The organism is Streptomyces sp. NPDC006294 (assembly GCF_042870895.1).
Classification (GTDB): Bacteria; Actinomycetota; Actinomycetes; order Streptomycetales; family Streptomycetaceae; genus Streptomyces.
In genome coordinates this window covers 108738-162516 of the sequence record NZ_JBIAHV010000003.1, presented here as the reverse complement: position 1 = coordinate 162516, position 53779 = coordinate 108738, and the positions used below count along the sequence as shown (strand labels likewise).

Below are 53779 nucleotides of genomic sequence, written 5' to 3'. Positions count from 1 at the left end.
CGGCCTGGCGGCCGCGGGGGCCCCGGCCTTCCTGAACCGGGTCAGGGCCCCGGACCCTGTGCCGGGCTCCGCCCTGGCCCGGTGCTTTGCGGCTCCGCCCCGCCCCCAGGGTCCGTGCCGCTGGGCGGGCGGGCCGGGGCTTCGCCCTGGCCCGGTACCGCGCTCCGCGCGGTGGCCTCAATCGCCGGCCGGGTTGGAGTTGCCCGGCTGACAGCCTGCGGGTGACTGAGGCACGGGCGTGCGGCCGGGCAACTTCAGCCTCGCCGGGGCTTGAGGCGCGGGGTTCGGGGCGGAGCCCCGACAAGACTGGCCGCCCCCGCCCCGCCGGCGCTCAAGACGCCCGGCCTCCGGGGCTGAGCGCACGGAAAGAGCGCCGCGCCGTGTACCCCCGCGCGGCTGGGCGAAGCGCGCCCGATAGCCTTCGGCTCATGACCGTTGCGTTCTTCTCGGGCAAGCGCCGCCGGGCCGCTGCCGCTCTCGGTGCCGTGTCCGCCGGGCTCCTCGTCCTTTCCGCCTGCGACAAGCCGACGCCGCTCGTCACGGTGACCATCGGTTCGGACTCCATCCACGCGGAGGCCGCCTGCTACAACGACGGTGAGGCCATCAAGGAGTCCGAGATCCAGGACTGCCTGACCAAGAAGCCGACGGAGACCGTCAAGGTCGCCATGGACGACAAGGTCCGCATGGGCGTCGACCCGGAGATCGCGGACAACGGCTGGACCCTGCTCTTCGGCGCGCAGCCGGTGGAGCAGGAGCCGTTCAAGAAGACGTACCGGACCATTCCGGGCAACGCCTTCTTCTCCTCGATGACCGGTGAGCCGACGACCAAGACGGCCGTCAGCGTCATGGAGACCAAGGGCAAGAAGGTCGTCGGCATCTGGAACTTCGAGTTCGTGAAGGAGTAGGGGGCGACGCCGTGCGCGTGCTGGTCGTGACCGCGGTGGCGGCCGAGGCCGCCGCCGTCATCGCCGAAGCGGACACGGTCGCGGACGCGGACGCAAGCACGGACGTGCCCCTGCCCGGCGGCTACGTGCTGACCCGCACCCCCGCCTACGACGTCCTCGTCGGCGGCGTCGGCCCCGCGGCCGCCGCCGCGGCCACGGCGACCGCCCTCGCCGTGGCGGACGCCCCGTACGGCCTCGTCGTCTCCGCCGGCATCGGCGGCGGCTTCCCGCCGCACGCGCCCGTCGGCTCCCTCGTCGTGTCCGACTCCGTCGTCGCCGCCGACCTCGGCGCCGAGACCCCGGACGGCTACCTGCCCGTCGACGCGCTCGGCTTCGGCCGTACGGTCCACCCGTCGCCGGCCGGCCTGTCGGCGCTCGTCGCCGAGACCGTGGGCGCCGTCCACGCACCGGTGCTGACCGTGTCGACCGTCACCGGCTCCACCGCCCGCGCCGCCGAGCTCGCGGCCCGGCATCCGCGGGCCGCCGCGGAGGCCATGGAGGGTTTCGGTGTCGCGGAGGCCGCCGCCGCGCACGGGGTGCCGGTCGTCGAGATACGCGCGGTCTCCAACGCCGTCGGCCCCCGGGACCGTGCCGCCTGGCGCATCGGTGACGCGCTGGCCGCGCTGCGCCGGGCGTTCCACCAGCTCGTACCCGTACTCCAGGAGCAACCGTGACGCTGCGGATCGCGTACTCGCCCTGTCCGAACGACACCTTCGTCTTCGACGCCTGGGCCCACGGCCGGGTCCCCGGCGCGCCGGCGCTGGACGTGACGTTCGCGGACATCGACGTCACGAACGGGATGGCGGAGCGCGGGGAGTACGACGTGCTCAAGGTGTCGTACGCGGTGCTCCCGTGGGTGCTGGACGAGTACGCGCTGCTGCCGTGCGGCGGCGCACTGGGCCGCGGCTGCGGCCCCCTCGTGCTCACCCGGGAGGCGGGCTCGGCAGACCTGGCGGGGAAGACCGTCGCGGTGCCGAGCGAGCGGTCGACCGCGTATCTGCTGTTCCGGCTGTGGGCGGCGGACGTCGTCCCCGAGGGCGTCGGCAAGGTCGTCGTGATGCCGTTCCACGAGATCATGCCGGCCGTGCGCGACGGAAAGGTCGATGCCGGACTCGTCATCCACGAGGCCCGTTTCACCTACCGGGACTACGGGTTGCACTGCCTCGCCGACATGGGCGAGCACTGGGAGTCGGTGACCGGGCTGCCGATCCCGCTCGGCGCGATCATCGCCAAGCGGTCGCTGGGCGAGGAGACGCTCCGGCTGCTCGCCGAGTCCGCGCGCGCCTCGGTCCGGATGGCGTGGGACGACCCGGAGGTCTCCCGCCCGTATGTGCTCGCACACGCGCAGGAGATGGACCCGGCGGTCGCGGACCAGCACATCGGGCTGTACGTCAACGAGTTCACGGCCGACCTCGGCGCCGACGGCTACGCGGCCGTGCGCGGGCTGCTGACACGCGCCGCGGCCGAGGGGCTCGTACCGCCCCTCGGCCCGGATGCTCTCTCGTTCGTGTGAGTCGCGCAAGGAGCGCCTAGACGTCCAGCTGGTCGGCCACCGCGCGCAGCAGGCCCGCGATCTTCGCGCCGTGCACCTTGTCGGGGTAGCGGCCACGCTCCAGCATCGGCGTGATGTTCTCCAGCAGCGTCGTGAGGTCCTGCACGATGGACGCCAACTCGTCGGGCTTGCGCCGCTGGGCTGCCGCGACGGACGGGGCCGGGTCGAGCAGGGTCACCGACAGCGCCTGGTCGCCGCGCTGGCCGGCCACCACGCCGAACTCGACGCGCTGGCCCGGCTTCAGGGCCTCGACTCCGGACGGGAGCACGGAGGAGTGCACGAAGACGTCGCCGCCGTCGTCACGGGAGAGAAAGCCGAAGCCCTTCTCACTGTTGAACCACTTGACCTTGCCGGTAGGCACGTCTGTCCTCGTCCTCGTACTCGTTGGGCGCTGGGGCACCGCAAGTCGGTCCGCCGAAAAAACGGCTCGTGATAGCACTACAGCGGGTCGCCTGACCCGCCACCCCCAAGGCTAATGGTCCAGAGGCTGGTGACAAGACGTCCCCGATCCGTTCCCGTGCGCAAGGGAACTACCCTGGCCGAATGACTGCTACTCCTCCCGCCGCCGCGCCCGCCCCGGGTGACGGGCTGGTGCGCGCCGGTGCGATCGTCTTCATCGTCGGCGCAGTGGCCACCCTGGTGACGGTGGCGCCGCTGTTCCTGGGCACCGAGCCCTTTCCGACCGTCGCGTACTTGGTGAGCATGCTGATGGGCGTCGGGTTCCTCGTCGCCGCGGCCGGCGTACTGCGCTCGATCGCCGCGCAGCGGCGTCAGGCCGGATCCGGCCGGTCGGCCGCGTAGGAACGCAGCCACGCCGGGAACGCGGTCAGGTCCGCCAGGACCACGTCCGCGCCCGCCGCCCGCAGTTCGTCCGCGTCGCAGGGCCCCGTCGGCACCGCCACCGAGAGCACGCCGGCGAGGCGCGCGCCCCGTACGTCGCCGATGTGGTCGCCGACGTACACGCTCGCCCCGTGCTCGCTCAGCGCCTCCGCCTTGGCCTCCGCCCACAGCCAGCCGATCGTCTCGTCGGGCGCGATGCCGAGGTGCGCCAGGTGGAGCTTGGCGTTCGGCTCGTGCTTGGCCGTGACGACGATCGCGCGGCCGCCGAGCTGCTGTACGGCCGCCACGGCCCCGTGCGCGCCGGGCATCGCGGGCGTCGGCCCGATCGCGTGGACCGGGTACGTCTCGCGGTACCGGTCGGCCATCTCCTGGATCCGCTCGTCGGGGAACCAGTGCGCCAACTCCTGTTCCAGCGGCGGCCCGAGACGCGTGACGGCCAGGTCCGCGTCGATCCATACGCCGGTCTCGGCGGACAGGGCGCGGTAGGCGGCGTGGATGCCGGGCCGTGAGTCGATGAGCGTCATGTCGAGGTCGAACCCGACGGTGAGTCCGGGGATCTGGCCGGTGGCCGGTGGGCGCGGGGCGGGGTGAGGAGCCATGGGGCTCATTGTGCCCACCCGTGGGTACGCATTTTCGGACGCCTAGACTTAGCCAAGCCTTACCAACCTTGCCGGTCCCCTGCCTCCGATTGGTGCCCATGTCAGTCAGACGCGCGCTCGCGGCCCGCCGCATCGGGTGGACGGCCGCCGCCGTCGCCGCCCTGCTGTTCGCGGTGCTGCTCAGCCTCGCGGTCGGGGCTCGCTCGGTCGCCCCGACCGCCGTCCTCGACGCCGTACTGAACGGCGGGCACAGCGCCGACGCCGAAGTCGTCCGCGAGCTGCGCGTCCCGCGCACCCTGATCGGCCTGATGGTCGGCGCGGCCCTGGCGCTCGCCGGCACGGCCCTCCAGGGCATCACCCGCAACCCGATCGCCGACCCCGGCATCCTCGGCATCAGCCAGGGCGCCTCGGTCGGCGTGGTCCTCGCCATCGCGTTCGCGGGCGTGCACACGCTGACCGGATACGTCTGGTTCGCCTTCGCCGGCGCGGCCGTCGCCTCGGTCGCCGTGTACGCGATCGCGGCCCGCGGCCGCGGCGGCGCGACGCCCGTCAAACTGGCCCTCAGCGGCGCGGCGATCAACGCGCTGCTGGTGTCGGTGACGATGGGCGTCCTGACGACGAAGGCGGCCGCGCTGGACGAGTTCCGCTTCTGGCAGGTCGGCTCGGTCGCCGGCCGCGACGCGGAAGTGGTGGGCCAGATCTGGCCGTTCCTGCTGGTCGGCGCCGTATTGGTGATGGCCGTGGCCCGCGGCCTGGACGCGCTGGCCCTCGGCGAGGACGTCGCGAAGGGCCTCGGGCAGAACGTCGCCGCGGTACGGATCGTGGGCGGCGTCGGCGCGACGGTGCTCACGGGCGCGGGCGTGGCGGCCGCCGGCCCGATCGCCTTCATCGGCCTGGCGGTCCCGCACATCGCCCGCGCGATCGTCGGCGGCGACCACCGGTGGGTGCTGCCGATGGCGGCGCTCATCGGTCCGGTGATGCTGCTCGTCTCCGATGTGATCGGCCGCATCGTCTTCCCGCCGAGCGAGGTCCCGGCGGGCGTGATGACGGCACTCATCGGCGTCCCGTTCCTGGTGGCCCTGGTCCGCCGCAAGGCGGTCCCGGCATGACGCTCTCCCTCGCGCGCCGCACGGTGCCCCGGGGGCTCCGCCCCCGGACCCCCGCGCCTCAAACTCCCCCTACGGCCTGGCGGCCGTGGGTGGGGGCACCTCCCACGCCGCCAGGCGCAGGGGGAGTGCCCCCGGCGAGGCTTGAGTTGCCCGACGAGACTGCGACGCGCGGCGAAACCCGGCCCGGCGACCAGAGTCGGCCCGCCCAGCAAACCCCGCCCGCCGGACGACACGGCCACGCGACGGCAACCCGAGCCCGTCCGGCGACTGAGGACACCACGCGCAGCGCGATACCGGGCCCGGGCCGAGTCCGGCACGGGCGACCGGCCGGCGCGGAACCAGGTCCCGGGCACGGCGTAGCCCGTCGCGGCGGCACGTACACGAGGAGGGCGCCGCATGAGCGCTGAGAGCGTCACCCCCGTCCGCCCCGCCGGCTACACCCTCGTCCGCCCCGCCCGCGGCCGCGCCAGCTTCCTGCTGCACCGCCGCGCCGCCGCCGTCGCCCTCGGCCTCGCCGCCGTGCTCGCGGCGGCCTGCGTCGCGTACCTCTGCGTCGGCGAGAGCTTCGTCGCGCCCGGTGACGTCCTCAAGGTCGTCTTCGGGCAGCCGTCGCCGCACGATCTCGTCGTCGGGACGCTGCGCCTGCCGCGCATGGTCCTCGGTCTGCTCGTCGGCGCCGCCTTCGGCGTCGCCGGCGCGCTGATCCAGACCGTCGCGCGCAACCCGCTCGCCAGCCCCGACATCATCGGCATCAGCCAGGGCGCGAGCGCGGTGACCGTGGGCGCGCTGACCTTCGGCGTCACCTCGTACACCTTCCTGCCCTACCTGTCCGTCGCCGGCGGCATCCTCGCCGCCGCGCTGGTGTACGTGTTCGCCTGGCGCGGCGGACTGCACGCGACCCGGTTCGTCCTCATCGGCATCGGCTTCGCGATCGCGCTCCGCTCGATCACCACGCTGTTCATGACGAAGGGCGACTACCTCGTCGCCCAGCAGGCGCAGATCTGGATGACCGGTTCGCTGAACGGCCGCGGCTGGGACGAGGCCGCGCCGCTCGGCTGGACGCTGCTGGTGCTGCTGCCCGCCGTGCTGTGGGCGGCCCGCGCCCAGCGCACCGTGTCGATGGACGACGACACGGCGACCTCGCTCGGCGTAAGGCTCGGCCGGCTGCGGCTCGGGCTGGTGCTGCTCGGGGTCGTACTGGCGTCGATCGCGACCGGCGCCGCCGGCCCCGTCGACTTCGTGGCGCTGCTCGCGCCGCAGATCGCGCGCCGGATGACCCGTACCGCGCAGATCCCGCTGCTGTGCTCCGCGCTGCTCGGCGCGGTGATCGTCGTCCTCGCCGATCTCGCGGCCCGCCGGATGTTCTCGCCCACCGAACTGCCGGTGGGCGTGCTGACGGCCGCCATCGGCGCCCCGTACCTGATCTGGCTGATCATCCGTAGCCGAACCGCTGGAGGAAAGTCGTGAGCAGGCTGACGGCCCGCGAGCTGACGCTCGCCTATGACGACCGCACGGTCGTGCACGACCTCGACCTGGCCGTGCCCGACGGGCGGGTCACGGTCATCGTCGGCCCGAACGCCTGCGGCAAGTCGACGACGCTGCGCGCCCTCGGCCGGCTGCTGAAGCCGAAGAGCGGGGCGGTCCTCCTCGACGGCGCCGAGCTCGCGAGGATCCCGACGAAGAAGATCGCCCAGTCGATCGGGCTGCTGCCGCAGTCCCCGGTCGCGCCGGAGGCCATCACCGTCGCCGACCTGGTCGCCCGCGGCCGCCAGCCGCACCAGCACTGGTGGCAGCAGTGGTCGCAGGAGGACGAGCGCGCGGTGACGGACGCCATGGAGCGTACGGACGTCACCGCGCTCGCCGACCGGCCCGTCGACGAGCTGTCCGGCGGCCAGCGGCAGCGCGTGTGGATCGCGATGGCGCTCGCGCAGGAGACGGATCTGCTGCTGCTGGACGAGCCGACGACGTTCCTCGACATCGCGCACCAGGTCGAGGTGCTGGACCTGGTGCGGCAGTTGAACCACGAGCGTGGCCGCACGGTCGTCGCCGTCCTCCACGACCTCAACCAGGCCGCCCGCTACGCCGACCATCTCGTCGCCATGAAGGCGGGACGGATCGTCGCCGAAGGGCGACCGGACGACGTCGTCACCGCCGAACTGGTCCGCGAGGTCTTCGGCATGGAGTCGGTCGTCGTGCCCGACCCGGTGACCGGATCGCCGCTCGTCGTGCCGGGAGCCCCGTACGCCCCCGCCTCGCAAGCCCCCGCGCCCACCCCGCAGTCAGCCTGAAAGGTTCCCTGTCCATGAGCAACACCCTTCGCCGCCGCGGTCTCCTCGCCGGTTCCCTCGCCCTCACCGCCGCGATGGCGCTGAGCGGCTGCGGTACGAACGACGACGCCGCCGGTTCCTCCGACAGGAAGACCGGGACCGACAGCACCCACACGGTGAAGACGGCCATGGGCGACGTCGAGGTCCCCGACGCGCCGAAGCGGGTCGTCGTGCTCGACACCGCGGAGCTCGACTCGGCGATCACCCTGGACGTGAAGCCCGTCGGCGCCACGCACGCCGGCACCGAGTCGGGCTTCCTGCCCTACCTGCCCAAGGAGAAGCTCGAGGGCATCAAGGACGTCGGCGAGATGATGACGCCGAACCTGGAGGCCATCGCCGCGCTCGAGCCCGACCTGATCCTCACCAGCAAGATCCGCCACGGCGACAAGTACGCCGAGTTGAAGAAGATCGCGCCGACGGTGATGACCGAGACCACCGGTCACCCCTGGAAGGAGAACTTCCAGATCCACGCCGACGCCCTCGGCAAGAAGGCGGAGGCCCAGAAGGCCGTCGCCGCGTACGAGGCACAGGCCGGCAAGGTCACCGAGGCGCTCGGCGGCAAGGAGAAGGCGGCCGCGACGGAGGTCAACGTCGTCCGCTTCGTCGAGGGCGCGGACATCCGCATCTACGGCAAGCAGAACTACATCTCCACGATCCTCGCGGACGTCGGCCTGGGCCGCCCGGCCATCACGGACAAGGCCAAGGACGGCTTCTCGTACGACGTGAGCCCCGAGAAGATCGACCTCGCGGACGCGGACGTCGTCTTCCACTCGACGTACGGCGACCCGGAGAAGGCGAAGGAGAAGCAGACGCTGGACAGCGCGCTGTGGAAGAACATGAAGGCGGCGAAGAACGACAAGGTCTTCGGCGTGGAGGACGAGGTCTGGATCCAGGGCATCGGCTACACGGCCGCGACGCGGATCCTGACCGAGCTCCGGACCCACCTGACGCACTGACGGTTCGGGACCCACCTGACGCACTGACGGTTCGGGACCCCGGCTCCACCCGGACCCGGTACCGCGCTCCGCGCGCGGTGGCCTCGGTCGCCGGCCAGGCTGACTTCGTCAGCCCCGCCGGCGATCGAGGCGCGGGGCTCGGGGCGGAGTCCCGACAGGACCGGCAAGTTCCAGGCCGTAGGGGGAGATCGAGGCGCGGGGGTCCGGGGGCAGCGCCCCCGGTCACGGGAAGGGGCGGGGCGGTGGAAACCGCCCGCCGCAGGCGTCAGCGCGCCCGCCTCCCCCGCCACACCAGAAACACCGCCGACCCCACCGCCGCCCCCTTCAGCACCCACGGCCACGTCCCCGCCAGCGCGTCCCGCACCCCGTCCTCGGGAATCGTCTCGCCCCAGTGGTCGTTCACGCGGCCCCACAGCCACAGCGCCCCGGCCGCCAGCGCCGTGCCGGGGATGCCGAACACGGCCAGCTTGGCCTCGGTGCGGGAGAGCCGCCGGGAGGCGTACGCGAGCAGCCAGCCGAGGCCGAGGGGGATCAGCGAGCCGAGGACCGCGCCCGCGACCAGCAGCGCGGCGGCGAGCAGCAGCAGCGGGCTGCCGAGGCGGCCACGCGGTGCCGCCCACCACCGGCGCTTCCCGGCGTCCTCCTCACCGTCGGCCTCCGACTCCTCGTCCTCCGTGGACGCCGTGGACGACGGCTCCGGCGGCTCCGGCGGCGGCTTCAGTATCTCGGGGATCTCGACCCCGCCGACGAACCCCGCCACGCCGTCGCTCGCACCCATCGCCCCCGGGTCGATACGCCACCAGTCGGGCTCCGAGCCGGAGGGACCCAGCTCGTCCATGCCGGCCAGGTGCGGCGGCGACGCCGCTCCACGCGAGGGCGGCGCGTCTGCCTCGCGGGGCCGGGGCACCCGTCGCCGGCCCCGCTGGCGCGGCACCGCGCCGCCGGACGGCTCGGGCTGCGGCGCCAGCGCGGTCGCGGCCGGCGACATACGGGAGGGCGGCATACGGGACGGCGACCCCTCCGACGACCTGGCGTCGTCCTCCGCGCCGTCCGCGCTGCCCGCCGACGCCACCACCTCGTCGGGCGTACCGAGCCGCCCGATGATGCGGCGGACGCCCGCCGGGCTGTCGCCGCCGAACTTCGTCCGCTGTTTCTCGATCTCGCTGCGCAGCGTCGCCACGAGCCGCATCCGCGTGGCGGACGGGAGCTGGGCCTGCTGGGCCAGATCGCCGACACGGCTCAGATAGTCGTAGACGAGCTGATCGCTCTCGATCCCCACCGACGGTTCCCCTGCACTGGCCACGGGCCGCCCGCCTTCCCGGGCCGCCCCGTCCCCGACGGTAGCGCTCCAGGGGCTAACGTGGGGCGGATGGGGACCATGCCCGAAGGAAGCGGCAGCAGCCCGCGCACCCTCGCGGAGGCGCTGCGCGCCCGCGACGACGAGGAGTTGGCGGCGCTGCTGCGCGCCCGCCCCGATCTGTTGAGCCCGGTTCCGAACGACGTCACCCAGCTCGCGACCCGGGCCGGCACCCGTGCCTCGGTCGTACGCGCCCTGGAACGGCTGGACCGGTTCGCCCTGCAGACCGCCGAGGCGCTGGCGGTGGCACCCGACCCGGCCCCGTACGAGACGCTGCAGGCGCTGATGACGGGCGACGACGGTGACGCGGCCGTCGAGCGGGCGCTGCCCGGGGCGCTCGAGACGCTGCGCCGGCAGGCGCTGGTGTGGGGCGGGGACGACCGGCTGCGGCTGGTCCGCACGGCGCGTGAGCTGCTCGCGCCGTCCCCGACACGCCCTTCGCCGACGGGTCTCGGGCCGACCGTCACGGAGGCCACCACCGGCATGTCGCCCGGCCGGGTCCAGGAGATCCTGATGGCGGCCGGGCTGCCGACGACGTACGACGCGGTGTCCGCGGTCGCGGCGCTGACCTCGCTGTTCACGGACCGTACGCGGATGGCGGCGCTGCTGGACACGGCCCCGCCGGACGCGCTGGCGGTGCTGGACCGGCTGGTGTGGGGACCTCCGTACGGTGAGGTGACGTCCGATCCGACGCCGCCGGTGCGCTGGCTGCGGGACCGCGGGCTGCTGCTGCCCGCGTCGGCGCGCACGGTCGTGCTGCCGCGGGAGGCGGCGCTGCATCTGCGGGCGGGCCGGGCCCACCGGGTGCCGGAGCCGTCGCCGCCGGCGATCGCGCCGGCCCGCGAACACGGTCCACAGGCTGTGGACAGTACGGCGGCGGGCCAGGCGTTCACGGCGCTGACCACCGTCGAGGACCTGCTGAAGGACTGGCACGAGGGCGGTCCCCCGGTGCTGCGCGCCGGCGGCCTGGCCGTACGGGACCTCAAGCGGACGGCCGCGGCGCTCGACACCACCGAGCAGCTCGCCGCGTTCTGGCTGGAACTCGCCTACGCCGCGGGCCTCCTGGCCGCGGACGGCGAGGCGGAGGAGCGGTACGCGCCGACGCCCGCATACGACGAGTGGCTGGAGCTTCCGACGGCGGAGCGGTGGGGTGAACTGGCCACCGCATGGTTGACGGCGACCCGAACGCCCGGCCTCGTCGGCACCCAGGACGCCAAGGGCCGTACGCTCTCCGCCCTCGGGCCGGAGCTGGACCGCTCGGCCGTCGTGGAGGTGCGCCACCGCGTCCTCGCACTGGCCGCGGAGCTACCGCCCGGCGCGGCCCCGGACCCGGAGACCCTGCTCGCCCGGCTGCGCTGGGAACGGCCGCTGCGCGGCGGCACGGGAGGCGGCGCGGCGCCCGGCGCGGGCAAGGACCTGCGGGCCATGGCCACGGCGTGGACCCTGTCGGAGGCGGAGCTGATCGGCGTGACCGGCCGGGGCGCGCTGTCCACGCACGGCCGCGCGCTGCTCTCCGGCGCCCCCACGTCCCCGGAGGACCACACGCCCCCGGACCGCACGGCGCTCGCCGACCGCCGCGCCCGCGCGGTCAAGGCGCTCGCCCCGCTGCTGCCGGAGCCCCTCGACCACGTGCTCCTCCAGGCGGACCTCACCGCCGTCGCCCCCGGCCCGCTGGAGCGCCCGCTCGCGGAGACGCTCGCCGTCCTCGCCGACGTCGAGTCCAAGGGCGGCGCGACCGTCTACCGCTTCACCCCGGGCTCGGTGCGCCGCGCCCTCGACGCCGGCCGGTCCGCGTCCGACCTGCACGCCTTCCTGGCCACCCACTCGCGTACACCCGTGCCGCAGCCGCTGAGCTACCTCATCGACGACGTCGCCCGCCGCCACGGCCATCTGCGGATCGGCGCGGCGTCGGCCTATGTGCGCTGCGACGACGACGCGATGCTCGGCGAGATCCTCGCCGACAAGCGCTCCCACGACCTCGGCCTGCGCCGCATCGCGCCCACCGTCCTCGCCTCCCAGGCCGACCCGGGGACACTGCTGCAGGGGCTGCGCGCCATGGGGTACGCGCCGGCCGCCGAGTCCGCGGAGGGCGACGTGCTGATCACCCGCGCCCACGCCCGCCGCACCCCGCCGCGCGCCGCGCCCGCCCCCGTACCGGAGGGGCCGCCCGTGCCCGACGGGACGCTGCTCGGCGCGGCCGTGAAGGCGATCAGGGCGGGCGACATGGCGGCCACCGTCGTACGCAAGCCCGGCGGCGCGGAACAGGGCCGCCCGGAGCGGGGCGAGCTGCCGCGCACGACCCCGGCGGAGACCCTGGCCACCGTCCAGGCCGCGGCCCTCACCGGCTCCGCGATCTGGATCGGCTACGTCAACGCGGAGGGCGCCGCCAGCCAGCGCGTCATCGCGCCCGTCCGCGTCGAGGGCGGTTTCGTCACGGCCTACGACCACACCGCCGACGAGGTACGGACGTATCCGCTGCACCGCATCACGGGCGTGGCGGAACTGGCCGACGACGCCGACGACGCCCGCTGAGCCGCCCCCGCCAGGGCCGCCGGTGATCCGTACGCCCTCGCACTCCCCGGATCGGCGCGCGATGCGGGACACTGGTTGTTTGGCCGTGTCCCGGACCGACGGACCGGCCCGACGCAAAGCCCGAGGGGAACCCCGGGGAAAGGGTGTGGCGTGAACGGACCGCTCATCGTCCAGAGCGACAAGACACTCCTGCTCGAGGTGGACCACGAGCAGGCCGACGCCTGCCGGCGCGCCATCGCGCCGTTCGCCGAGCTGGAGCGCGCGCCGGAGCACATCCACACCTACCGGGTGACCCCGCTCGGCCTGTGGAACGCGCGCGCCGCCGGGCACGACGCCGAGCAGGTCGTCGACGCGCTGGTCGAGTTCTCCCGCTATCCGGTGCCGCACGCGCTGCTCGTCGACGTCGCGGAGACCATGGCCCGCTACGGCCGGCTCACCCTGTCCAAGCACCCCACCCACGGCCTGGTCCTCACCTCCACCGACCGGCCGGTGCTCGAGGAGATCCTGCGCTCCAAGAAGGTCCAGCCGCTGGTCGGCACGCGGCTCGACCCGGACACGGTCGCCGTGCACCCCTCCGAGCGCGGCCAGATCAAGCAGACGCTGCTGAAGCTGGGCTGGCCGGCCGAGGACCTGGCCGGTTACGTGGACGGCGAGGCGCACCCCATCGAGCTGGCCGAGGACGGCTGGGCCCTGCGCCCGTACCAAAAGCAGGCCGTCGAGGGCTTCTGGCACGGCGGCTCCGGCGTCGTCGTCCTGCCCTGCGGCGCGGGAAAGACGCTGGTCGGAGCGGGCGCGATGGCCGAGGCGAAGGCCACCACCCTGATCCTCGTCACCAACACCGTCTCGGCCCGCCAGTGGAAGCACGAGCTGGTGAAGCGCACCTCGCTGACCGAGGACGAGATCGGCGAGTACAGCGGTACGAAGAAGGAGATCCGCCCGGTCACCATCGCCACCTACCAGGTGCTGACGACCCGGCGGAAGGGCGTCTACCCCCACCTGGAGCTCTTCGACTCCCGCGACTGGGGCCTGGTCGTCTACGACGAGGTCCACCTGCTGCCCGCGCCGGTCTTCAAGTTCACCGCCGACCTCCAGGCCCGCCGCCGGCTCGGCCTCACGGCGACGCTGGTGCGCGAGGACGGCCGTGAGTCGGACGTCTTCTCCCTCATCGGCCCCAAGCGTTTCGACGCGCCGTGGAAGGAGATCGAGGCACAGGGGTACATCGCTCCCGCGGACTGCGTGGAGGTACGGGTCAACCTGACCGACGCCGAGCGGCTCGCGTACGCGACGGCGGAGCAGGAGGAGAAGTACCGCTACTGCGCGACGACGGCGACGAAGCGGCGGGTCACCGAGCAGCTCGTGCACAAGCACGCGGGCCAGCAGATCCTCGTCATCGGCCAGTACATCGACCAGCTCGACGAGCTCGGCGAGCACCTGGACGCGCCGGTCATCAAGGGCGAGACGCCGAACTCCCAGCGCGAGAAGCTCTTCGACGCGTTCCGCACGGGCGAGCTCAGCGTGCTCGTGGTGTCCAAGGTCGCGAACTTCTCGATCGACCTGCCGGAGGCGACGATCGCGATCCAGGTCTCCGGCACGTTCGGCTCACGCCAGGAGGAGGCGCAGCGGCTGGGCCGCGTGCTGCGTCCCAAGGCGGACGGGCACAAGGCCCACTTCTACTCGGTCGTGGCCCGCGACACGATCGACCAGGACTTCGCGGCGCACCGCCAGCGGTTCCTGGCGGAGCAGGGCTACGCGTACCGCATCATCGACTCGGACGACCTCCTGGCGGGCGAGGACCCGGTGCGCTGAGATGGCGGGGGCACCGCCTGCGGCGGGCTGTTCCCCCACCCGCCCCTTCCCGTAACCGGGCTCTGCCCGGACCCGCGCCTCAAACGCCGGCGGGGCTGGGTGGGCCGGTCTCGTCAGGGCCCCGCCCCGAGCCCCGCGCCTCAGACGCCGGCGGGGCTGACACAGTCAGCCCCGCCGGGGGGCGCCTCCCACGGCCGCCCGGCCGTAGGGAGAGATTGAGGCCACCGCGCGGAGCGCGGTACGGGGTCCGGGGCCTGCCCCGGTTCGGGAAGGGGCGGGCAGGGGAACAAGCCCCCGGCTCAACGGCGCCGCACCCCCGCCTCCTCGCCGTACTCCCCCAGCACCGCCACACTGAAGACCACCCCCGCGAAAACCCTCACCGCCCGCACCGCACCCCCCACGCGCCACCGCGGGCGCCCGCCCGCACCGCTCGCCGTGGCGCCGGGCAGGGAGTGCGTCGCTGGGGTGACAGGGGCGGCGAAAGTGGTCATGCGTCCATGGTGCGCGCGTCACCCGGTCGGAGCATCGGGCTGCGGGCTGAACCGCGAAGCACCCCGCGTACTACTCCAGGCATAGCCCGTCCCCTACGGGGAGGACGTCCGGGCGGACGACGACCGCCCCGGTGCGGAGATCGGCCGCGTCGCTGTCACCGAGGACGCCGCGACCTCGCGCTCCTCGTGGCGGGGTACAGCAGCAGCCACCGACACCAGCCAAAGCCCCCTTGGTCGGCCGCTCGTTCGGCTCACCCAAGTGGAGGTCGGTTCAACCAGTCCTCCGGTGTGCGTGCCAGGCGGTGGCGGCAGTCGCGAGGCGCAGGGTCCACGGGTCGGGGTCGGCCTTGCTGATCTCGGACCAGACGGTGGCGTTGGCGGCGGCGAAGGCGGTGATGCCCTCGGCGGGGGCGGTGTGCCAGGAGGGGATCTCGGCGGCCCACTCTTCGGCCGACGCGGGGGTGTGTCCGGCGGCGATGAGCCAGATGATCCAGTAGCCGGCGTCGAGCCAGGCCGCGGGAGGCCATCGACCTGGCCCGAGCCTCCGGATCCGGGTACGTCGCCCGTAGACTTCAAGCCTTGTGCGACGAGTTCGGTCCCTTGAGCCGCGACCACCGCGTGGCGGAGCTGGGGGCGGAGATCGCCGTCCTGAGCACGCCGTGACGAGAGGGGTAGGCATGCCGCAGACCGAGGGTGCACGACTTTTCCGGGAAGCCTGGATCGCAGGAGTCCACCAGCACTTCTCGGGAGAGCCGAAGGCCGGTTACGTCACGCCGTGGGACGACACTCCGCAGTGGGAGCGCGAGGCCGCGGGGTCCGTCTACGAGCAGGTCCGCCACTTCATCGAGATCAGCGGCGGCACTACGGCGCGGCTGTCCCGCGAGCAGAAGAGCCGCTTCGTCGCGACGTGCTGGACGGCCCAGATGTTCAAACACTTCGAGGACCCGAAGCCCGGCTACGTGGCCGACTGGCCCGACCTCCCCTCTTGGCAGCAGGAGACCGACGCGGACATCTTCGAGGCCATCGAGAAGGAACTGAGCTGATGGTCGCCCCGTCGGCGCTTCCTTGCGGCGGGGCCTTTCACGCTGAATCTGTTCAATCAGCCTGCACACATGCGGACCGGCTTCGTGAGGGTTGGGCAAGCCCTGTGGCCATGTGTATCTGCCTTGCCGCCGCATTCTGCGTGGGGCGTGTTCAGCATTGTGCGCGGATCCGCTGGACCGGGTGTGGACCATTGCACGGATTCCTGGCCCAACAGGCGACTGAACGGCCATGTCGGCGAGTGTGGAGCAAGGCGTAGCACAGCCCTCCTGAAAAGCGTTCGCGCCACTTCACCGCCCCCACTACACTCGCGGGCTTGCCCCGGGCCCCGCCCGGGTTCCTCCCCGCCTCCTTCGAACGACTTCGAGGAGCGCCGCCGTCCGGACGGAAACCGGCCGGTCCGCCATGTCGTGATCACGCAGCTCAGCCGGAGGCAACCCGTGCCCGCGCACGCCCCTGTACCCGACGTGTCCACCGCCACCGCCACGGACGGGGACGACCCGCTCGCCCGCGAACGCGCACACCTTGCCGCGTCCCGGTCCGCCCTGCGGGCGATGCGCGAGGACGTCCAGTCGCTCGACATCAAGGACGTCACCGCGAACTGGGTCAACGCCGCCGTCCTCCAGTCGCAGATCGAGGACCGCATCAAGGCGCTGGCCGACCTCGCCCACACCCCGCTCTTCTTCGGCCGCCTGGACTACCTGCCCACCACGCAGGAGGGCCGCCGCTTCTACATCGGCCGCCGCCACGTCCACGACGCCGGGGGCGACCCGATGGTGATCGACTGGCGCGCCCCCGTCTCCCAGCCCTTCTACCGGGCCTCCCGCAAGGACCCGCAGGACGTCGCCCTGCGCCGCCGCTTCGGCTACACGGCCGGTGACCTCACGGCGTACGAGGACGAGCACCTCACCGACCCGTCGGAGGCCGAGCAGACGTCGAGGCTTCTCCAGGCGGAGATCGAGCGGCCGCGCGTCGGCCCGATGCGGGACATCGTCGCGACGATCCAGCCCGAGCAGGACGAGATCGTCCGCGGCGGCCTGGCCGGCACGGTCTGCGTGCAGGGCGGGCCCGGCACCGGAAAGACGGCCGTCGGCCTGCACCGTGTCGCGTATCTGCTGTACGCGCACCGGGACCGGCTGGCCCGCACCGGCACGCTCGTCATCGGGCCGAACCGTTCCTTCCTCCACTACATCGAGCAGGTCCTGCCCGCGCTGGGCGAGCTGGAGGTCAGGCAGTCCACGGTGGACGACCTGGTCGCCCACGTCGACGTACGCGGCGCGGACACCGCCGCGGCGGCCGTCGTCAAGGGCGACGCGAGGATGGCACGGGTCCTGCGGCGGGCGGTCCGCTCGCACGTCACGATTCCGACGGAGCCGGTGGTCGTGGTGCGCGGCTCGCGGCGCCGGCGGGTCCCGGCGTACGAACTGGAGGAGATCGTCCGCGAGTTGCTGGACCGTGACATCCGCTACGGGGCCGCCCGCGACGCCCTCCCGCAGCGCATCGCGCACACCGTGCTGGTGCGCATGGAGCAGTCCGGGGAAGCACCGGACGACCGCGTCCAGGACTCCGTCGCGCGGAACCCCGCCGTCAAGGCGGCGGTCAAGGCGATCTGGCCGCCGGTCGACCCGGCGAAGCTCGTGCTGCGCCTGCTGTCCGACGCGCGGTTCCTCGCGGAGCACGCGGAGGGGGTCCTCTCCGCCGAGGAGCAGGCCACGATCCTTCTCGCGAAGCCGCCGCGCAGCGTGCGGACGGCGAAGTGGACGGCGGCGGACGCGGTGCTGATCGACGAGGTGACGGACCTGGTCCAGCGCACCCAGTCGCTGGGCCATGTCGTCCTGGACGAGGCGCAGGACCTGTCCCCGATGCAGTACCGCGCGGTCGGCCGCCGCTGCTCGACGGGCTCGGCGACGGTCCTCGGCGACCTGGCGCAGGGCACGACGCCGTGGGCCACGGCGTCCTGGGCGGAGGCCCTGAAGCATCTCGGCAAGCCCGAAGCGGCGGTCGAGGAACTGACGGCCGGTTTCCGCGTGCCGCGCGAGGTGATCGCGTACGCGTCGCGTCTGCTGCCGCACATGTCGCCGGGCCTGGCGCCGGTCTCGTCCGTCCGCGAGTCGCCCGGCTCGCTCGCGGTACGCGCCGTGCCGGCGGACGGGCCCGACGCGGACGGGCTCGACGCGGCCGTGGTCGCCGCCTGCGCCGAGTCGCTGCGGCACGAGGGGTCGATCGGCCTGATCGCGGCGGACGCCCGCGTCCCCGCGCTCGCGGCGGCCCTCACGTCGGCGGGCCTGCCGTACCTCGCCCCCGGTGAGGAGACCACCGCCGAGGCGCGCCTCACGCTGGTGCCGGCGTCGCTGGCGAAGGGCCTCGAGTACGACTACGTGGTCCTCGACGAGCCCTCGTCCGTCGTCGCGGGGGAACCGGACCGCCGCACGGGCCTGCGCCGTCTGTACGTCGCCCTGACCCGCGCGGTCTCGGGCCTGACGGTCCTGCACGCCGAGCCCCTCCCTGCGGAACTGTCCTGACCGCCGGCCCCGGCGGGGAGTGGCCGCGCTGCGGGCGATGCGGTCGCACGGGGCGTCCGGGTCGCCGGGTCGCCGGGTCGCCGGGTTGGCGGGTTGGCGGTCGCCGGGTCGCCGGGTCGCCGGGTTGGCGGGTTGGCGGGTTGGCGTGCGGCTACGTGCCAGGAGCCCGGTACTGGATCCGCTCGGCCGTGCGCAGCGCTTCCAGGGTCTCGTCGACGGTCAGGAGGACGGTCGTCTCGAACGAGCTGAGCGCACCGCCTGAGCTGATCGCCAGCGCAACCGCGGACATGGACACGTTGTCCGGGGCCTCCCACAGGTTGTAGCCGTCATGCGTGCCGAAGGCGTACCAGAAGCCGTGGAGCTCCCCGCCGACGGACTCGATGTAGGTCCGGGCGGCCTGCGCGCGGTCTTCCGGATGGCCGGTCAGCCTGGCCCAGGTCTCCGGCGTGTAGCTGAATCTCGACAGATAGAGCGGCATCACGCCTCCTCTCGTTTCATCAAGAGGTGCCCCCGCGGGCCGGGAACGCGCACAAGACGGTCTCCCCTCCCCCGAAGGGACGACAGGACCTCTCCCGCGGCCGGTGTCCGCGCCCGGTGCTCCACCGCCCGGCGGGTCCGGTCCGCCGGGCCGGACGGGGCGCGGCGGCCAGGCACCCCGCCGGCCTCGCCGCGGGCGGCGATCCGCTACGCGTCCAGCGAGTCCCGCCACCCGCGCACCGCCGCCGCCGACACGGGTCCCGACCAGCCCTCCGGGCGTGCCGCGCCGCCGATGTGGAAGCCCGTCACGCCGCCGGCCAGCAGCCGCGGCACATGGTCCAGGCGCAGTCCGCCGCCGACCAGCAGCCGGGGCTCGTAGCCCGGTTCGCCCGCCCGTGCCGCCTCCGCGAGGAGCGTCGGGAGGCCGTCGTCCACGCCCGCCGCGGACCCGGCCGTCAGATACGTGTGGAGTCCGGGCAGGTCCGCGAGCTGCTTGCGCAGCGCGTCCCGGTCAGCGGCCCGGTCGATCGCGCGGTGGAACGTCCACCGGCACCCGTCCAGTACCGCCAGCAACCGCTCGACCGTGACGAGGTCGGGCTGCCCGTGGTCGTCGAGGAAGCCGAGGACGAACTCGTCCGCGCCCGCCTCGCGCAGTCCTTCCGCGGCGCGCACGAGCGCGTCCGCCTCCGCGGGTCCGCCGGCCGAGAAACCGTCGGCGAGGCGGAGCATCACCCGCAGCGGGATGTCGACGGCCGCGCGGATCGCCGCGAACACGTCGACCGGCGGGGTCAGTCCGTCGGCCGCCATGTCGGTGACCAGCTCGAGCCGGTCGGCCCCTCCGGACTGGGCGGCGACCGCGTCCTCGGCGTCGAGGGCGATCACCTCCAGGAGTGCACGGTTGCTGCTCATGGGACCCATTCCTCCAGGGGCTCCGACAGGTCTAGTCCATTGGTCAGCCTAATACCCACGGCGCCCCACGGCAGCCACCGGCCCGCAGGAGGCGGGCATACGGCTGCGGGCAGAATGAGGACCATGGCCGCCGTTCCGCAGCAGCACCCCGCCCACGAGGACCTCCGCAGCCGCTGGCTCCGTACCCTGCTCGCCGCCCGGGAGACCGCCCGCGAGACCGCCCGCGAGACCGCCCGCGACAGCGAGACCGTGGACGCAGACCCCTCCGCGTACGCGGAGAATCTGCTCGCCCGCTGGGCCGAGCCGCAGCGCAAGTACCACACCACGGATCACCTCGTCGCCGTCCTCGACCGCATCGACGAGCTGGAGCAGTACGCCGACGACCCGGCGCTCGTACGCCTCGCCGCCTGGTTCCACGACGCGGTCTATCTGCCCGACCGCTCGGAGAACGAGGAGCGGTCCGCGCGTCTCGCCGAGCGCGCGCTGCCCGAGGCCGGTGTGGGCGAACGGGCCACCGCCGAGGTCGCCCGCCTGGTCCGCCTCACCGTCACTCACGACCCCGACCCGGCCGACCGCAACGGCCAGGTGCTCTGCGACGCCGACCTGGCGGTCCTGGCCGCAGACCCGCAGGCGTACGCCGCCTATGCGGCGGCCGTCCGCGACGAGTACGCCTTCGTCCCGGACGAGGCGTTCCGCGACGGCCGCGCGGGGGTGCTGCGGCAACTGCTCGGGCTGCCGCGGCTGTTCCGCACGCCGCACGGGCAGCGCGAGTGGGAGCGGCGGGCGCGCCACAACCTCACCGTCGAGCTGGAGCTGCTCGCCGCGTCCTGAGCGGCCCGGGAGGAGCGCCCGGCCGGGAATTACGGGCTTCAACCAATTGTTGGCACCTGTCATGCCCGCAGCTTCATCCCGTACCCGTATGCCGCTCGCCGTCTACATACTCGGCCTGTCCGTGTTCGCCCTCGGCACCAGTGAATTCATGCTGTCCGGGCTGCTGCCGCCGATCGCGCGCGACATGGACGTCTCGATTCCGCAGGCCGGGCTGCTGACGTCGGCCTTCGCGGTGGGCATGGTGGTCGGCGCGCCGCTGCTGGCCGTGGCGACGCTGCGGCTCCCGCGCCGGACCACCCTCATCACCCTGATCTCGATCTTCGGCGTCGGGCAGGTCGCGGGCGCCCTGGCCCCGACGTACGAGGTGCTCTTCGCGTCCCGCGTGATCAGCGCGCTCGCGTGCGCGGGCTTCTGGGCCGTCGGCGCCGCCGTCGCGATCGCCATGGTGCCGGTGAACCAGCGGGCCCGGGCCATGGCGGTCATGATCGGCGGGCTGTCGATCGCGAACGTCCTCGGCGTACCGGCGGGCGCGTTCCTCGGGGAGCACCTGGGGTGGCGCTCCGCGTTCTGGGCGGTCGGCGCGGCGTCCGGCGTCGCGCTCGTCGGCGTGGTGGCCCGTATCCCGCGCATCCCGCTCCCGGAGCGCAAGCCGCGCCTCAACGAGGAGCTGAGGATCTACCGCGACGGCCAGGTGTGGCTGGCGGTGGCGATCACCGCGCTCGCGGCGGGCGGCGTGTTCTGCCTGTTCACGTACTTCAGCCCGCTGCTCACGGACGTGGCCGGGCTGGACGCCGGCTGGGTCCCGACGGTGCTGGCGCTGTTCGGGATCGGCGCGCTGACCGGTTCGACGATCGGCGGCCGGGTCGCGGACGCGCACCTGTTCGGCGTGATGCTCAGCGGCATCGCCGCGTCGACCGTCCTGCTGGCGGCGCTCGCGCTGTTCTCCTCGTACGCCGCCGTCGCGGTGTCGCTGTCGTTCCTGCTCGGCTTCTCGTCGTTCTTCACGGCCCCGGCGCTCAACGCCCGGATGTTCAACGTCGCGGGCGCGGCCCCGACCCTCGCCGGCGCGACGACGACCGCCTCCTTCAACCTGGGCAACACGGGCGGCCCCTGGCTCGGCGGTGTGGTCATCGACGCGGATCTCGGCTACGCGTCGACGGCGTGGGCGGGCGCGGCGATGATGCTCGTCGCGATCGGTCTCGTCGCGGTCGCGATGCGGCTGCACGGCAGTTCACGGGTGGTGGCGGGAGCGACGACGACCGACGCCGGGGCGGGCGCCCTGCGCACCGAGCACGTCTGATTCCACCCGCCGGCCACTCACCGGCCACTCACCGGCCGCGGCGGCCGCGGCGGGATCCGGCCGATGGCGACGGAGCGGACGGGCTACGCGGACCGGCCCTTCGGCCTGCGCAGTCCCGCGGCCGTCAGCCGGCGCACCAGTTCCTTGGAGCCGATCTCCACCGCGCCCGCCGCCACGGCGTCCGCGTAGCGGTGGGACGGGACGTCGTAGTGGTCGCGTTCGAAGGCGCGCGGCGGGCAGCCGATGCGGGTGGCGAAGCTGTGGAGCTCCTCGAACGACACGTCGCTGACCAGGTGGGACCACATCTGTCCGTGGCCGGGCCAGGTCGGCGGGTCGATGTAGACCGTCACCGGAGCCCGCCTATGGGGGCGATCACCACGCCCGCCTTGGCGCACACCCAGTGCGGGTCGGGGCCGAGCTCCGGCTCGACCTCGAGGGCGTGCGGGTCGCCCGCGTCGCAGACCGGACAGAGCGGCCAGCGGCCGTGCCGCTCCAGCAGGGCGTCCTGGACGTCCTGGGCGACCAGACCGGCGACGTACTCGACCCCGTCCGGCCACTGCTCGACCCACCAGCGCCGATGCGTGATCGAGTCCTCGACCATGGAGACGACCGTCGCCTCCGCGACGTCGCGGGCGGCCAGATCGGCGAGGACCAGGGCACGGGCCGTGTGCAGCGCCTGCTCCAGTGGGTTCGAGTCGTCCATGCACCCATTGTCTCCGGGTCTTGACGGCACCCGAAACGCGAAAATACCTTTCAAGGGTGACCAATCCAGTGAAGGAAATTTTCATGGGTGACGCTCCCGCTCCTGCCGCCCTCGCGGCCAAGGTGCGGACGCTCGCGCCGTCCATGACCCGTTCCATGCAGCGGGTCGCCGAAGCCGTCGCCGACGACCCGGCCGGCTGCGCGGCCCTCACGGTCACCGGCCTCGCGGAGCTCACCGGCACCAGCGAGGCCACCGTGGTCCGTACGGCCCGCCTGCTCGGCTACCCCGGCTACCGCGACCTGCGCCTCGCCCTCGCCGGTCTCGCCGCGCACCAGGAGTCCGGGCGGGCCCCCGCCCTCACCACCGACATCGCCGTCGACGACCCCATCGCGGACGTCGTCGCCAAGCTCGCCTACGACGAACAGCAGACCCTCGCCGACACCGCCGCCGGCCTGGACACCGTCCAGCTCGGCGCGGCCGTGACCGCCGCGGCGACGGCCCGCCGCATCGACATCTACGGCGTCGGCGCGTCGTCCCTCGTCGGCATGGACCTCGCGCAGAAGCTGCTCCGCATCGGTCTGATCGCCCACGCGCACGCGGACCCGCACCTCGCGATCACCAACGCGGTGCAGCTGCGCTCCGGCGACGTGGCCATCGCGATCACGCACTCGGGCTCCACGGGGGACGTGATCGAGCCGCTGCGGGTCGCCTTCGACCGCGGCGCGACGACCGTCGCGATCACCGGCCGCCCGGACGGGCCGGTCTCGCAGTACGCCGACCACGTCCTGACCACCTCGACCGCCCGCGAGAGCGAGCTGCGGCCGGCGGCGATGTCGTCGCGGACCAGCCAGCTCCTCGTGGTCGACTGCCTGTTCATAGGCGTGGCGCAGCGTACGTACGAGTCGGCGGCGCCTGCCCTCGCCGCGTCGTACGAGGCCCTCGCCCACCGCCACAATCCGCGCACCCGCTGACGCGCACGCCGCCGCCGAGGCTGACGCCGACGCCGACCGAGAAAGCCGAGCCGCCTTCCATGACCTCCACGTACGGTGAACTCCGCGCCCAGCTGGCCGCCTTGACCACCGAGGCGTTCCGGCCCGAGTTCGCCGACATCGACCGGCTGCCGACGCTCGAGATCGCCCGCACCATGAACGGCGAGGACGCGTCCGTCCCGGCCGCCGTCGCCGCGCGACTGCCCGTGATCGCCGCCGCGATCGACGCCACCGCCGAGCGCATGGCCCGCGGCGGACGGCTGATCTACGCGGGGGCCGGCACGGCGGGCCGGCTCGGCGTCCTGGACGCCAGCGAGTGCCCGCCCACCTTCAACACCGACCCCTCGGAGATCGTCGGCCTGATCGCGGGCGGCCCGACCGCCATGGTCAGGGCCGTGGAGGGCGCGGAGGACAGCAAGGAGCTGGCCGCCGCGGACCTGGACGGCCTGAAGCTGACAGCGGACGACACGGTGGTCGGCATCTCCGCGTCCGGCCGCACGCCGTACGCGGTCGGCGCGGTGGAACACGCCCGCGGCCTGGGCGCGCTCACCATCGGCCTGTCCTGCAACGCGGACAGCGCGCTCGCCGCCGCCGCGGACCACGGGATCGAGGTCGTCACCGGACCCGAACTCCTCACCGGCTCCACCCGGTTGAAGGCGGGCACGGCGCAGAAGCTGGTGCTCAACATGATCTCGACGATCACGATGATCCGCCTCGGCAAGACCTACGGAAACCTGATGGTCGACGTCCGCGCCTCCAACGACAAGCTCCACGCCAGGTCCCGCCGGATCGTGGCACTGGCGACGGGCGCGTCGGACGAGGAGATCGAGTCGGCCCTCGATGCGACGGACGGCGAGGTGAAGAACGCGATCCTGGTCGTCCTCGGCACCGTGGACGCCCCGACGGCCGCCACCCTCCTGTCACAGGCCAACGGCAACCTCCGCGCTGCCCTGGAACACGTCCGGACCGCTCCGGAGCCCGACCCTGACGGGACCGGTTCGTGATCGCCTCCTTCCTGCGTGACGGCACACAGGGCTCGCTGACGGTGACCGTGGAGCAGGTCGATGATCCCGCCGCGATCGGCAAGCCCCCCTCGACCCGCGGCTTCCCGAACTGCACGGCTGTCGTGGACCACCCGGGGCAGGGCTGTCGGGCGCTCTTCGGCGCGGAAGGCCGCATCACGCTGCGACCCGTGCAGCCGTTGGCACCCGGCGACTGGGACGCTCACCTGCCATTCCTCGGCACCTCCTGTCCGGGCTGGGTGTTCGACGAGTGGCAACCCGAGCCGTGACCGACCGCCCCCGCTGCCGCCCCCAGATTCGCCAAGGTTTTTTTGCAAAAATCCTTTGGTAAACCCTGACGCTCCTCCTACGCTCCTCTCATGCCCGCCGAGACCCCCTCCCCCGAGCCCTCCGGCTTCAGCAGCCGCACCCTCGACCCCCGCAAGGACGCCGCCGCGCTCAAGGCGTTGACGCACCCTCTGCGCATCCGGATGCTGGGGCTGCTCCGCATGGACGGGCCCGCCACCGCCAGTGAACTGGCGGTCAGGACGGGGGAGTCGTCCGCGTCGACCAGCTACCACCTGCGCGTGCTGGCGAAGTACGACTTCATCGCCGAGGCCGAGCACCGCGACGGCCGGGAGCGGCGCTGGAAGGCGGTGCACGAGGTCACCAGCTGGAGCAACGACGCGATGACCGGCTCCGACGAAGCGCAGGCGTTCGTCGACGTGGCCCGCCGCGCCCAACTCGACCATCTGGAGCGGTCCCTCGCCCAGCACCAGGAGGACCTCGCGGCCGGCCGCCTCGGCGACGCATGGCGGGAGCCCTCCGGGTTCACCGACCTGGTGGCGCGGCTGACGCCCGAGTCGGTCACGGAGCTGTTCGACACGTTCTCCCGTGCCGTGACCGAGCTGGCCGACCGCGACGAGGGCGACCCTCGCGCCGAGCAGGTCGTGCTCTTCGCCGCCGGCCTCGCCGTCAGGGCGGAGGACCGCTCGTGAAGCGGCCGATGGACCGGTCGATGGACCGGCCGCTGGATCCGCGTACCGCCGGGCGCCGCTTCGCCGCCGTCATGTTCCTCTTCTGGCTGCCCGTCGGCCTCTACATACCGTCCCAGGTGCTGCTGCTGAGCGAGCGCGGCATGAGCCTGGCCGTCGTCGCGGGACTGTTCGCCGTCCACTCGGTCACCGTCTCCGTCATGGAGCTGCCGACCGGCGGCCTGTCCGACGTCATCGGCCGCCGCACCGTCCTCGCCGCCGCGGGCGTGCTCAACCTCTCCGCGCTGACCGTGATGGCGCTCGGCACCACCGTCTGGGCCCTGGCCGTCGCGATGTTCCTGATGGGCACGGGTCGCGCGCTCTCCAGCGGCCCCGCGGAGGCCTGGTACGTCGACACCGTCCAGGCCCACTCCGGCCCCGCCGCCGAACTGCGCACCGGACTCGCCCGCGGCAACACCGCCTCTGCCGCCGCGCTCGCCGTCGGCACCCTCACCGGCGGCGCCCTGCCGCTCCTGCTGAGCCTCGGCGCCGACCCGGGCGCCCGGCTGGCCGACGCCACCGGCGGGCTCGTACTGCCGCTGTCGGTCCCTGGCCTGCTCGGCGCGGCCGTCGGCGTCGGGTTCGTGGCGTTCGTGCTGACGGCCCTGCCGGAGCCGCCCCGGCCGCCCGCCACGCTGCGCGGGGTGCTCCGGGGCGTCCCGGCGACGATGCTCGGCGGGCTGCGGCTCGGCGTCACCGAGCCGCTGGTGCGCCGGGTCCTGCTGACCTCCGCGGCCGCCGGCGCGGCGCTCGCGTCCATCGAACTCCTCACCCCCGGCCGGGCCGCCCGGCTCACCGGCGCCCCGGAGTCCGGAGCCGTGCTCTACGCCTCCCTCGCCTGCGCCGGCTTCCTGTGCACCGCGCTCGGCAGCCACTGCGCACCCCTGGTGGCCCGGCTGACGGGCAGCAGTGAGCGCGCGGTGCTGACCGCGCTCGGCGTGAGCGTGTCCGGGCTGGTGCTGCTCGGTACGACGGCCGCGTGGGACAGCGGCACCGCCCCTCTGGTCCTCGCCGCGGTCGGCTACGGCCTGGTCTATCTCGGCCTCGGCGCCGCCGGCCCGAACGAGAACGACCTGCTCCACCACCGCGTCGACAGCTCACGTCGCGCGACCGCCCTGTCGGTGAAGTCCCTGGCGCTCCAACTGACCGGCGCGCTGGCCGGCCTGGCCGCCGGTTCCCTGCCGATCGGCCCGCTGCCGTGGCTGATGGCCGCCGCCGCTCTGCTGCTGGGCGCCCTGCTGTGGACGCACCGGCTGACGCCCGCGCCCGAATCGCACCCCACCGCCACGGGCTTGACCGAACGCGTCTGACCCTCGGGCACTCGGTGTGCTCGCTCGCGACCGCCATCGCTCCCGACACAGGGGCAAGCGTCGGCATGGCACGCCCGAAATGACGCAAAAATGACTTAGATTGTGAGTTTGTAGGGTTCCACCCATCACTCATCACGTCGACTCCGACGGAAGTGGAGATGTTGTGCGCAAGCTTCGCAATGCTGTCCTGGTAGCTGCCATGCTCGGAAGTGTCAGTGTGTTCGGGGCCGGTGCTGCTGCGGCCACCGAGGCCACCGGCGACAACGACAACACGGGCGGCGACAAGACCAACCTGGTCGTGTGCGAGCAGAACGCTCGTGTCGGCGACGACACGTTCCAGCTCGGCCTCATCAACGTCGTGACCGGGCCCATCACCCTCCTGGGCAGCGGCCCGGCGACCGCAACCTCGGTCCAGCAGATCTGCAGCGGCGAGGACACCGTGGCCGGCAATGGTTCCGCCGCCGAGTCGGGCACGGGCCTCGACCTCGACCTCGGCCTCGACGGTCTTCTCTAACGACGAGGGACGCGTACCAGCGCTCACCGGCGGGCGATCAACGGGCGTGCCCGTTGAGCTCGGCCGACTCGGGCAGCAGCGTGCACAACTGCTGTAAGCCCTTCCTGCGGGCCGTGGCGTTCAGTTGGTCGACCGCCGTGGCCGCAGGAGTGAGCTTTCCGGCCTGCCGCAAAGGGCGGTCGGTTGCCGGGACGCAGGCCGTTCATGCAGGCGCCCGGCTGGGTATCCCAGCCGGGCGTCTTGCGTGCGCGGCTGTGGCGTTCGGCCGCACCGGCCGGCTCAGCCGCGCAGCGTCACCCCGTACCGCGTCCGCAGGCGGGTGAGTTCCCACCACGCGATGGCCGTCACCGACGCCGGGCCGCCGATGACCGCGCAGATCTGGACGAGAGGCGGGCCCGGCGGCATCCCCGCCGTGGCCAGGTTGATGGCCGCCAGCTCCCACACCAGGACGCCGGTGAGCAGAGCGGGGAGCCCCGCGTGGACTTCGGCCGTGTTGAACGCGGTACGCACGGCCGTCGTCGACGCGAAGACGACGAAGAACACCACCCACAGCACCGGCACCAGCAGCGCGAGCGTGATCAGCGGGCTGACGGGACTGTTCGCGTAGCTCTGGGCGAGCAGCATCACGCCCGCGAACAGCAGCGGCACGGCCGTGAACGCGCCGAAGTACCAGAGCACCGAACGGACCGCCGGCCGCAGACGCGCCCGCATCCCCGGCCGCGCGGCGGGCGGCGCGAGCCGGAACAGGACCATCAGCACGAGCGGGGTGGTCAGGAGCAGCAGCCACGGCGTGATCGCCAGCCGGAAGAAGTACTGCTCCTGCACCTCGTCCCAGTCCGCCTCCGTGCCGTACGCGACCAGGATCAGGAACGACGCGGCGAGCGCGGCCCACGCCCGCGTCTTCTGCGCCCGCCACACCTCCGGGTCGTGGTACCGGCGGATGCTGTGCGCCGGGAACTTCCGCCGTGCCTGCCGCCGGGCCGACCTGGCCAGCGGATAGCCGACGAGGACCGCCAACGCGGGCCACACACAGCACATGCCGAGCGCCAGGAGACAACCCGGCACCCGCCGCACCTCGTTGAGCAACTCCCGCAGCGGGGGCCACTCGTCCGCACGGAACCGCTGCCACAGCGTCGGTCGCGGCCCGTACGGAACGTACGGCGGCGGCGGCCCCGGATACGGACCGGGATGCGGCCCCGGCTGGGGGCCGGGGTACGGGCCCGGGTACGGCCCCGGCTGCGGCGGTACGCCCGGACGCGGCGGCGGCCCCGGCGGTTGCGGCCGCCCGTCCCGCCGGTACGGATTCTGTCCCCCGAATGTCACGCCCGCGTCCCCTCCCGAAGTGGTCCGCAGATCATTTCAGGAACATCAACCGCCGTGCACACGAAGGCATACGCCTCAGGGCAGCCGGGCCGCCGCGTTCACCTCCCGCACCCGCGCCCGCAACACCTCCGCCGGCGTCGCGGGCCGCGCATCCCCGGGCGGGCAGTCCCACTCCCTGCCCCCGCCCGGCGGCCGGAGCTGTACGCACGTGCCGACCTGCCCCATGACGATCCCGACCCGCCCGTCCCGGACGTCGACGGCGTACCGGCCGAGGCGAGGCATGCTCACTTCTCCAGCTCCCGGAGTACCGCCGCCAGCCGAAGCGCCGTGTCCAGATTGCAGCGGCCCAGGTCGATCAGCGGATACGGAGCCTCGCTCGCCAGCGAGACGACATCCACGCGCAACGACGGCAGCGTCACCGACACCACCCCGAGCCCGGCCCTGAGCCGGTCCACCACCTCCTCGGCCGTCCGCAGCCGCTCGGCCGATCGCACCACCGTCATGTTCTCCGCACCTCCAGTACGCAGTGTTCCGATTCCTCACCCAGCGTGTCCGGGCGCCGCTAGCCTGGGAAGAGACGGCGGCCCAACAACGCGACCTGTCGATCAGGGAGTTGCACCATGCCCGGACCCAAGGACCTCGACCCGTCGACCTCACCACGCGCCCTGCTCGGCGCGGAGCTGCGCCACGCCCGCATAAAGGCCGGTCTCACCCAGGACGAGCTGGGCGGGCCGCTGTTCGTGAGCGGCTCGTACATCGGCCAGATGGAAGCCGGCACCCGCCGCATCCTCCCGGAGCACGCGGCCCGCCTGGACGAGGCGCTGGGCACGGACGACTTCTTCACGCGCAACTGCGAGGTCTCCAAGAAGTCCCGCTACCCCGACCACTTCGCCGAGGCGGCGGAGGCGGAGGCCACGGCGGAAACCATCAAGGAGTACGCGCCGCTGCTGATCCCCGGCCTGCTCCAGACGGAGGCGTACGCCCGCGAGGTCTTCCGCGCGTACCACCCGACGGCTCCCGAGGAGGCCATCGACGAGCTGGTGGAGGCGAGGCTCGACCGGGCGGGCCTGCTGGCCGATCCAACAAAGCCCTTGTTGTGGGCGGTGCTTGACGAGGCGGTGCTACGACGGGAGGTCGGCAACGCAGCCGTGATGGCGGAGGCGCTGCGGCATGTGGCGGCTCTGGCGAGGCGCCACCGGATCATCGTGCAGGTGCTGACGTTCGGGGCGGGCGCGCACGCGTCGATGGAGGGTGCAGTCAAGATCATGACCTTCCCTGACGCGCCTCCGCTCGCGTACTTGGAAGGTCCTGGCATGGGTCAGTTGGAGGACTATCCAGCCACCGTCACCCGACACGAACTGACCTACGATCTCCTCAGGGCCAGCGCTCTGTCTCCGGAAACCTCCTTGGCCCTGATCGAGTCAGTGGCGGAGGATTACGCGCATGAAGTCCAGCCCAGAGCATGACCTGACGGCAGCCGTCTGGCACAAATCCAGCTACAGCGGCGGGAGCGGCGGCAATTGCGTCGAGGTCGCCACCACCTGGCACAAGTCCAGCTACAGCGACGGCAGCGGCGGCAACTGCCTCGAAGTCGCCGACGGTCACCCCGACGTCGTCCCGGTCCGCGACTCCAAGGACCCCGACGGCCCGAAGCTCGCGTTCCGGCCCGGCGCCTGGTCCGCGTTCGTCACCGACCTCAAGCACGGCTGAGCGACGCCGGGCGCGTGTCGGCCCTTCCCGACAGGCCGACACGCCCCGGCGCGGCGGTGGACGCGACGAGGGACAGCAGGCCAGGTAGTGCTTCACGGCGGGTTCCTCCGATGAGTGGGACAGCGCAGTCGATCTTGGCGTCCCCGCTCGCCCTCCCACCCGCATACCGCGCCCGCCCGTTCGACGGTTCACCCGTCCAGCAGGGGCGCACCGGGAGCACTCCCGGAGCTCAAGAGCCGGGATTCGAGCGCTCTTAACAAGGATTGGTTCGGTCGGGTCTCATGTAACCCGCCCACCCACCCTGGCGACTTGACGCGGACGTTGACTTCCAGCGACCGACTTGCCACGCAGGGTCATCACGCTCTAGCGTTCCGATAAACGAACAAAGAACAACCCCCGCCAGGTGCTACCAACACCTGCGGGGGTCTGACCATCAAGATCGAAAGAGACTCGATCCATGGCTGACCGCCAGCTTAGTGCTGCCCCTCATCCCCTCGCCAACCCCGGCTACGGCAAACGAACCGTGTCGGGCCAACTGCCACGAACCGCCGACGACTTCGCACACCTGCCCAAGCGTGAGGCGGCCGTCGCCGCGTACATCGACCGGCTGGACGACAACAGCGACATCTCTGTGAAGACGCTGGCGAAGTTCACCCCGTACGGCCAGTGGGCCGCCTCCAAGGCGCTCAACCATCTGATCCGGGCCGGGCATCTGCGGCGCGGGCTGGAAGCGATCGACTCCGAGTCGGGCAGCACCCTGTGGGTGACGCGCACCTGGTGGTCGCGTACGGCGCACGACGACGCGTGGTGGGCGGCGTTCCAGCGCGGGGACGTGCCGGTGGAGCCGGTGGAGAAGCGCCGGCCGACCCGCTCACGGGCGTACGTCCTGCTGGCGGCCCTGGGCCGGGCGAATCCGATGATGTCGCTGTCCCACACCGAGTGCCTGTCACTGGTGCCGCTGGTGGACGAGTGGTTCGCACGGGACGCGACCGAGCGGCAGTTGCTGCACGCGCTGACCGACGGGCTGCCCGTCCCGGTCCACCACGCCGCCGCGCTCGCCCGCCGCCGCCTCACCGACAAGCTCCCGCCCGAGCCGGTCCCGCTGCCGCCTCCCCGCCGCATCCTCGAATGCGGCAAGTGCGGGGCGCCCGGCCGGGCGGACGCACTCGTGGACGGCGTGTGCGCCCGCTGCCGGGGCGGCGGCACGGCCCCACCACCCGCCCTCCCGGCCGCCCGCGTCCGCGCCCACGCGGCCCAGGCCCGCGCGGCGGCGACCCGCCCGCCCGGGACGACGAGGACACAGCCATGACAGTGCCGCTCACCCGGCCCCGCCACGGGGCACGATGGAGGGGAGGAGGCGACGCCATGACCCGCATCAGCGCCGAGAACCCCGAGATGTCCGTCGAGGACTTCGAGGAGCTCGCCCATAACGCCCCCGAGGGCGTCACCCTCGAAACGGAGAAGCTCAAGGAGTACGCCCAGGCGTAAACTCGGCTGCATGAGCCGACGACGACATTGATCCACCGCCTCTGGTCCAGGAACGGGCTGTCGCGGGCCGCCGCGCGGGTGAGCACCCGGCGTCCCCCGTCCGTTCCACGCAAGGACCACACGCATGCTCACCGCTTCGTCGTGCCCGCCCGGGGCCAACGGCCCGCTCGATCCCCGCGTCCGCAGACTTGAGCGAAGGCTCTACGCCTACGCGGGACTTGAGGACTTCGTCCTCCTCTACCCCCTCTACGCCCTGCTCTTCGCCGAGCACGGTCTGAACACCGCAGAGATCTCGTCCCTGTTCGCCATCTGGTGCGTCGTCGGCCTGCTGGTCGAGGTGCCGTCCGGTGTGTGGGCCGACGTCGTGTCCCGCCGGGCCGTGATGGTCGTCGGCCCGGTGCTGACCGCCTGCGGGTTCGCGCTGTGGGCGCTGACCCCGTCGTACGCCGCCTACGCCGCCGGGTTCACACTCTGGGCGATCGGCGGTTCGCTGCGCTCGGGCTCCATGGAGGCGCTCGTCCACGACGAACTCGAACGGCTCGGCGCGGCCGCCCGGTACGGGCGGGTCATGGGCCGGGCGGCGGCCGTCAGCATGGCCGCGACAGCTGCGGCGACCGCGGCCGCCGCGCCCGCGCTCGCCTTCGGCGGCGACACCCTGGTGTGGGCGGGCAGCATCGCCGCGTGCCTGCTGTGCGCGGCGGTCGGCGCGACGCTCCCCGAGCACCGCGCCGCCGTCCCGCACGAGCACGCCGAACGGCCCGGCCACCTCGCGACGTTGAGGGACGGCCTCACCGAGGTGCGCGGCAGCCGGCCGGTCCGCCGGGCCATGGTGCTCGCCGTGGTGATCACCTCGGTGTGGGGCGTACTGGACGAGTACGTGCCGCTGCTGGCCGCGTCCACGGGCGTCGCGACCGAGACCGTGCCGCTGCTGGTGCTGGTGGTGTGGGTCGGGGTGACGCTCGGCTCGCTGCTGGTGGGCCGGGGCGAACGGCTCACGGAGCGCACGGTCGGCGCGCTGGTCGCGGCGGCCGCCGCAGCGCTCGCCATGGGCGCGCTGTCCGGGGCGCCGGCCGGGTTCGTGCTGCTGGGCGCCGCGTTCGGCGCGTTCCAGCTCGCGGACGTACTGGCGGACGTACGGCTCCAGTCGGCGATCACCGGCCGGAGCCGGGCGACGATCACCTCGCTGACCGGTCTGGGCACCAACATCGCCTCGCTGCTGGGCTTCGGCGCGTACGCGGCGCTGTCCCCGTTCGTCTCGCACGGCGGCGTCTTCGCCCTGCTGGCAATGCCCTACCTGCTGGTGGCCGCCGCACTGGGCCGCTCACCCCGGCCAGCCCCCGCGCCGGCCGGTCAGGAGGCGCGGTAGCGGTCGTGCTCGGGGCGTTCGCCCGGACCGGACTCTGCCCGGACCCGCGCCTCAAACGCCGGCGGGGCTGACACAGTCAGCCCGGCCTGGGGGTAACTCCCCCTACGGCCCGCCGGCGTGGGAGGTGCCCCCACCCACGGCCGCCAGGCCGTAGGGGAGTCTGGGGCCACCGCGCGAAGCGCGGTACCGGGCCCTGGCCGAGCCCGGTCCGCCCACCCGGCGGCACGGGGGTGATGGGGCCCGGGGCCTGCCCCCGGGCCGATGTCGGGCCGGCACGCCGCGCTGGGTGCCCGTCAGCTCGATGTCCTGTCGTGCGGCGGGACGGCGATCAGGCGGGCGAAGCTCTCGGGGCGGCCCCGTTCGCCGATCAGTTCGCCGTCCGCCTCGACCCAGGCGTGCGCGGCGAACGGCGGCGCGGCCCGTACGCCCACGCACCAGGTCGGCCAGACGCCCTGGAGGCGGCAGAGCAGGGTGATGGAGACCGAGCGCGGCAGGCAGGAGCGCAGGCCGTTGAGGCTGAGGCTGGCCGCGAGGACGGAGCTGCGGGCGGCATGGGCCTGCGCGCTGCTGGCGGGCGCGGCGCCCCGGCTGAGCCGGGTCAGGACACGGGTCAGCAGGTGGGGTTTGAGCAGGGCCAGCAGCCGGCCCGTGCAGATGGCCAGCCGGGTGAGCAGCCGCAGTCGCAGTGGCCGTCTGGTGCGGTCGCGGTCCAGGGCGACGGTGATGCTCATTCCTGGACCACCCCGGCGGAGCGCATGGCCTCGATCAGGGCCCGTACGTCGTCCGCCGCGCGCGCCGTGTCCACGTCGAAGTGGTCGGTGACGCGGCGGACGGCGTCATCGGCGTCGCCGCCGTCCAGCAGGGCCTGGGCGGCGGTGGCGGCGCTGGGGTTCATCTGCCAGTAATGGCCGGTCTTGGTGTCCAGCAGGACCGCACCGTATTCGGTCTCGGTGACGGTGAGATACGGGCGGTTGCGCAGGTTCATCGCATTCCTTCCTTCCGGCCGGGCACGTCAGGCGACCGCGCGCAGCCATGCTTCGCAGATGATGGTGGAGTCCACGGCGCCGTCCTTGAGGGCGGGCGTGCCGGGCGTCCCGGTCAGCCGGGAGAGGGCCTCGGCGTCGACGAGCCCGGCCTTGGCCAGGGCGCTGTCCTCCCACAGCGACCGGATCTCGTCGCGGTGCCGGTAGAGGCCGCCGACCGCGTCGACGGTGCCTTCGAACTTGGTGGCGCGGGCCCGGCACTCCTCGGGGAGGACGCCGCGTACCGCCTCCTTGAGGACGGGTTTGAACTGCCAGGGGTCGGTCCGGTCCTCCGGGCGTACGGAGAGGGCGGCGTCGACGACCGCGTCGTCGAAGTACGGCATCGTGACGGGGACACCGGCCCGGCGTCCGGCCTCGGCGATCGCCGCGCACTCCTGGGTGCCGGTGTAGAGGGCGGACAGCTCCCGGTGGCGGCCGAGGGTCGGCGCGTACGGTTCGGCACGCTCCGCGGCCTCGCGCAGCCCGGCGGTCACCAGTTCGCGGCACTCGGGGGTGAGCCAGGGCTGGACCACCGGCGGGGTGATCCAGGTCAGCAGCGGGTTGCAGAAGCCGAGGTCGCCGGGTTTGGTCAGGTCGATCCCGGCCACGGCCCGGCGGTAGGAGCGCCGGTCGGCGAGCTGGCGCAGCACGGGGCGCCAGCGCCATCCGTAGAGCGTGCGGTAGCCGCGGATCCGCTGCCAGGCGAGCAGCGGACGGCGGGCGATCAGGTCGTGGCAGTACGCGCCGCTCTGGAAGAAGAGGTGGTCGCCGCCGTGCCCGGTCATGTGCAGCCGGGAGCCGCGCCGCGCCATCAGGGAGATCACCGCGGTGGCCCGGTCGCGGCTCATCGCGATGCCGGCGGGGATGTCGGTGCGGCAGCCGTCGTCGAGGATGCCCTGGTAGAACAGCGGCGTCTGCTCCGGGGTCAGCTCCACGTGCTCGACGTGCGGCCAGTGCGCGGCGGCGAGGCGGGCGTAGTGGGCGTCGTCGCTGACCGTCTCGTCGCCGGGGATGCCGCCGACCACCAGTTCGCCCGCGCCGAGCCGGCCGGCGGCGAAGGAGCACAGCGAGCTGGAGTCCAGTCCGCCGGACAGGTCCGCGCTCAGCAGTCCGTCCCGCTGTGTCCGTACGGCGACGGCGGCGGCCAGCGCCTCGCGTACGTCCGCCGCGCCGTCGGCCGCCGGACGCACCGGGGCGGGCGGGGTGTGCCGGCGGACGTGCCGGGGGGCGGCTCGGCCGGCGGGGACGAGCAGGCAGAGGCCGGGCTCCACGTCGGTGACGCCGCGCCACATGGAGCGCGGGGGGAGCTGGACGGCCAGGGGTTCGGGCAGCCGCAGCGCCAGGGCGGTGAGGTCGATCTCGGCGCCGGCCAGGTCCGCCAGCGCCACGGCCCGGTCGCCGGCGACGGGGCAGCCGTCGACGACGGTGTGGTGCACGCGCCGCATCCCGTAGGCCGTGCCTTGTACGTAGAGGGTGCCGCCGACGCTGCCGACCACGTGGAAGCTGCCGGGGATCGCCGCGGACAGGCCCCCGAGCCGTCCGGTGCCGCCCCGTAGCCTTCCGGTCCACCGGGGCAGTTCGTCCGTCCGTTTCGGCAGCATGCCGATCAGTGCGACGGCGTCCGTGCCGGCCCGGGCGACGGCGATGTCCTCGTCGGCCCACTGGCCGATGATCCAGGGGCGGCCCGAGGGGTGGTGCAACACCCGCAGGCCGGGGGCGTCCGTCTGGAGGCGACGGGCCACGGCGCCCGCGTCCTCGCGGTCAGGAAGCGCAAAGAAGTGCGGTGCGCCGTGGCTCGTCATCGCTGATTCCTCCGGGTACCCGTCAGAGCCAGCCGCGGCCGGTGCCGTCGTTGCCGAAGAACACGACGAAACCGGTCACGTCGCGGAAGGAACCGGCGGAAACGAACTCCGGGGTCTCGTAAGCCTTCTTCGCCATCGTTCAGTCCTCTCTCACAGGAGGAGCGATCGGTCGACCGCTCGGCACACATGCTTGCCGCGCCGGGCGTGGCCGGGCGAGGGCGCTGACCGCTTGGTGCCGATGGTGAGAACGCGCTGGGCAGTTTTTTGTCGCGACGCGCATGACAGGCCGAAGTGGCCCACGTCATGCACCGCCGCGTCCCGTCCGGGGAACGCCCGAGGGCGGCACCCCGTGAAGGGGTACCGCCCTCGGTCCTGCGGACAGGCCCGAACCAAAGAGGATCAGAGGCCGGAAGTCCGTGTCACCGCCCGCCGTGCGCCGCCGCGAGCGGCTGCTCGCCGCCGACGTCCGTGCCGGCCGGCTCCCAGCACTCCACGCCCTTCAGGCCGGGGATGCGGTCCCGGGTGAAGACGGGGTCCAGTCCGGCGCGGCGCTGGGCCGTGTAGTCGTCCATCAGCCGGAAGGCGATCACCGACAGCGGCAGGATCGCGATCAGGTTGACGAGGACCATGGCGCCCATCGTGATGTCGGCGAGGCTCCACACGATGCTGACCGAGCCCATCGCGCCGAGCACGGCGCAGGCCAGGACGACCGCGCGGTAGCCGGTCATCGCGGAGGTGCTGCCGGTGATGAACCGGATGTTGGACTCGCCGTAGTAGTAGTTACCGATCATGGAGCTGAAGGCGACCATGAAGACCACCAGCGTCAGGATGTGACCGGCCCAGTCGCCCAGCGCCACGTTGAGCGCGGACTGGGTGACGTCCGCGCCGCCGCGCTCGCCCAGGGTCGGGTTGGCGCTGAGGATGATGAAGGCGGTCATGCTGCAGACGACGAGGGTGTCGAAGTAGACGCCGAGGGTCTGCACCAGGCCCTGCTTGACCGGGTGGGTGGTCTCCGCGGAGGCGGCGGCGTTGGGCGCGGAGCCCATGCCGGCCTCGTTGGAGAACATGCCGCGCCGCACGCCCTGCAGGATCGCCGTGCCGACCGCGCCGCCCGCGACCTCGCGGAAGCCGAACGCGCCGCCGACGATGTCGGCGATCATCCCGGGGACGGCGGTAATGTTGAAGAGGACGACCACGAGGCCGAGCAGCAGGTAGACGGTCGCCATCACCGGAATCAGGACCTTGGTGACCGCGGCGAGGCGCTTCACGCCGAAGAACACGGCCATCGCGAGCAGCACGGCCAGCACGACGCCGAGCACCGGGGCGAACCAGCCGGAGTCCGCGCCGCCGTCCAGAGAGCCCTTGACGGCCACGGTGATGGTGTTGGACTGCACCGCGGTGAGGACGAAGCCGAAGGTCAGCGTGATGAGCACGGCGAACAGGACACCGAGCCAGCGCTTCCCGAGCGCGCGCTCCATGTAGTACGCCGGGCCGCCGCGGTAGGTGCCGGGCTCGCTGCCGCGCGCCTTGTAGAGCTGGGCGAGGACGGACTCGACGAACGCGGAGGCGCCGCCGATGAGCGCCATCATCCACATCCAGAAGACCGCGCCGGGCCCGCCCATGGTGATGGCGGTGGCCACGCCGGCGATGTTGCCGGTGCCGATGCGGGCGGCGGCGGAGATGGTGAACGCCCCGAAGGGGGAGACGCCGTCGGCGGGCTTGTCCCTGAAGACACGGAACATGTCCGGGAGCATCCGGAGCTGGACCGCCCTGGAGCGGAAGGTGAACCAGAGGCCGGCCACGGCCACCAGGGGGATCAGCAGATAGGTCCAGAAGACATCATTGATGTCGACGATCCAGGTGTTGAGCGTGCTCATGATGTGGTGCGTCCCGGGTCTTTGTGAGTCGGGGCTCGGCTCGGGCCGCCGGCGTACGGGTCGCGTACGGCTGCTGCCCCAGGCCGCGGAAGCACTTCTTCCGTTCAAAGCTCTGGGAAGCTAACCAGGGCCCTGTCCCGCTGAAAAGACATTCCGGTCGTGCCGCATCTCACACTCTGTACCGGTTTCTCCGCATGAAACGCCCCGAGGAGAAAACGCCCGAGGGCGGCACCCCGTTCAGTGGGGTGCCGCCCTCGGTCAAGGACGGTTGATCGACCAGGGGCCGATCAGAAGTCCATGTCACCGCCCGGCATGCCGCCCGGAGCGGCCGCGGAGGCCTTCTCCGGCTTGTCGGCGATGACGGCCTCGGTGGTGAGGAACAGCGCCGCGATGGAGGCCGCGTTCTGCAGAGCGGAACGGGTCACCTTCGCGGGGTCGATGATGCCCTCGGCGATCATGTCGACGTACTCACCGGTGGCGGCGTTCAGGCCGTGGCCGACGGGCAGGTTGCGCACCTTCTCGACGATGACGCCACCCTCGAGACCACCGTTGACGGCGATCTGCTTGAGCGGGGCCTCCAGCGCGAGCTTCACGGCGTTGGCGCCGGTCGCCTCGTCACCCTGGAGCTCGAGCTTCTCGAAGACCGAGGAAGCCTGGAGCAGAGCCACGCCACCACCGGCGACGATGCCCTCCTCGACGGCCGCCTTCGCGTTGCGAACGGCGTCCTCGATGCGGTGCTTGCGCTCCTTGAGCTCGACCTCGGTCGCGGCGCCGGCCTTGATGACGGCCACGCCGCCGGCCAGCTTCGCCAGGCGCTCCTGGAGCTTCTCGCGGTCGTAGTCCGAGTCGCTGTTCTCGATCTCGGCACGGATCTGGTTGACGCGACCCTGGACCTGGTCGCTCTCACCGGCGCCGTCGACGATCGTGGTCTCGTCCTTGGTGATGACGACCTTGCGGGCGCGGCCCAGCAGGTCCAGGCCGGCGTTCTCGAGCTTGAGGCCGACCTCCTCGGAGATGACCGTGCCGCCCGTGAGGATGGCGATGTCGTTCAGCATGGCCTTGCGGCGGTCGCCGAAGCCCGGAGCCTTGACCGCGACGGACTTGAAGGTGCCGCGGATCTTGTTGACGACCAGGGTCGACAGGGCCTCGCCCTCGACGTCCTCGGCGATGATCAGCAGCGGCTTGCCGGACTGCATGACCTTCTCCAGCAGCGGAAGGAGGTCCTTCACGTTGCCGACCTTGGAGTTGACGATCAGGATGTACGGGTCGTCCAGGGACGCCTCCATACGCTCCATGTCGGTGGCGAAGTACGCCGAGATGTAGCCCTTGTCGAAGCGCATACCCTCGGTGAGCTCGAGCTCCAGACCGAAGGTCTGGGACTCCTCGACGGTGATGACGCCTTCCTTGCCGACCTTGTCCATCGCCTCGGCGATGAGCTCGCCGATCTGGACGTCGGCGGCGGAGATGGAGGCGGTGGAGGCGATCTGCTCCTTGGTCTCCACATCCTTGGCCTGCTCGAGCAGGGCGCCGGAGACGGCCTCGACGGCACGCTCGATGCCGCGCTTCAGGGCCATCGGGTTGGCGCCGGCCGCCACGTTGCGCAGGCCCTCGCGGACGAGCGCCTGGGCGAGGACGGTCGCGGTGGTCGTACCGTCACCGGCGACGTCGTCCGTCTTCTTGGCGACTTCCTTGACCAGCTCAGCGCCGATCTTCTCGTACGGGTCCTCGAGCTCGATCTCCTTGGCGATGGAAACACCATCGTTGGTGATCGTGGGGGCGCCCCACTTCTTCTCGAGGACGACGTTGCGACCCTTGGGGCCAAGGGTGACCTTGACGGCGTCGGCGAGCTGGTTCATCCCGCGCTCGAGACCGCGCCGTGCCTCCTCGTCGAACGCGATGATCTTGGCCATGTGAAGTGGTCCTCCCGGACTGGGGTGGATTGCTTCGGATCGCATCCGGCGCCCGCGACGGACGGCCTGCGCGCCATGTGGTTCCTTGCCCCACCCGGCTTGCGGACCTCACCGACTCGATCCAAGTTCTGTCACTCTCACCAGGAGAGTGCTAACGCAATGATTAGCACTCGACCCCCGAGAGTGCAAGCGCCTGTGGACAGCGCGGGCGTCGACGCGCGGGCGTCCGGACACGCGTGAGGGGCCCGCATCCCGGTGACCGGGAGGCGAGCCCCTCATGCGTGAGTGCGTCGGTGGCCGAACGCGCCTGGATCAGTTGGATCAGACGGCGAGCTTGACCATGTCAGCCTGCGGACCCTTCTGGCCCTGCGAGATCTCGAATTCGACTCGCTGACCTTCTTCAAGGGTGCGGTATCCGTCCATCTGGATCGCGCTGTAGTGGACGAAAACATCCGCACCACCGTCGACCGCGATGAAGCCGTACCCCTTCTCCGCGTTGAACCACTTGACGGTGCCCTGAGCCATGCCTAACTCCCCTATTACTGGCCCTTGCGCAGGACCGCACTTCGCGGACCCGGGTCATATCTCCACCCCAGCAGGAGGGGTGTGCGTCGGAACGCGTCGACCGCGGCTGAATGTATCTGCCCAACTGCCCTCTGCAACAGGTCAATCGGACGAGAAATCTGGGCAGGACCGAACGGCCGATCCATCCGATTCCATGGAATTCCGGGGCAAGTCGGGCCCGGCAAATGGCGCCTAAGTGGCAATTCGATCACGTACTTTGGCCGCATTCTTGCGGAACTCGGAGCATTCACGAGTAGCCGGCGGAGGGGGCTTCCCAGACTCTACCGCGCTCAACCATGCAGAATTGCCCCCTCCGCTTCTGGGGCGGAGAGGGCAATCAGGTAACTGCGGGTAATTCCCTGGGGAGAGATCAGCCGCCGGCGACCGCGGGGATGATCGACACGCCCGCGCCCTGCGGCGTGGCCGTCTCCAGACCCTGCTCGAACCGGACGTCGTCGTCGTTCACGTACACGTTGACGAACCGGCGCAGCTTGCCCTGGTCGTCCAGGACGCGGGCCGCGATACCGGTGTGGTTCTTCTCGAGGTCCGCGATGACCTCGGCGAGGGTCGCGCCCTCCGCGGTGACCTCGGCCTGGCCGCCCGTGTACGTACGGAGGATGGTGGGGATGCGGACGTTGACGCTCATGTGTGCAGCCTTCCTTGGGTCTCGGGCGGGTCTCAGCGGTCCAGGCCGGCGTCGCGGAACGCGTCCAGGCTCGGGCGGATGACGGCGGTCGCCTGCGAGGTCTCCGCGACCGCGTCGAGGGTCTTGAGGCCGTCGCCGGTGTTGAGCACGACGGTGGTGAGCGACGGGTCGAGGACGCCCGCCTCGATCAGCTTCTTGGCCACACCCACCGTCACGCCGCCCGCCGTCTCGGCGAAGATGCCCTCGGTACGGGCCAGCAGCTTGATCGCGTCGACGATCTGCTCGTCGGTCACGTCCTCCACCGCGCCGCCGGTGCGGCGGGCGATGTCCAGCACGTACGGGCCGTCGGCCGGGTTGCCGATGGCCAGCGACTTGGCGATGGTGTCCGGCTTCTGGGGACGCACCACGTCGTGCCCGGCCTTGAACGCGGCGGAGACCGGCGAGCAGCCCTCCGCCTGGGCGCCGAAGATCTTGTACGGCCTGTCCTCGACGAGACCGAGCTTGATCAGCTCCTGCAGCCCCTTGTCGATCTTCGTGAGCTGCGAGCCCGACGCGATCGGCACGACGAGCTGGTCCGGCAGCCGCCAGCCGAGCTGCTCGCAGATCTCGTACGCCAGGGTCTTGGAGCCCTCCGCGTAGTACGGGCGGAGATTGACGTTGACGAAGCCCCAGCCTTCGCCCAGCGGGTCGCCGATGAGCTCGGAGCAGAAGCGGTTCACGTCGTCGTAGTTGCCCTCGATGCCGACGAGTTCGCCGCCGTACACCGCGGCCATGACGACCTTGCCCTGCTCCAGGTCGTGCGGGATGAACACGCAGGAGCGCAGGCCGGCCCGCGCGGCGGCGGCGCCGACCGCGCCCGCGAGGTTGCCGGTGGAGGAGCAGGACAGGGTGGTGAAGCCGAAGGCGCGGGCGGCCTCGAGGGCCTGGGCGACGACGCGGTCCTTGAAGGAGTGCGTCGGGTTGCCCGAGTCGTCCTTGATGAACAGGCCGCCGGTGACACCCAGTTCACGGGCGAGGTTGTCGGCCTTGACGAGCTGGGTCCAGCCCGGGTTCAGGTTCGGCTTGTCGGCCACGTCGGCGGGGACGGGCAGCAGCGGGGCGTAGCGCCAGATGTTGGCCGGGCCGGCCTCGATCTGCTTCCGCAGCTCTTCGGGGCTGCCGCTCGGCAGGTCGTATGCGACTTCGAGCGGCCCGAAACACTCCGCACACGCGAAAATGGGGCCGAGTTCGAAACGCTGTCCGCATTCCCGGCACGCGAGGGCGGCGGCGGGGCCGAGGTCCACGGAGGTGGACGCGGTGGCGGAGGTGCTGGTGCTGGTGCTTGCGACGGTCTGCGCAGCCATGATGGCGAGGCCCTTTCTCCTCATCTTCCTCGTGACGCATTTCGCCACAAGACGGAATTGGCACCTTCCCCACCGTTGACCTCGCGGTCGGCGGGAGGGTTGCCGGGGCTTCAACGGGCCGTTCCCTCTGCCCCTCTGGATGAGCGGTATGGCTCCGGACGTGCGGTCCGGGCGTTTGTGTGCGTGGACCCCCCGAGATGCGAGGGTCGTTCGCGTTGTTCAAGACTGTAACCGAAGCCCCGGACGGTTGAGATAGTCGTCCGAACCGCGAGATGGATCACAGCCCCCTGTTCACCGCCTGTTCGCCGACTGCCGAGGGAGACCCGAAGTGCTCGATGAGGTGGCCCGCTGGCTGAGCCGGCGTTCCTGGTCCGCGTCCGACCGCTCCCTCGACCGGCTGATATCAGCCAAGGTCAGACGGGGTACGACGGTCAGCGTCGTCCTTCCCGCGCTGAACGAGGAGGCGACGGTCGGGGACATCGTCACGATCATCCGCCGCGAGCTGATGGAGAACGTCCCGCTCGTCGACGAGCTGGTCGTCGTCGACTCCGCGTCCACCGACCGCACGTCCGAGGTCGCCGCGGCCGCGGGGGCCCGGGTGGTCCACCGCGACGCGATCCTGCCCGGCCTGCCCGCCGTGGCCGGCAAGGGCGAGGTGCTGTGGCGGTCGCTCCTGGTGACCGGCGGCGACATCGTCTGCTTCTGCGACTCGGACCTGCGCGACTTCTCGCCGGACTTCGTCTCCGGCATCGTCGGGCCGCTGCTGACCGAGCCGGAGGTCCAGTTCGTCAAGGCGATGTACGACCGCCCCCTCGGCGGCGGCGCCGGGCCCGGCCCCGACGGCGCGCCCGCCCAGGGCGGACGGGTGACCGAGCTCGTGGCCCGGCCGCTGCTCAATCTGCACTGGCCGCAGCTGGCCGGCTTCGTCCAGCCGCTCGGCGGCGAGTACGCGGCGCGGCGCTCGCTGCTGGAGCGCCTCCCGTTCCCGGTCGGCTACGGCGTGGAGCTGGGCCTGCTGGTCGACTCGCTGAACCTGGTCGGCCTCGACGCGCTGGCCCAGGTCGACGTCGGCACCCGCAAGCACCGCCACCAGGACGGGCAGGCGCTCGGCAGGATGGCCGCGACGATCTACCGCACGGCGCAACTGCGGCTCTCCCGGCCGCACTTGGTCCGTCCGTCGATCACCCAGTTCGACCGGGTCGACAACGGCTTCGCACCGCGGACCTACCGGGTGGACACGGAGGAGCGGCCGCCGATGCTCGAGATCAGTGAGTACGCGGCGCGTCGCGCGGCATAAACGGGACCCGGCGGTCATTTTGCCTACATTTCCGATGTATGGGACTCATCGGATTTCTTGCTCCGGCGCGCGGCAGGCACCGCAGGCCCACGCCCTTGGCCGCGCACGACCGGCTGACCCGACTGCTCGGCGTACTCGCCGTCACGACCGCCGCGACCCTCGGCCCGGCGACCCCCGCGGCGGCGCGACAAGTGGAGATGGCCCGCACCGGCGCCACGACGGAGCAGCTCTGGCTCCTGGGCGGCATCGCCCTGAGCCTCACGGCCGCGGGCCTCGTCGCCCTCGCCGCCACCCGCGGCCGCCGGGACCCGTGACACGGCCGGGCGGGGGCCGCGCCGGCTCCCCCGGAGCCGCCGCGGCCCCTGCCCGGAACCGGACGTACGCACGTTTGAGCGGCAGCGGTACGGGCTAGGGTTCGGCACATGGTCTCCGACGCAGCCCAGATCCTCGTCGCGTCCAACCGCGGCCCAGTCTCGTACGCGCTGAACGAGGACGGAGAGCTCGACGCCCGCCGCGGCGGTGGAGGACTCGTCTCCGGCCTGTCGGCCATCGGCTCGAACGCCAGGTCGCTGTGGGTGTGCGCGGCCCTCGGCGACGGTGACCGCGAGGCCGTGCGGCGCGGGGTCGGCGAGCCGGGCGTGCGGATGCTGGACATCCCCGCGGCCGTCCACCACGACGCGTACAACGGCATCGCCAACTCGGTGCTCTGGTTCGTCCACCACATGCTCTACCAGACGCCCCTGGAGCCCGCTTTCGGCCAGGAGTTCCGGCGGCAGTGGGGCGCCTACCGGCTCTACAACCGGGCGTTCGCCGAGGCGCTCGCCGCGGAGGCGGCCGACGACGCGGTGGTGCTGGTGCAGGACTACCACCTGGCGCTGGTGCCGGGAATGCTCCGCGAACTCCGCCCGGATCTGCGGATCGGGCACTTCTCGCACACCCCGTGGGCTCCTCCCGAGTACTTCGCGATGCTCCCGGGCGACGTCGCCGAGGAGCTGATGCTCGGGATGCTCGGCGCGGACCGCCTCGGCTTCCTGACCAAGCGCTGGATGCGGGCCTTCCAGAACTGTGCCACCACCGTGCTGGCCCCGTACGACGGGACGTCGGTGTGGCCGAAGGACAACGAGCCGGCCTTCGAGTTCCGCATGGAGGGCCGCGGCCGCCACCGGACCCGGCTCGGGGTGCACGGGCTCGGGGCCGACGCCGGCTTCCTGCGTGAGCGTGCCGCGCGGCCCGACGTCGAGGAGCACCTGGCCGCCCTGCGGGAGCAGACGGGCGAGGGCCGGCAGACGATCGTCCGCGTCGACCGCACCGAACTGTCCAAGAACATCGTGCGCGGGCTGCTGGCCTTCCGGGAGCTGCTGGAGCAGCGCCCCGAGTGGCGCGAACGCGTCGTGCACATCGCGCTCGCCTACCCCTCCCGCCAGGACCTCGCGGTCTACCGCGAGTACACGTCCGAGGTCTCCCGCGTCGCCGACGAGATCAACGCCCAGTACGGCACGGACGGCTGGACGCCGGTCGTCGTCCATGTGAAGGACGACTTCGCCCGCTCGCTGGCCGCCTACCGGATGGCCGACGTGGTCCTGGTCAACCCGATCAGGGACGGGATGAACCTGGTCGCCAAGGAGGTCCCCGTCGTCACCGACCTCGGCTGCGCCCTGGTCCTGTCACGGGAGGCCGGCGCCCACGAGGAACTCGGCGACGACGCCCTCACCGTCAACCCGTACGACGTCAGCGGCACCGCGGCCGCGCTGCACGAGGCCCTGACGATGTCCGCGGACGAGCGTGCCGAGCGTTCCAAGCGCCTGGCGGCGGCAGCGACCGCGCTGCCGCCGCGGCAGTGGTTCCTCGACCAGCTGACTGCGCTGCGCGAGGACGGCTAGAGGCGCTGCGCCAGGGCCGCCAGGAAACCGGCCAGTTGCGCGGGGCCCGGGAGCAACAGGTCGGCGCGCTCCGCGAGTTCGGTGACCTCGCTGCCGCTGCACACCAGCAGGCCGGCCATCCCGTCGGAGCGGAGCTTGTCGACGGCTGCGTACGCGGCGAGGTCGCCGAGATCGTCCCCCGCGTACAGCACGGTCTCCGCGCCGGTCTCGCGTACGTACTCGGACAGGGCGACGCCCTTGTCCATGCCCGGCGGGCGCAGTTCGAGGACCAGGCGGCCCGGTTCCAGGACCAGGCCGTGCCGGGCGGCGAGCGCGGCCAGGGGGTCGCGCAGCGCGTCGAAGGCGGCCTGCGGGTCCGTGGCGCGGCGGGTGTGGACCGCGACGGCGCGGCCCTTCTCCTCGATCCAGGTGCCCTGCCAGGCGCCGATGCCGTCGAGGAAGCCCGGGAGTTCGGCGCGGGCCGCCGCGACCCCCGGGTCGGGGGCCGGCGCGCGGACGGAACCGGTGACGGCGTCCCAGCGTTCCGCGCCGTAGTGGCCGAGGACGACGAGGTGTTCCAGGCCCGGGACGCCGGCGAAGCCGCCGTAGCGGACGGCGACCCCGGCCGGGCGGCCGGTGAGCACCGCGACCGAGGCGACCTTCGGCGCCAGCGCGGCGAGCGCGGGGACGGCGCGCTCATGGGCGCGCGCCTGCTCGGGGTCGGGCACGATCTCGGCGAGCGTGCCGTCGAAGTCGAGGGCGATCACGGCTCTGCCGGGCCGTTCGAGGAGTGCGGCGAGGCCGTCCCGGCCGGCGGCGGTGGACGGCGTCGGCAGGGAGTCTGCTGCTTCTGCGTACGGGGAGCTGCCCATGCCTCCGACCCTAGCGCCCCTCCCGGCAGGCTTTGCCCGTCGCGCGAACATTGCCGGTCACGCCGCTAGCGGCGACTTCTCCTCGCGTCCCGCACCCGGCGAAGCCGGTTGACCGTGACCGGATCGTGGGCGAGGGCGCGCGGGTCGTCGAGGAGGGCGTTGAGCAGCTGGTAGTAGCGGACGGGGGAGATGTCGAGCTGCTCCCTGATCGCCCGCTCCTTGGCGCCGGGTCCGCGCCAGGACCGCCGCTCCATGGCCAGAACGGCGCGGTCGCGCGCGGACAGCTCCCGGCCGCCGGCCGGCCGGTCGTCCGTCGCCGGGTCGTCGGGTCCCTGGTCCTCGGTCATACGATCCAACATATCGGCGCCTTCTGACGTTCGACCGCCCCCTGTGGACAACGCAGGCGGCGCCTACTCCGCGGCCTCGGCCGCCCTGGCGTCCTGGGAGATCCGGGTCAGTGTGCGGGCGGGGCTGCCGCCCGGCCCCACGGCCTCGCCGATGTTCTTCTTGATGTCCTCGCTGGCCGCGGCCCACGAGGTCTTGCCCACCGGCGGCAGCACGGAGCCGGGCAGCACCTCCAGGAACTCCTTGAGGTCCGCGTGCTCCGCGTCGTCCCTCATCGCCTCCTGGGCGGAGACCGTCACCGGAAGCAGGTCGTTCTGGCCGGCGAACTCCAGGACGTTCCGGTCGGTGAAGAGGTAGTCCAGGAACGTGCCGATCTCCTTGCGGTGGCCGTTCTGCTCGAAGCCCATGATCCAGTCGGCGACGCCCATCGACGCCTCGGCCGGACCCTCCCGGCCGGGCAGCGCCACCGTGCCGACGTCGATGCCGGCCTTCTCCGCGGCCTGGAGCAGCGACGGGTGGCCGTTGACCATGCCGACCTCGCCGCGGGTGAAGGCGGCGAAGGCGTCCTTGCGGTTGAGCTTCGCGGGGGAGACCGGGCCGGTGAGCTCAGCGCCGACCAGGTTCTCCTTCAGCCACTCGAAGGTCTCGATGTTCTGCGGGGAGTCGATGGCGTATCTGCCCAGCTCGTCGGTGTAGCCGCCACCGCCGCTGAGCAGCCACATCATCGTCTCCGCCTGGGCCTCCTCCGGACCGAGCGGCAGGGCGAAGGGGTACTTGACGCCGGTGTTCAGCTTGAGCAGCTCCGCGTCGCTCTTCAGCTCCTCCCAGGTCTTGGGGGCGCCGGTGATCCCGGCGTCCTTGAAGAGCTCCTTGTTGTAGAAGAGCAGCCGGGTGGAGGCGACGAACGGCAGGCCGTACAGGGTGCGCTTCATCTCGCCCGCGTCGGTGAGCGGGGGAAGGAAGTTGGACTGGACGGGTATGGAGAGCATCTGGTCGGCGGAGTACAGCTTGCCCGCCGCCGCGTAGTCGGCGTACGCGCCGATCTGGGCGATGTCGGGGGCCTTTCCGGCCTTGACCATCTCGGCGACCTTGCGGTCCACGTCGTTCCACGACTCGATCTGGACGTCGACGTCGATGCCGGGGTTGTCGGCCTCGAACGCGGCCGTCAGGTCGGCCCAGTACTTCTTGCTGCTCTGGCCACCGGCGACGTCGTAGTCCGCGGCGACCAGCTTGAGGGTGACGCCGTCACCGGAACCGCCGGAGGTGCCGCAGCCCGCCAGCGAGACCGTCATTCCGATTGCGGCGACTGCCGCGGTCAGACCCAAGAAGCGCCGCTGCACAGCTCTTCCCCACCCTCTGCTGCTCGTTTTGTCCGTTTGTTCGCAGTCGGTCCCCCGCGACGTCCTGTGAGATGAGGAGCGATCCTCCCCTATCCGGACCATAAGGTCTACACCACTGCGGTCTCACTTTCACAACGCACGCGACTGCGGTACGGGGCCGGCGCGGGGCGCCGTTGCCGCCGCGACACGACGGCTGCTATGCACGTCGGGTCATGACCGCCGCCCCCCGAGGAGCCTCGCCGCATGTCGCGTACCGCAGCAGAGATAGCCACGCAGCCCGCCTGCTGGCGCCGGGCGGCCGAGGCCGCCGAGGGGTTCGAGGGCCTGCCGGGGCAGGGTGAGCGGGTCGCCGTGACCGGCTGCGGGACGTCGTGGTGCATGGCGCTCGCGTACGCGGCGCTGCGGGAGGGGGCGGGACTCGGCGAGACCGACGCGTTCGCCGCCTCGGAGTTCCCGGCGGGCCGCGCGTACGACCGTGTGGTCGTCATCAGCCGCTCCGGCGCGACGACCGAGGTCCTCGACCTGCTCGCCCGGCGCGGCGGCCGGGTGCCCACGCTCGCGCTGACCGCCGACCCCGCGGCGCCGGTCGTACGGGCGGCGGACGCGGCGGCGGTGCTGGACTGGGCGGACGAGGAGTCCGTCGTCCAGACGCGGTTCGCGACGACGGCCCTCGCGTTCCTGCGGGCGGGGCTCGGGGAGCTGCCCGGCGTCAAGCCGGTCGCGCAGGCGGCGGTGGACGCCGAGCTCGCGCTCACCGAACCGCTGCCGGAGGCCGTGGCCACCGCCGAGCAGTGGACCTTCCTGGGGCAGGGCTGGACCTACGGGCTGGCGCTCGAGGCCGGGCTGAAGATGCGGGAGGCGGCAGGCGCGTGGACGGAGGCGTACCCGGCGATGGAGTACCGCCACGGCCCGATCGCCGTCACCCGCCCGGGGCGCGTCACCTGGGTCCTCGGCGCGCTCCCGGAGGGCCTGGCGGGCGACGTCGCCCGCGCCGGCGGCACGCTCGTGGCCCGGCAGGACGCCGACCCGCTGGCGGACCTGGTGCGCGCACAACGCCTCGCGGTGGCCCTGGCCGAGTCGCAGGCCCTGGACCCGGACCACCCCCGCCATCTCTCGCGCAGCGTGATCATCGGCTGACCGCCGCCCGGCCCTGACGGGCCCGCCCGGACTCCCGTTCGGCACTGATACGGGGGTTCGGCCGAGGCCACTGGTTTGTATGGCGTGGCAACAATCTCGGGCAGTGGACTAGACCTATTCCGGGTTCCCCGCCAGACTGTTCACGTGAGACACGTCATCGCCCTCGATGTGGGCGGCACCGGTATGAAGGCTGCCCTGGTCGGGGCGGACGGCGCGCTGTTGTACGAGGCGCGGCGCGCGACCGGGCGGGAGCGCGGGGCGGACGCCGTCGTCGAGTCGATCCTCGGCTTCGCCGAGGACCTGCGCGCCCACGGGCAGCGCCACTTCGGCACGTCCGCCGAGGCCGCGGGCGTCGCCGTGCCCGGCATCGTCGACGCCGAGCAGGGCCTCGCCGTCTACGCCGCCAACCTCGGCTGGCGCGACGTCCCACTGCGGGACCTGGTGAGCCAGAGGCTCGGCTCCGTCCCCGTGGCCCTCGGACACGACGTCCGCACCGGCGGCCTCGCGGAGGGCCGGATCGGGGCGGGCCGCGGCGCCGACCGGTTCCTGTTCGTGCCGCTGGGCACCGGCATCGCCGGCGCGATCGGCATCGACGGCGCCATCGAGGCCGGCGCCCACGGCTGCGCCGGCGAGATCGGCCACGTCGTCGTCCGCCCCGGCGGCCCCGCCTGCGGCTGCGGCCAGCGCGGCTGCCTCGAGACGCTCGCCTCCGCCGCCGCGGTCACCCGCGCCTGGGCCGCCGCGAGCGGCGACCCGGACGCCGACGCCGCCGACTGCGCCAAGGCCGTCGCGGCCGGCGACAAGAAGGCGACCGCGGTGTGGCAGGAAGCCGTCGACGCGCTCGCCGACGGCCTCGTCATGGCGCTCACCCTCCTGGACCCCCGCACGCTGATCATCGGTGGCGGCCTCGCCGAGGCCGGGGAAACCTTGTTCACACCCCTTCGGGCGGCCGTGGCGGAACGCGTCACGTTCCAGAAGCTGCCCACGATCGTCCCGGCGGCCCTCGGGGACACCGCCGGATGCCTGGGCGCAGGGCTGCTCGCCTGGGATCTACTCGCCACGGAGGTAACCGCCTGATGGCCGCCAGCGCCGCTCGCGCCACGAGCACGGTTCACGCCAGAAGCCCGCACCACCCGAAGAGCACCGTCCTGGCCGGTGCCCGCGTGGTGCTGCCGACGGGGACCGTCGAAGGCGGACGGGTCGTCGTCGAGGGCACGAAGATCGTCACGGCGGCGTCCGCCGACGCGTCCGTGCACGACCTGTCCGGCCACTGGGTCGTCCCCGGCTTCGTCGACCTCCACAACCACGGCGGTGGCGGGGCGTCCTTCACCTCGGGCACCGCGGAGGACGTCCTGCGGGGCGTGCTGACGCACCGGCGGCACGGCACGACGACCCTCGTCGCCTCCACCGTCACCGGCGACATGGACTTCCTCGCCCACCGGGCGGGCTTCCTGTCCGAGCTGGTCGAGCAGGGCGACCTCGCGGGCATCCACTTCGAGGGCCCGTTCATCTCCCCGTGCCGCAAGGGCGCCCACAGCGAGGACCTGCTGCGCGACCCGGAACCGGCGGAGGTCCGCAAGCTGATCGACGCCGCCCGCGGCGCCGCCCGGATGGTCACCCTCGCCACCGAACTGCCCGGCGGCATCGACTCCGTACGGCTGCTGGCCGAACACGGCGTGATCGCCGCGATCGGCCACACGGACGCCACGTACGAGCAGACCCGCGAGGCCATCGAGGCGGGCGCCACGGTCGCCACCCACCTGTTCAACGCGATGCCCGCGCTCGGCCACCGGACCCCCGGGCCGATCGCCGCGCTGCTCGAGGACGAGCGGGTCACGGTCGAGCTGATCAACGACGGTACGCATCTGCACCCCGCCGCCCTGGGGCTGGCCTTCCGCAGCGCGGGCGCCGGCCGGGTCGCGTTCATCACGGACGCCATGGACGCCGCCGGATTCGGCGACGGCCGCTACCAGCTCGGGCCCCTGGAGGTCGAGGTCAAGGAAGGCGTCGCCCGGCTCGTCGAGGGCCACTCGATCGCCGGCTCCACGCTCACCCTGGACACCGCCTTCCGGCGCGCCGTCACCGTCGACCGCCTCCCGGTCGAGGACGTCGTCGCCGCCATCTCGGCCAACCCGGCCAAGCTGCTCGGCGTCTACGACAAGGTCGGCTCGCTGGAGACCGGCAAGGACGCGGACCTCGTCGTCCTCGACGCCGGCTTCGCGCTCAAGGGCGTCATGCGACGCGGCGAATGGGTCGTCGACCCCCGAGTGGGCTGATCACGCGACACCACACGGCAGGCGGTTGGTCACCGGGTCTTGGGCCAACCGCCTTCCGTTTGGCATGATCAGAACCCGTACGAGCACGGCATCGGCGTTCTTCGGGGGTGCAGAGGTGATCCTTACGGTCACGCTCAACGCCGCCCTCGACATCACGTACCAGGTCGCCGCCCTCACCCCGCATGCGGTCCACCGCGTCCGCGAGGTCACGGAGCGCCCCGGCGGCAAGGGCGTCAACGTCGCCCGGGTGCTCGCCGCGCTCGGTCACGAGAGCGTCGTCACCGGCTTCGCCGGCGGGCCCACCGGGGCCGTACTGCGCCGGATGCTCGCCCCGCTGGCGCCGCACGACGCGCTCGTCGAGGTCGCCGGCGACACCCGCCGCACCCTCGCCGTCGCGGACGACGCGGCCGGCGACACCACCCAGCTCAACGAACCGGGCCCCACCGTCACCCCCGCCGAGTGGGCCGCCTTCCTCTCCTCGTACGACGCGCTGCTGCGGGACGCGGAGGCCGTGGCGCTGTGCGGCAGTCTGCCGCCCGGCGTCCACGTCGGCGCGTACGCCGAGCTGGTGCGCCGGGCGCGCGCCGCCGAGGTGCCGGTGCTCCTCGACACCAGCGGCGAACCGCTGCGCCGCGGCGTCGCCGCCCGTCCCGACCTGATCAAGCCGAACGCCGACGAACTCGCCCGGCTCACCGGCTCCCGCGAGCCGCTGCGCGCCACCCGAGACGCCCGGCGCCGCGGCGCCCACACCGTCGTCGCCTCCCTCGGCCCCGACGGGCTGCTCGCCGCCACCCCGGACGGCACCTGGCAGGCCACCCCGCCCGAGCAGGTCAAGGGCAACCCGACGGGCGCGGGCGACTCGGCGGTCGCCGGCCTGCTGTCCGGACTCGTCGCGGGCCTCCCCTGGCCAGAGCGGCTGTCCCGGGCGGTGGCCCTCTCGGCGGCGACGGTCCTGGCCCCGGCGGCGGGCGAGTTCGACGCGGCGGCCTACGAGGAGCTGCTGCCGCGGGTCACGCTGGTCGAGCACCCGGCGCCGGCGCCGGGGAAGTGACGCGCGAAGTCCCGGTGAAACGCCGCGTCCCGGCTCGCGCGGGGCGCGGGCGGGACGGGTTTCAGGTGAGGGGTCGTTCAGGGGCCGGGGGGCCTCAGCCCTTCTTCTGGCCGGCTTCGAGCCAGACCTGGTCGAGATACGCCTCGCACTGGTTCCCCTGCTCGCAGGAGATCTTGAGGTCGTTCTTGCCCTTCTCGAGGTTCACGTAGGCGTAGGTGTTGGTCCAGCCCTTCTCCCAGTCGCCTTCCTTCGCCTTGGCGAAGTTCGCCATGTTGATCTCGCGGGGCTCCCCGCTGTTGATCGTCAGGCTGGTCTTGGCGTCCTTGCCGGGCACGCTGTACGTGATGTACATCGTGTACGCACCGGCCTCCGGCACCTCCACCGACCAGGAGGCGGAGCCGCCGACGCCCTGGAACATCACATAGGCGCCGTTGGTGCCCTTGGCGCCCGGCACGACGTCGGCCGCGGCCGCCGCCCCGTCCAGCCGCAGCGTCGCCGCGTCCTGCTTCGGAAGCTCGACGGGCTCCTCCGGCTTGTCCGAGGCGTCGTCGCTGGGCTTGACCGACTCCGCCACCGGCGGCTTGGTGCCGTCCGCGCCGACGCCGGCCTTGTCCTTCTCGTCGCCGCCGGACATCAGCGCCGCGGCGATGCCGATCACGACGACCGCGACGACCGCGATCGCGCCGATCAGCAGGCCCTTGGTGTTGGGGCCGCCGCCCCGGCCGCCGCCGTGGCCGCCGTGACCGTGGCCGCCCGGGGGCGGCACCGGCACCTGACGTGTCTGGGCGGCGGCGCCCGGGTAGGTCTCGGGCGCGGCGTACGCGGCCGTCGGCTGCTGGCCGTACGCCTGCTGCTGCGGGACGTGCTGGCCGTACTGGCGCTCGCCGACCGTGCGGACCTGGTTGTACGAGGTGCGGGGAACCCCGGGCTGCGCGGCCGGACCCGGGTAGCCGTAGCCACCCTGGCGGGGAGGCGTGGCACCCGCCTGCTGCCCGTCGGCGTACAGGTAACCGAACGGGTCTTCGTCCTCGGGCGTGCTCGCGCCGTTGTTCGCGGCCGTCATCCCAGTCACTCCTCACCATCTCGCCAGCACAACGCTGACGCGTGGCGAGCCTACCCGGTTCCATACACCCCATTGGGTGGCATGGGCCTCATCGGATCCGACGACCGCCCGGTCACCAGGCCGGGTACGGCAGAGGTGTGATACATCACCACAGAACCGGACGGTCAACCCGCCCGGCGGTGGACCTTCGAGCGGGACCGCTTCTCGATGTACATCCGCTGGTCCGCCGACTGCAGGATCTCCTCGACGGACATCCCGCAGCTCGCCCAGCCGATGCCGAAGCTGGCGCCCACCCGGACCCCGCGGCCGCCGACCCTGATCGGCAGGATGATCGCGTTCCGCAG

Annotated in this window: 57 protein-coding genes, 1 pseudogene and 1 riboswitch (1 of these 59 running past the window's edge); of the genes and pseudogenes, 32 read left to right on the top strand and 26 right to left on the bottom strand. The window is 72.6% G+C overall.

All coding sequences use genetic code 11. From position 1 onward, the window contains the following. Window positions 1–428 precede the first annotated feature (428 nt). Genes ACFYOP_RS06285 through ACFYOP_RS06275 form a run of 3 tightly spaced genes read left to right on the top strand, consistent with a single transcriptional unit; the run spans window position 429 to window position 2457 of the window. A complete protein-coding gene (locus ACFYOP_RS06285) occupies window positions 429–905 on the top strand; it encodes a DUF2771 domain-containing protein (RefSeq protein WP_356898413.1) in 477 nt (158 codons plus the stop codon). A gap of 11 nt (window positions 906–916) precedes the next feature. Continuing rightward, entirely contained in the window at window positions 917–1618 is a 702-nt protein-coding gene (locus ACFYOP_RS06280) for a futalosine hydrolase (protein ID WP_356898414.1), read from the top strand. Further along, window positions 1615–2457, top strand: a complete 843-nt coding sequence (locus tag ACFYOP_RS06275; RefSeq protein WP_356898415.1) for a 1,4-dihydroxy-6-naphthoate synthase — start codon at window positions 1615–1617, stop codon at window positions 2455–2457. Before ACFYOP_RS06280 ends, ACFYOP_RS06275 begins: the two co-directional genes overlap by 4 nt. A gap of 16 nt (window positions 2458–2473) precedes the next feature. Here ACFYOP_RS06275 and ACFYOP_RS06270 read toward each other — a convergent pair whose 3' ends face one another. Next, window positions 2474–2857 (bottom strand): cold-shock protein, encoded by a 384-nt coding sequence (locus ACFYOP_RS06270; RefSeq protein WP_356898416.1) that lies wholly within the window; start codon window positions 2855–2857, stop codon window positions 2474–2476. A gap of 182 nt (window positions 2858–3039) precedes the next feature. Here ACFYOP_RS06270 and ACFYOP_RS06265 point away from each other — a divergent pair, with 182 nt between their 5' ends. After that, window positions 3040–3297 (top strand): hypothetical protein, encoded by a 258-nt coding sequence (locus ACFYOP_RS06265; protein ID WP_356898417.1) that lies wholly within the window; start codon window positions 3040–3042, stop codon window positions 3295–3297. Here the strand turns inward: ACFYOP_RS06265 and ACFYOP_RS06260 are convergent. Further along, window positions 3267–3935 carry an HAD hydrolase-like protein gene (locus ACFYOP_RS06260; protein WP_356898418.1) on the bottom strand — a complete coding sequence of 223 codons (669 nt, stop codon included), beginning with the start codon at window positions 3933–3935 and terminating at the stop codon, window positions 3267–3269. The two genes, ACFYOP_RS06265 and ACFYOP_RS06260, sit on opposite strands and share 31 nt — an antisense overlap. Before the next feature lie 98 nt (window positions 3936–4033). Between ACFYOP_RS06260 and ACFYOP_RS06255 the strand changes: the two genes are divergently transcribed. The 4 genes from ACFYOP_RS06255 to ACFYOP_RS06240 all read left to right on the top strand — a co-directional run bounded on the left by ACFYOP_RS06255 (window position 4034) and on the right by ACFYOP_RS06240 (window position 8327). Further along, a complete protein-coding gene (locus ACFYOP_RS06255) occupies window positions 4034–5044 on the top strand; it encodes an iron ABC transporter permease (RefSeq protein ID WP_356898419.1) in 1011 nt (336 codons plus the stop codon). A gap of 396 nt (window positions 5045–5440) precedes the next feature. After that, entirely contained in the window at window positions 5441–6511 is a 1071-nt protein-coding gene (locus tag ACFYOP_RS06250; RefSeq protein WP_356898941.1) for an iron chelate uptake ABC transporter family permease subunit, read from the top strand. Continuing rightward, window positions 6508–7332 carry an ABC transporter ATP-binding protein gene (locus tag ACFYOP_RS06245; RefSeq protein WP_356898940.1) on the top strand — a complete coding sequence of 275 codons (825 nt, stop codon included), beginning with the start codon at window positions 6508–6510 and terminating at the stop codon, window positions 7330–7332. The genes ACFYOP_RS06250 and ACFYOP_RS06245 overlap by 4 nt, the downstream gene beginning before the upstream one ends. A gap of 14 nt (window positions 7333–7346) precedes the next feature. After that, window positions 7347–8327, top strand: a complete 981-nt coding sequence (locus ACFYOP_RS06240) for an iron-siderophore ABC transporter substrate-binding protein (RefSeq protein WP_356898939.1) — start codon at window positions 7347–7349, stop codon at window positions 8325–8327. Window positions 8328–8592: 265 nt separating this feature from the next. On the opposite strand, the gene ACFYOP_RS06235 is transcribed toward ACFYOP_RS06240, so the two are convergent. After that, on the bottom strand, window positions 8593–9630 hold the full coding sequence (locus tag ACFYOP_RS06235; RefSeq protein WP_356898938.1) for a hypothetical protein: 1038 nt from the start codon (window positions 9628–9630) through the stop codon (window positions 8593–8595). 75 nt (window positions 9631–9705) lie between these two features. On the opposite strand from ACFYOP_RS06235, the gene ACFYOP_RS06230 reads away from it, so the two are divergent. Both ACFYOP_RS06230 and ACFYOP_RS06225 read left to right on the top strand, forming a co-directional pair. Beyond that, window positions 9706–12216 (top strand): helicase C-terminal domain-containing protein, encoded by a 2511-nt coding sequence (locus ACFYOP_RS06230; protein WP_356898937.1) that lies wholly within the window; start codon window positions 9706–9708, stop codon window positions 12214–12216. Window positions 12217–12366: 150 nt separating this feature from the next. Further along, complete coding sequence (locus ACFYOP_RS06225; protein ID WP_356898936.1) at window positions 12367–14022, top strand: DNA repair helicase XPB; 1656 nt, start codon at window positions 12367–12369, stop codon at window positions 14020–14022. Between the two features lie 299 nt (window positions 14023–14321). Here ACFYOP_RS06225 and ACFYOP_RS06220 read toward each other — a convergent pair whose 3' ends face one another. Together ACFYOP_RS06220 and ACFYOP_RS06215 are read right to left on the bottom strand one after the other, a co-directional pair. Then, window positions 14322–14513, bottom strand: coding sequence for a hypothetical protein (locus tag ACFYOP_RS06220; protein ID WP_356898935.1), 192 nt, complete (start codon window positions 14511–14513; stop codon window positions 14322–14324). Between the two features lie 271 nt (window positions 14514–14784). Further along, window positions 14785–15030 (bottom strand): annotated as a pseudogene (locus tag ACFYOP_RS06215) (aminoglycoside phosphotransferase); the annotation flags it as partial. 160 nt (window positions 15031–15190) lie between these two features. On the opposite strand from ACFYOP_RS06215, the gene ACFYOP_RS06210 reads away from it, so the two are divergent. Further along, window positions 15191–15556: a hypothetical protein gene (locus ACFYOP_RS06210; protein WP_356898934.1), complete on the top strand. Its 366-nt coding sequence runs from the start codon at window positions 15191–15193 to the stop codon at window positions 15554–15556. A gap of 465 nt (window positions 15557–16021) precedes the next feature. Further along, window positions 16022–18076, top strand: coding sequence for an AAA family ATPase (locus tag ACFYOP_RS06205; protein ID WP_356898933.1), 2055 nt, complete (start codon window positions 16022–16024; stop codon window positions 18074–18076). A gap of 151 nt (window positions 18077–18227) precedes the next feature. Here ACFYOP_RS06205 and ACFYOP_RS06200 read toward each other — a convergent pair whose 3' ends face one another. Both ACFYOP_RS06200 and ACFYOP_RS06195 read right to left on the bottom strand, forming a co-directional pair. Further along, a complete protein-coding gene (locus ACFYOP_RS06200) occupies window positions 18228–18554 on the bottom strand; it encodes a GYD domain-containing protein (RefSeq protein WP_356898932.1) in 327 nt (108 codons plus the stop codon). Window positions 18555–18760: 206 nt separating this feature from the next. Beyond that, entirely contained in the window at window positions 18761–19462 is a 702-nt protein-coding gene (locus ACFYOP_RS06195) for a copper homeostasis protein CutC (protein WP_356898931.1), read from the bottom strand. A 123-nt stretch (window positions 19463–19585) separates the two neighbouring features. Between ACFYOP_RS06195 and ACFYOP_RS06190 the strand changes: the two genes are divergently transcribed. Both ACFYOP_RS06190 and ACFYOP_RS06185 read left to right on the top strand, forming a co-directional pair. Then, a complete protein-coding gene (locus tag ACFYOP_RS06190) occupies window positions 19586–20293 on the top strand; it encodes a hypothetical protein (RefSeq protein WP_356898930.1) in 708 nt (235 codons plus the stop codon). A gap of 88 nt (window positions 20294–20381) precedes the next feature. Continuing rightward, window positions 20382–21593, top strand: coding sequence for a Cmx/CmrA family chloramphenicol efflux MFS transporter (locus ACFYOP_RS06185; RefSeq protein ID WP_356898945.1), 1212 nt, complete (start codon window positions 20382–20384; stop codon window positions 21591–21593). A gap of 83 nt (window positions 21594–21676) precedes the next feature. Here ACFYOP_RS06185 and ACFYOP_RS06180 read toward each other — a convergent pair whose 3' ends face one another. After that, entirely contained in the window at window positions 21677–21943 is a 267-nt protein-coding gene (locus tag ACFYOP_RS06180) for a DUF4031 domain-containing protein (RefSeq protein WP_356898929.1), read from the bottom strand. Beyond that, window positions 21940–22296: a hypothetical protein gene (locus ACFYOP_RS06175; RefSeq protein ID WP_356898928.1), complete on the bottom strand. Its 357-nt coding sequence runs from the start codon at window positions 22294–22296 to the stop codon at window positions 21940–21942. Before ACFYOP_RS06175 ends, ACFYOP_RS06180 begins: the two co-directional genes overlap by 4 nt. Before the next feature lie 56 nt (window positions 22297–22352). On the opposite strand from ACFYOP_RS06175, the gene ACFYOP_RS06170 reads away from it, so the two are divergent. The 6 genes from ACFYOP_RS06170 to ACFYOP_RS06145 all read left to right on the top strand — a co-directional run bounded on the left by ACFYOP_RS06170 (window position 22353) and on the right by ACFYOP_RS06145 (window position 27144). Beyond that, entirely contained in the window at window positions 22353–23267 is a 915-nt protein-coding gene (locus tag ACFYOP_RS06170) for a MurR/RpiR family transcriptional regulator (RefSeq protein ID WP_356898927.1), read from the top strand. 59 nt (window positions 23268–23326) lie between these two features. Then, entirely contained in the window at window positions 23327–24289 is a 963-nt protein-coding gene (gene murQ, locus ACFYOP_RS06165) for an N-acetylmuramic acid 6-phosphate etherase (RefSeq protein ID WP_356898926.1), read from the top strand. After that, window positions 24286–24576 (top strand): hypothetical protein, encoded by a 291-nt coding sequence (locus ACFYOP_RS06160; RefSeq protein ID WP_356898925.1) that lies wholly within the window; start codon window positions 24286–24288, stop codon window positions 24574–24576. The genes murQ and ACFYOP_RS06160 overlap by 4 nt, the downstream gene beginning before the upstream one ends. 90 nt (window positions 24577–24666) lie before the next feature. After that, on the top strand, window positions 24667–25284 hold the full coding sequence (locus ACFYOP_RS06155) for a helix-turn-helix domain-containing protein (RefSeq protein WP_356898924.1): 618 nt from the start codon (window positions 24667–24669) through the stop codon (window positions 25282–25284). A gap of 8 nt (window positions 25285–25292) precedes the next feature. Beyond that, window positions 25293–26630, top strand: a complete 1338-nt coding sequence (locus ACFYOP_RS06150; protein WP_388451059.1) for an MFS transporter — start codon at window positions 25293–25295, stop codon at window positions 26628–26630. 199 nt (window positions 26631–26829) lie between these two features. Next, window positions 26830–27144 (top strand): hypothetical protein, encoded by a 315-nt coding sequence (locus tag ACFYOP_RS06145; RefSeq protein WP_356898923.1) that lies wholly within the window; start codon window positions 26830–26832, stop codon window positions 27142–27144. A 279-nt stretch (window positions 27145–27423) separates the two neighbouring features. Here ACFYOP_RS06145 and ACFYOP_RS06140 read toward each other — a convergent pair whose 3' ends face one another. The 3 genes from ACFYOP_RS06140 to ACFYOP_RS06130 form a co-directional block, all read right to left on the bottom strand. Beyond that, window positions 27424–28209, bottom strand: a complete 786-nt coding sequence (locus ACFYOP_RS06140; RefSeq protein ID WP_356898922.1) for a hypothetical protein — start codon at window positions 28207–28209, stop codon at window positions 27424–27426. Between the two features lie 333 nt (window positions 28210–28542). Beyond that, window positions 28543–28749 carry a hypothetical protein gene (locus ACFYOP_RS06135; RefSeq protein WP_356898943.1) on the bottom strand — a complete coding sequence of 69 codons (207 nt, stop codon included), beginning with the start codon at window positions 28747–28749 and terminating at the stop codon, window positions 28543–28545. Between the two features lie 2 nt (window positions 28750–28751). After that, window positions 28752–28970: a hypothetical protein gene (locus ACFYOP_RS06130; RefSeq protein WP_356898921.1), complete on the bottom strand. Its 219-nt coding sequence runs from the start codon at window positions 28968–28970 to the stop codon at window positions 28752–28754. Window positions 28971–29087: 117 nt separating this feature from the next. Here ACFYOP_RS06130 and ACFYOP_RS06125 point away from each other — a divergent pair, with 117 nt between their 5' ends. From ACFYOP_RS06125 to ACFYOP_RS06105, 5 genes are all read left to right on the top strand, one after another. Further along, a complete protein-coding gene (locus tag ACFYOP_RS06125) occupies window positions 29088–29933 on the top strand; it encodes a helix-turn-helix transcriptional regulator (RefSeq protein WP_356898920.1) in 846 nt (281 codons plus the stop codon). Beyond that, window positions 29911–30177 carry a DUF397 domain-containing protein gene (locus tag ACFYOP_RS06120; RefSeq protein WP_356898919.1) on the top strand — a complete coding sequence of 89 codons (267 nt, stop codon included), beginning with the start codon at window positions 29911–29913 and terminating at the stop codon, window positions 30175–30177. Before ACFYOP_RS06125 ends, ACFYOP_RS06120 begins: the two co-directional genes overlap by 23 nt. A 457-nt stretch (window positions 30178–30634) precedes the next feature. Further along, window positions 30635–31486, top strand: coding sequence for a hypothetical protein (locus ACFYOP_RS06115; RefSeq protein WP_356898918.1), 852 nt, complete (start codon window positions 30635–30637; stop codon window positions 31484–31486). Window positions 31487–31542: 56 nt separating this feature from the next. Next, window positions 31543–31665 (top strand): hypothetical protein, encoded by a 123-nt coding sequence (locus tag ACFYOP_RS06110; protein WP_356898917.1) that lies wholly within the window; start codon window positions 31543–31545, stop codon window positions 31663–31665. Between the two features lie 124 nt (window positions 31666–31789). Then, window positions 31790–33031: an MFS transporter gene (locus tag ACFYOP_RS06105; RefSeq protein WP_356898916.1), complete on the top strand. Its 1242-nt coding sequence runs from the start codon at window positions 31790–31792 to the stop codon at window positions 33029–33031. A gap of 293 nt (window positions 33032–33324) precedes the next feature. Here ACFYOP_RS06105 and ACFYOP_RS06100 read toward each other — a convergent pair whose 3' ends face one another. The 9 genes from ACFYOP_RS06100 to thrC form a co-directional block, all read right to left on the bottom strand. Next, window positions 33325–33762: a lasso peptide biosynthesis B2 protein gene (locus ACFYOP_RS06100; RefSeq protein WP_356898915.1), complete on the bottom strand. Its 438-nt coding sequence runs from the start codon at window positions 33760–33762 to the stop codon at window positions 33325–33327. Continuing rightward, entirely contained in the window at window positions 33759–34016 is a 258-nt protein-coding gene (locus ACFYOP_RS06095) for a lasso peptide biosynthesis PqqD family chaperone (protein ID WP_356898914.1), read from the bottom strand. The genes ACFYOP_RS06100 and ACFYOP_RS06095 overlap by 4 nt, the downstream gene beginning before the upstream one ends. Window positions 34017–34043: 27 nt before the next feature. Further along, window positions 34044–35855: an asparagine synthase-related protein gene (locus tag ACFYOP_RS06090; RefSeq protein ID WP_356898913.1), complete on the bottom strand. Its 1812-nt coding sequence runs from the start codon at window positions 35853–35855 to the stop codon at window positions 34044–34046. Window positions 35856–35877: 22 nt separating this feature from the next. Next, window positions 35878–35991, bottom strand: a complete 114-nt coding sequence (locus tag ACFYOP_RS06085; RefSeq protein WP_356898912.1) for a keywimysin-related RiPP — start codon at window positions 35989–35991, stop codon at window positions 35878–35880. Between the two features lie 283 nt (window positions 35992–36274). Continuing rightward, window positions 36275–37732: an alanine/glycine:cation symporter family protein gene (locus ACFYOP_RS06080; RefSeq protein WP_356898911.1), complete on the bottom strand. Its 1458-nt coding sequence runs from the start codon at window positions 37730–37732 to the stop codon at window positions 36275–36277. A 287-nt stretch (window positions 37733–38019) separates the two neighbouring features. Then, the gene (gene groL, locus ACFYOP_RS06075) at window positions 38020–39642 is read right to left on the bottom strand and encodes a chaperonin GroEL (RefSeq protein ID WP_356898910.1); all 1623 of its coding nucleotides are present in this window, start codon (window positions 39640–39642) and stop codon (window positions 38020–38022) included. Between the two features lie 321 nt (window positions 39643–39963). After that, window positions 39964–40167 (bottom strand): cold-shock protein, encoded by a 204-nt coding sequence (locus ACFYOP_RS06070; RefSeq protein WP_005315736.1) that lies wholly within the window; start codon window positions 40165–40167, stop codon window positions 39964–39966. Window positions 40168–40576: 409 nt separating this feature from the next. After that, the gene (locus ACFYOP_RS06065) at window positions 40577–40852 is read right to left on the bottom strand and encodes a MoaD/ThiS family protein (RefSeq protein ID WP_356898909.1); all 276 of its coding nucleotides are present in this window, start codon (window positions 40850–40852) and stop codon (window positions 40577–40579) included. 32 nt (window positions 40853–40884) lie between these two features. After that, entirely contained in the window at window positions 40885–42195 is a 1311-nt protein-coding gene (gene thrC / locus ACFYOP_RS06060; RefSeq protein ID WP_356898908.1) for a threonine synthase, read from the bottom strand. Between the two features lie 17 nt (window positions 42196–42212). Next, a riboswitch (SAM riboswitch) is annotated at window positions 42213–42341 on the bottom strand. Between the two features lie 182 nt (window positions 42342–42523). On the opposite strand from thrC, the gene ACFYOP_RS06055 reads away from it, so the two are divergent. From ACFYOP_RS06055 to ACFYOP_RS06045, 3 genes are all read left to right on the top strand, one after another. Then, window positions 42524–43492: a glucosyl-3-phosphoglycerate synthase gene (locus ACFYOP_RS06055; RefSeq protein ID WP_356898907.1), complete on the top strand. Its 969-nt coding sequence runs from the start codon at window positions 42524–42526 to the stop codon at window positions 43490–43492. Window positions 43493–43530: 38 nt separating this feature from the next. Next, window positions 43531–43806, top strand: coding sequence for a hypothetical protein (locus ACFYOP_RS06050; RefSeq protein ID WP_356898906.1), 276 nt, complete (start codon window positions 43531–43533; stop codon window positions 43804–43806). 108 nt (window positions 43807–43914) lie between these two features. Beyond that, a complete protein-coding gene (locus tag ACFYOP_RS06045) occupies window positions 43915–45372 on the top strand; it encodes a trehalose-6-phosphate synthase (RefSeq protein WP_356898905.1) in 1458 nt (485 codons plus the stop codon). Here the strand turns inward: ACFYOP_RS06045 and otsB are convergent. The 3 genes from otsB to ACFYOP_RS06030 all read right to left on the bottom strand — a co-directional run bounded on the left by otsB (window position 45369) and on the right by ACFYOP_RS06030 (window position 47860). Beyond that, window positions 45369–46223 carry a trehalose-phosphatase gene (gene otsB, locus ACFYOP_RS06040; RefSeq protein WP_356898904.1) on the bottom strand — a complete coding sequence of 285 codons (855 nt, stop codon included), beginning with the start codon at window positions 46221–46223 and terminating at the stop codon, window positions 45369–45371. The genes ACFYOP_RS06045 and otsB overlap by 4 nt on opposite strands. 65 nt (window positions 46224–46288) lie before the next feature. Beyond that, window positions 46289–46570: a DUF3263 domain-containing protein gene (locus ACFYOP_RS06035; protein WP_356898903.1), complete on the bottom strand. Its 282-nt coding sequence runs from the start codon at window positions 46568–46570 to the stop codon at window positions 46289–46291. A gap of 63 nt (window positions 46571–46633) precedes the next feature. After that, entirely contained in the window at window positions 46634–47860 is a 1227-nt protein-coding gene (locus ACFYOP_RS06030; RefSeq protein ID WP_356898902.1) for an extracellular solute-binding protein, read from the bottom strand. Window positions 47861–48151: 291 nt separating this feature from the next. Here ACFYOP_RS06030 and ACFYOP_RS06025 point away from each other — a divergent pair, with 291 nt between their 5' ends. The 4 genes from ACFYOP_RS06025 to ACFYOP_RS06010 all read left to right on the top strand — a co-directional run bounded on the left by ACFYOP_RS06025 (window position 48152) and on the right by ACFYOP_RS06010 (window position 52372). After that, window positions 48152–49045, top strand: coding sequence for a sugar isomerase (locus ACFYOP_RS06025; RefSeq protein ID WP_356898901.1), 894 nt, complete (start codon window positions 48152–48154; stop codon window positions 49043–49045). Between the two features lie 144 nt (window positions 49046–49189). Continuing rightward, window positions 49190–50122 carry an ROK family protein gene (locus ACFYOP_RS06020; protein WP_356898900.1) on the top strand — a complete coding sequence of 311 codons (933 nt, stop codon included), beginning with the start codon at window positions 49190–49192 and terminating at the stop codon, window positions 50120–50122. Further along, the gene (gene nagA, locus ACFYOP_RS06015) at window positions 50122–51321 is read left to right on the top strand and encodes an N-acetylglucosamine-6-phosphate deacetylase (RefSeq protein WP_356898899.1); all 1200 of its coding nucleotides are present in this window, start codon (window positions 50122–50124) and stop codon (window positions 51319–51321) included. Before ACFYOP_RS06020 ends, nagA begins: the two co-directional genes overlap by 1 nt. Window positions 51322–51436: 115 nt before the next feature. After that, window positions 51437–52372 carry a 1-phosphofructokinase family hexose kinase gene (locus tag ACFYOP_RS06010; protein WP_356898898.1) on the top strand — a complete coding sequence of 312 codons (936 nt, stop codon included), beginning with the start codon at window positions 51437–51439 and terminating at the stop codon, window positions 52370–52372. A gap of 94 nt (window positions 52373–52466) precedes the next feature. Here the strand turns inward: ACFYOP_RS06010 and ACFYOP_RS06005 are convergent, their stop codons facing one another. Both ACFYOP_RS06005 and cdgB read right to left on the bottom strand, forming a co-directional pair. Next, entirely contained in the window at window positions 52467–53435 is a 969-nt protein-coding gene (locus ACFYOP_RS06005; protein ID WP_356898897.1) for a carbohydrate-binding protein, read from the bottom strand. A gap of 164 nt (window positions 53436–53599) precedes the next feature. Further along, a protein-coding gene (gene cdgB / locus ACFYOP_RS06000; protein ID WP_356898896.1) for a diguanylate cyclase CdgB crosses the window boundary here: on the bottom strand, window positions 53600–53779 show its 3' end. 1458 nt of this gene lie beyond the right edge of the window; the window shows 180 of its 1638 coding nt (coding positions 1459–1638); the start codon falls outside the window, past its right edge — the gene reads right to left on this strand; the stop codon is at window positions 53600–53602.

Excerpts from the sequence above, each read along its gene's own strand:
- ACFYOP_RS06175 (WP_356898928.1), bottom strand. The coding sequence starts at position 22,296 with ATGGACGACTCGAACCCACTGGAGCAGGCGCTGCACACGGCCCGTGCC.
- ACFYOP_RS06065 (WP_356898909.1), bottom strand. The coding sequence starts at position 40,852 with ATGAGCGTCAACGTCCGCATCCCCACCATCCTCCGTACGTACACGGGC.
- murQ (WP_356898926.1), top strand. The coding sequence starts at position 23,327 with ATGACCTCCACGTACGGTGAACTCCGCGCCCAGCTGGCCGCCTTGACC.
- ACFYOP_RS06070 (WP_005315736.1), bottom strand. The coding sequence starts at position 40,167 with ATGGCTCAGGGCACCGTCAAGTGGTTCAACGCGGAGAAGGGGTACGGC.
- ACFYOP_RS06105 (WP_356898916.1), top strand. The coding sequence starts at position 31,790 with ATGCTCACCGCTTCGTCGTGCCCGCCCGGGGCCAACGGCCCGCTCGAT.
- ACFYOP_RS06005 (WP_356898897.1), bottom strand. The coding sequence starts at position 53,435 with ATGACGGCCGCGAACAACGGCGCGAGCACGCCCGAGGACGAAGACCCG.
- ACFYOP_RS06260 (WP_356898418.1), bottom strand. The coding sequence starts at position 3,935 with ATGGCTCCTCACCCCGCCCCGCGCCCACCGGCCACCGGCCAGATCCCC.
- ACFYOP_RS06100 (WP_356898915.1), bottom strand. The coding sequence starts at position 33,762 with ATGAGCATCACCGTCGCCCTGGACCGCGACCGCACCAGACGGCCACTG.
- ACFYOP_RS06080 (WP_356898911.1), bottom strand. The coding sequence starts at position 37,732 with ATGAGCACGCTCAACACCTGGATCGTCGACATCAATGATGTCTTCTGG.
- ACFYOP_RS06265 (WP_356898417.1), top strand. The coding sequence starts at position 3,040 with ATGACTGCTACTCCTCCCGCCGCCGCGCCCGCCCCGGGTGACGGGCTG.
- thrC (WP_356898908.1), bottom strand. The coding sequence starts at position 42,195 with ATGGCTGCGCAGACCGTCGCAAGCACCAGCACCAGCACCTCCGCCACC.
- ACFYOP_RS06230 (WP_356898937.1), top strand. The coding sequence starts at position 9,706 with ATGCCCGAAGGAAGCGGCAGCAGCCCGCGCACCCTCGCGGAGGCGCTG.
- ACFYOP_RS06135 (WP_356898943.1), bottom strand. The coding sequence starts at position 28,749 with ATGCCTCGCCTCGGCCGGTACGCCGTCGACGTCCGGGACGGGCGGGTC.
- ACFYOP_RS06190 (WP_356898930.1), top strand. The coding sequence starts at position 19,586 with ATGGCCGCCGTTCCGCAGCAGCACCCCGCCCACGAGGACCTCCGCAGC.
- ACFYOP_RS06255 (WP_356898419.1), top strand. The coding sequence starts at position 4,034 with ATGTCAGTCAGACGCGCGCTCGCGGCCCGCCGCATCGGGTGGACGGCC.
- ACFYOP_RS06125 (WP_356898920.1), top strand. The coding sequence starts at position 29,088 with ATGCCCGGACCCAAGGACCTCGACCCGTCGACCTCACCACGCGCCCTG.
- ACFYOP_RS06195 (WP_356898931.1), bottom strand. The coding sequence starts at position 19,462 with ATGAGCAGCAACCGTGCACTCCTGGAGGTGATCGCCCTCGACGCCGAG.
- ACFYOP_RS06155 (WP_356898924.1), top strand. The coding sequence starts at position 24,667 with ATGCCCGCCGAGACCCCCTCCCCCGAGCCCTCCGGCTTCAGCAGCCGC.
- ACFYOP_RS06045 (WP_356898905.1), top strand. The coding sequence starts at position 43,915 with ATGGTCTCCGACGCAGCCCAGATCCTCGTCGCGTCCAACCGCGGCCCA.
- ACFYOP_RS06035 (WP_356898903.1), bottom strand. The coding sequence starts at position 46,570 with ATGACCGAGGACCAGGGACCCGACGACCCGGCGACGGACGACCGGCCG.
- otsB (WP_356898904.1), bottom strand. The coding sequence starts at position 46,223 with ATGGGCAGCTCCCCGTACGCAGAAGCAGCAGACTCCCTGCCGACGCCG.
- ACFYOP_RS06130 (WP_356898921.1), bottom strand. The coding sequence starts at position 28,970 with ATGACGGTGGTGCGATCGGCCGAGCGGCTGCGGACGGCCGAGGAGGTG.
- ACFYOP_RS06210 (WP_356898934.1), top strand. The coding sequence starts at position 15,191 with ATGCCGCAGACCGAGGGTGCACGACTTTTCCGGGAAGCCTGGATCGCA.
- ACFYOP_RS06025 (WP_356898901.1), top strand. The coding sequence starts at position 48,152 with ATGTCGCGTACCGCAGCAGAGATAGCCACGCAGCCCGCCTGCTGGCGC.
- ACFYOP_RS06030 (WP_356898902.1), bottom strand. The coding sequence starts at position 47,860 with ATGACGGTCTCGCTGGCGGGCTGCGGCACCTCCGGCGGTTCCGGTGAC.
- ACFYOP_RS06095 (WP_356898914.1), bottom strand. The coding sequence starts at position 34,016 with ATGAACCTGCGCAACCGCCCGTATCTCACCGTCACCGAGACCGAATAC.
- nagA (WP_356898899.1), top strand. The coding sequence starts at position 50,122 with ATGGCCGCCAGCGCCGCTCGCGCCACGAGCACGGTTCACGCCAGAAGC.
- ACFYOP_RS06090 (WP_356898913.1), bottom strand. The coding sequence starts at position 35,855 with ATGACGAGCCACGGCGCACCGCACTTCTTTGCGCTTCCTGACCGCGAG.
- ACFYOP_RS06185 (WP_356898945.1), top strand. The coding sequence starts at position 20,382 with ATGCCGCTCGCCGTCTACATACTCGGCCTGTCCGTGTTCGCCCTCGGC.
- groL (WP_356898910.1), bottom strand. The coding sequence starts at position 39,642 with ATGGCCAAGATCATCGCGTTCGACGAGGAGGCACGGCGCGGTCTCGAG.
- ACFYOP_RS06115 (WP_356898918.1), top strand. The coding sequence starts at position 30,635 with ATGGCTGACCGCCAGCTTAGTGCTGCCCCTCATCCCCTCGCCAACCCC.
- ACFYOP_RS06050 (WP_356898906.1), top strand. The coding sequence starts at position 43,531 with ATGGGACTCATCGGATTTCTTGCTCCGGCGCGCGGCAGGCACCGCAGG.
- ACFYOP_RS06110 (WP_356898917.1), top strand. The coding sequence starts at position 31,543 with ATGACCCGCATCAGCGCCGAGAACCCCGAGATGTCCGTCGAGGACTTC.
- ACFYOP_RS06285 (WP_356898413.1), top strand. The coding sequence starts at position 429 with ATGACCGTTGCGTTCTTCTCGGGCAAGCGCCGCCGGGCCGCTGCCGCT.
- ACFYOP_RS06150 (WP_388451059.1), top strand. The coding sequence starts at position 25,293 with ATGGACCGGTCGATGGACCGGCCGCTGGATCCGCGTACCGCCGGGCGC.
- ACFYOP_RS06085 (WP_356898912.1), bottom strand. The coding sequence starts at position 35,991 with ATGGCGAAGAAGGCTTACGAGACCCCGGAGTTCGTTTCCGCCGGTTCC.
- ACFYOP_RS06220 (WP_356898935.1), bottom strand. The coding sequence starts at position 14,513 with ATGACCACTTTCGCCGCCCCTGTCACCCCAGCGACGCACTCCCTGCCC.
- ACFYOP_RS06250 (WP_356898941.1), top strand. The coding sequence starts at position 5,441 with ATGAGCGCTGAGAGCGTCACCCCCGTCCGCCCCGCCGGCTACACCCTC.
- ACFYOP_RS06240 (WP_356898939.1), top strand. The coding sequence starts at position 7,347 with ATGAGCAACACCCTTCGCCGCCGCGGTCTCCTCGCCGGTTCCCTCGCC.
- ACFYOP_RS06200 (WP_356898932.1), bottom strand. The coding sequence starts at position 18,554 with ATGCCGCTCTATCTGTCGAGATTCAGCTACACGCCGGAGACCTGGGCC.
- ACFYOP_RS06145 (WP_356898923.1), top strand. The coding sequence starts at position 26,830 with ATGCTCGGAAGTGTCAGTGTGTTCGGGGCCGGTGCTGCTGCGGCCACC.
- ACFYOP_RS06120 (WP_356898919.1), top strand. The coding sequence starts at position 29,911 with ATGAAGTCCAGCCCAGAGCATGACCTGACGGCAGCCGTCTGGCACAAA.